At 69.8% G+C, this 56,873-nt stretch carries 49 protein-coding genes and 1 tRNA gene (1 of these 50 running past the window's edge); 22 read left to right on the top strand and 28 right to left on the bottom strand.

What is annotated here, in order from left to right; translation table 11 throughout:
- On the top strand, window positions 1-1,346 hold the 3' portion of the coding sequence (locus ACT3SQ_RS04135) for a family 78 glycoside hydrolase catalytic domain (RefSeq protein ID WP_444600852.1). The gene continues 1,072 nt to the left of window position 1, outside the view; the window shows 1,346 of its 2,418 coding nt (coding positions 1,073-2,418); its start codon lies off the left edge, out of view; it ends in the stop codon at window positions 1,344-1,346.
- A gap of 85 nt (window positions 1,347-1,431) precedes the next feature.
- Here the strand turns inward: ACT3SQ_RS04135 and ACT3SQ_RS04130 are convergent, their stop codons facing one another.
- Both ACT3SQ_RS04130 and ACT3SQ_RS04125 read right to left on the bottom strand, forming a co-directional pair.
- Window positions 1,432-1,635 carry a cold-shock protein gene (locus tag ACT3SQ_RS04130; protein WP_299300980.1) on the bottom strand — a complete coding sequence of 68 codons (204 nt, stop codon included), beginning with the start codon at window positions 1,633-1,635 and terminating at the stop codon, window positions 1,432-1,434.
- 626 nt (window positions 1,636-2,261) lie between these two features.
- Window positions 2,262-4,856 (bottom strand): ATP-dependent DNA ligase, encoded by a 2,595-nt coding sequence (locus ACT3SQ_RS04125; protein WP_441443891.1) that lies wholly within the window; start codon window positions 4,854-4,856, stop codon window positions 2,262-2,264.
- 122 nt (window positions 4,857-4,978) lie between these two features.
- Here ACT3SQ_RS04125 and ku point away from each other — a divergent pair, with 122 nt between their 5' ends.
- A complete protein-coding gene (ku, locus tag ACT3SQ_RS04120; RefSeq protein ID WP_444600851.1) occupies window positions 4,979-6,097 on the top strand; it encodes a non-homologous end joining protein Ku in 1,119 nt (372 codons plus the stop codon).
- Between the two features lie 74 nt (window positions 6,098-6,171).
- Here the strand turns inward: ku and ACT3SQ_RS04115 are convergent, their stop codons facing one another.
- Entirely contained in the window at window positions 6,172-7,113 is a 942-nt protein-coding gene (locus tag ACT3SQ_RS04115) for an EamA family transporter (RefSeq protein ID WP_444600850.1), read from the bottom strand.
- Window positions 7,114-7,221: 108 nt separating this feature from the next.
- Here ACT3SQ_RS04115 and ACT3SQ_RS04110 point away from each other — a divergent pair, with 108 nt between their 5' ends.
- From ACT3SQ_RS04110 to ACT3SQ_RS04095, 4 genes are all read left to right on the top strand, one after another.
- Window positions 7,222-7,740, top strand: a complete 519-nt coding sequence (locus ACT3SQ_RS04110) for a MarR family winged helix-turn-helix transcriptional regulator (RefSeq protein WP_441443894.1) — start codon at window positions 7,222-7,224, stop codon at window positions 7,738-7,740.
- Between the two features lie 5 nt (window positions 7,741-7,745).
- Complete coding sequence (locus tag ACT3SQ_RS04105; RefSeq protein WP_442331824.1) at window positions 7,746-8,666, top strand: SDR family NAD(P)-dependent oxidoreductase; 921 nt, start codon at window positions 7,746-7,748, stop codon at window positions 8,664-8,666.
- A gap of 128 nt (window positions 8,667-8,794) precedes the next feature.
- Window positions 8,795-9,109, top strand: a complete 315-nt coding sequence (locus tag ACT3SQ_RS04100; RefSeq protein ID WP_345078620.1) for a putative quinol monooxygenase — start codon at window positions 8,795-8,797, stop codon at window positions 9,107-9,109.
- Between the two features lie 79 nt (window positions 9,110-9,188).
- The gene (locus tag ACT3SQ_RS04095; RefSeq protein ID WP_444501802.1) at window positions 9,189-9,695 is read left to right on the top strand and encodes a helix-turn-helix domain-containing protein; all 507 of its coding nucleotides are present in this window, start codon (window positions 9,189-9,191) and stop codon (window positions 9,693-9,695) included.
- On the opposite strand, the gene ACT3SQ_RS04090 is transcribed toward ACT3SQ_RS04095, so the two are convergent.
- Complete coding sequence (locus ACT3SQ_RS04090) at window positions 9,676-10,275, bottom strand: ClpP family protease (protein ID WP_442331826.1); 600 nt, start codon at window positions 10,273-10,275, stop codon at window positions 9,676-9,678. The genes ACT3SQ_RS04095 and ACT3SQ_RS04090 overlap by 20 nt on opposite strands.
- Window positions 10,272-10,898 (bottom strand): ClpP family protease, encoded by a 627-nt coding sequence (locus tag ACT3SQ_RS04085; protein ID WP_442331827.1) that lies wholly within the window; start codon window positions 10,896-10,898, stop codon window positions 10,272-10,274. The genes ACT3SQ_RS04090 and ACT3SQ_RS04085 overlap by 4 nt, the downstream gene beginning before the upstream one ends.
- A gap of 285 nt (window positions 10,899-11,183) precedes the next feature.
- Between ACT3SQ_RS04085 and ACT3SQ_RS04080 the strand changes: the two genes are divergently transcribed.
- From ACT3SQ_RS04080 to ACT3SQ_RS04065, 4 genes are all read left to right on the top strand, one after another.
- A complete protein-coding gene (locus tag ACT3SQ_RS04080) occupies window positions 11,184-12,023 on the top strand; it encodes a DUF1684 domain-containing protein (protein ID WP_442331828.1) in 840 nt (279 codons plus the stop codon).
- 28 nt (window positions 12,024-12,051) lie between these two features.
- The gene (locus ACT3SQ_RS04075) at window positions 12,052-12,816 is read left to right on the top strand and encodes a TVP38/TMEM64 family protein (protein WP_345078635.1); all 765 of its coding nucleotides are present in this window, start codon (window positions 12,052-12,054) and stop codon (window positions 12,814-12,816) included.
- A 46-nt stretch (window positions 12,817-12,862) separates the two neighbouring features.
- Window positions 12,863-13,930 (top strand): mannitol-1-phosphate 5-dehydrogenase, encoded by a 1,068-nt coding sequence (locus tag ACT3SQ_RS04070; protein WP_441443901.1) that lies wholly within the window; start codon window positions 12,863-12,865, stop codon window positions 13,928-13,930.
- A gap of 83 nt (window positions 13,931-14,013) precedes the next feature.
- Window positions 14,014-14,286, top strand: coding sequence for an HPr family phosphocarrier protein (locus ACT3SQ_RS04065; protein ID WP_441443902.1), 273 nt, complete (start codon window positions 14,014-14,016; stop codon window positions 14,284-14,286).
- An 80-nt stretch (window positions 14,287-14,366) separates the two neighbouring features.
- Here the strand turns inward: ACT3SQ_RS04065 and ptsP are convergent, their stop codons facing one another.
- A complete protein-coding gene (ptsP, locus tag ACT3SQ_RS04060; RefSeq protein ID WP_442331839.1) occupies window positions 14,367-16,085 on the bottom strand; it encodes a phosphoenolpyruvate--protein phosphotransferase in 1,719 nt (572 codons plus the stop codon).
- A 90-nt stretch (window positions 16,086-16,175) separates the two neighbouring features.
- On the opposite strand from ptsP, the gene ACT3SQ_RS04055 reads away from it, so the two are divergent.
- Complete coding sequence (locus tag ACT3SQ_RS04055; protein ID WP_345078648.1) at window positions 16,176-17,084, top strand: SDR family NAD(P)-dependent oxidoreductase; 909 nt, start codon at window positions 16,176-16,178, stop codon at window positions 17,082-17,084.
- 5 nt (window positions 17,085-17,089) lie between these two features.
- Here ACT3SQ_RS04055 and ACT3SQ_RS04050 read toward each other — a convergent pair whose 3' ends face one another.
- Entirely contained in the window at window positions 17,090-17,653 is a 564-nt protein-coding gene (locus tag ACT3SQ_RS04050; protein ID WP_442331829.1) for a hypothetical protein, read from the bottom strand.
- Window positions 17,654-17,847: 194 nt separating this feature from the next.
- Between ACT3SQ_RS04050 and ACT3SQ_RS04045 the strand changes: the two genes are divergently transcribed.
- Window positions 17,848-18,666, top strand: a complete 819-nt coding sequence (locus ACT3SQ_RS04045) for a DUF1684 domain-containing protein (RefSeq protein WP_444600849.1) — start codon at window positions 17,848-17,850, stop codon at window positions 18,664-18,666.
- Between the two features lie 2 nt (window positions 18,667-18,668).
- Here the strand turns inward: ACT3SQ_RS04045 and ACT3SQ_RS04040 are convergent.
- The 6 genes from ACT3SQ_RS04040 to ACT3SQ_RS04015 form a co-directional block, all read right to left on the bottom strand.
- Window positions 18,669-18,756, bottom strand: a tRNA-Ser gene (locus ACT3SQ_RS04040).
- A 26-nt stretch (window positions 18,757-18,782) separates the two neighbouring features.
- On the bottom strand, window positions 18,783-21,503 hold the full coding sequence (locus tag ACT3SQ_RS04035) for an HAD-IC family P-type ATPase (protein WP_441443905.1): 2,721 nt from the start codon (window positions 21,501-21,503) through the stop codon (window positions 18,783-18,785).
- A gap of 95 nt (window positions 21,504-21,598) precedes the next feature.
- Window positions 21,599-22,024, bottom strand: coding sequence for a PH domain-containing protein (locus tag ACT3SQ_RS04030; protein ID WP_441443906.1), 426 nt, complete (start codon window positions 22,022-22,024; stop codon window positions 21,599-21,601).
- An 86-nt stretch (window positions 22,025-22,110) separates the two neighbouring features.
- Complete coding sequence (locus ACT3SQ_RS04025) at window positions 22,111-22,827, bottom strand: hypothetical protein (protein WP_444600848.1); 717 nt, start codon at window positions 22,825-22,827, stop codon at window positions 22,111-22,113.
- Between the two features lie 18 nt (window positions 22,828-22,845).
- Window positions 22,846-23,718 carry an ABC transporter ATP-binding protein gene (locus ACT3SQ_RS04020; protein WP_442331830.1) on the bottom strand — a complete coding sequence of 291 codons (873 nt, stop codon included), beginning with the start codon at window positions 23,716-23,718 and terminating at the stop codon, window positions 22,846-22,848.
- Window positions 23,715-24,119, bottom strand: coding sequence for a GntR family transcriptional regulator (locus tag ACT3SQ_RS04015; RefSeq protein WP_441443909.1), 405 nt, complete (start codon window positions 24,117-24,119; stop codon window positions 23,715-23,717). The genes ACT3SQ_RS04020 and ACT3SQ_RS04015 overlap by 4 nt, the downstream gene beginning before the upstream one ends.
- Before the next feature lie 151 nt (window positions 24,120-24,270).
- Here ACT3SQ_RS04015 and ACT3SQ_RS04010 point away from each other — a divergent pair, with 151 nt between their 5' ends.
- The 4 genes from ACT3SQ_RS04010 to ACT3SQ_RS03995 all read left to right on the top strand — a co-directional run bounded on the left by ACT3SQ_RS04010 (window position 24,271) and on the right by ACT3SQ_RS03995 (window position 30,262).
- Window positions 24,271-25,266: an MDR family oxidoreductase gene (locus tag ACT3SQ_RS04010; protein ID WP_444600847.1), complete on the top strand. Its 996-nt coding sequence runs from the start codon at window positions 24,271-24,273 to the stop codon at window positions 25,264-25,266.
- A 2-nt stretch (window positions 25,267-25,268) separates the two neighbouring features.
- On the top strand, window positions 25,269-26,246 hold the full coding sequence (locus tag ACT3SQ_RS04005) for an NAD(P)H-quinone oxidoreductase (RefSeq protein WP_444600867.1): 978 nt from the start codon (window positions 25,269-25,271) through the stop codon (window positions 26,244-26,246).
- Window positions 26,247-26,390: 144 nt separating this feature from the next.
- Window positions 26,391-28,991 carry a hypothetical protein gene (locus tag ACT3SQ_RS04000; RefSeq protein WP_444600846.1) on the top strand — a complete coding sequence of 867 codons (2,601 nt, stop codon included), beginning with the start codon at window positions 26,391-26,393 and terminating at the stop codon, window positions 28,989-28,991.
- A 245-nt stretch (window positions 28,992-29,236) separates the two neighbouring features.
- Window positions 29,237-30,262, top strand: a complete 1,026-nt coding sequence (locus ACT3SQ_RS03995) for a Fic family protein (protein ID WP_441443912.1) — start codon at window positions 29,237-29,239, stop codon at window positions 30,260-30,262.
- Window positions 30,263-30,272: 10 nt separating this feature from the next.
- Here ACT3SQ_RS03995 and ACT3SQ_RS03990 read toward each other — a convergent pair whose 3' ends face one another.
- On the bottom strand, window positions 30,273-31,163 hold the full coding sequence (locus ACT3SQ_RS03990; protein WP_444600845.1) for an HAD family hydrolase: 891 nt from the start codon (window positions 31,161-31,163) through the stop codon (window positions 30,273-30,275).
- A gap of 103 nt (window positions 31,164-31,266) precedes the next feature.
- Complete coding sequence (gene serS, locus ACT3SQ_RS03985; RefSeq protein ID WP_444600844.1) at window positions 31,267-32,538, bottom strand: serine--tRNA ligase; 1,272 nt, start codon at window positions 32,536-32,538, stop codon at window positions 31,267-31,269.
- Window positions 32,539-32,582: 44 nt separating this feature from the next.
- Here serS and ACT3SQ_RS03980 point away from each other — a divergent pair, with 44 nt between their 5' ends.
- Window positions 32,583-33,785 (top strand): diacylglycerol/lipid kinase family protein, encoded by a 1,203-nt coding sequence (locus ACT3SQ_RS03980; protein WP_444600843.1) that lies wholly within the window; start codon window positions 32,583-32,585, stop codon window positions 33,783-33,785.
- 16 nt (window positions 33,786-33,801) lie between these two features.
- Here ACT3SQ_RS03980 and ACT3SQ_RS03975 read toward each other — a convergent pair whose 3' ends face one another.
- From ACT3SQ_RS03975 to ACT3SQ_RS03940, 8 genes are all read right to left on the bottom strand, one after another.
- The gene (locus tag ACT3SQ_RS03975; protein WP_345078692.1) at window positions 33,802-34,755 is read right to left on the bottom strand and encodes a universal stress protein; all 954 of its coding nucleotides are present in this window, start codon (window positions 34,753-34,755) and stop codon (window positions 33,802-33,804) included.
- A 169-nt stretch (window positions 34,756-34,924) separates the two neighbouring features.
- On the bottom strand, window positions 34,925-35,464 hold the full coding sequence (locus ACT3SQ_RS03970) for a YdeI/OmpD-associated family protein (protein ID WP_444600842.1): 540 nt from the start codon (window positions 35,462-35,464) through the stop codon (window positions 34,925-34,927).
- Window positions 35,465-35,551: 87 nt separating this feature from the next.
- Window positions 35,552-36,529, bottom strand: a complete 978-nt coding sequence (pheA, locus tag ACT3SQ_RS03965; RefSeq protein WP_444600841.1) for a prephenate dehydratase — start codon at window positions 36,527-36,529, stop codon at window positions 35,552-35,554.
- A 58-nt stretch (window positions 36,530-36,587) separates the two neighbouring features.
- Entirely contained in the window at window positions 36,588-37,133 is a 546-nt protein-coding gene (locus ACT3SQ_RS03960; RefSeq protein ID WP_441443919.1) for a GNAT family N-acetyltransferase, read from the bottom strand.
- A 47-nt stretch (window positions 37,134-37,180) separates the two neighbouring features.
- Entirely contained in the window at window positions 37,181-38,581 is a 1,401-nt protein-coding gene (locus ACT3SQ_RS03955; protein WP_442331833.1) for a DUF222 domain-containing protein, read from the bottom strand.
- Between the two features lie 682 nt (window positions 38,582-39,263).
- Window positions 39,264-39,779, bottom strand: coding sequence for a GNAT family N-acetyltransferase (locus ACT3SQ_RS03950; RefSeq protein ID WP_442331834.1), 516 nt, complete (start codon window positions 39,777-39,779; stop codon window positions 39,264-39,266).
- On the bottom strand, window positions 39,776-40,327 hold the full coding sequence (locus ACT3SQ_RS03945; protein WP_441446094.1) for a GNAT family N-acetyltransferase: 552 nt from the start codon (window positions 40,325-40,327) through the stop codon (window positions 39,776-39,778). Before ACT3SQ_RS03945 ends, ACT3SQ_RS03950 begins: the two co-directional genes overlap by 4 nt.
- A 23-nt stretch (window positions 40,328-40,350) precedes the next feature.
- Window positions 40,351-40,785, bottom strand: a complete 435-nt coding sequence (locus ACT3SQ_RS03940) for a GntR family transcriptional regulator (RefSeq protein WP_442331835.1) — start codon at window positions 40,783-40,785, stop codon at window positions 40,351-40,353.
- Between the two features lie 85 nt (window positions 40,786-40,870).
- Between ACT3SQ_RS03940 and ACT3SQ_RS03935 the strand changes: the two genes are divergently transcribed.
- Entirely contained in the window at window positions 40,871-42,910 is a 2,040-nt protein-coding gene (locus tag ACT3SQ_RS03935; protein ID WP_441446092.1) for a hypothetical protein, read from the top strand.
- A 20-nt stretch (window positions 42,911-42,930) separates the two neighbouring features.
- Here the strand turns inward: ACT3SQ_RS03935 and ACT3SQ_RS03930 are convergent, their stop codons facing one another.
- The 4 genes from ACT3SQ_RS03930 to glsA are packed head-to-tail and all read right to left on the bottom strand — an operon-like array spanning window position 42,931 to window position 47,008.
- The gene (locus ACT3SQ_RS03930) at window positions 42,931-44,280 is read right to left on the bottom strand and encodes a glycosyltransferase family 2 protein (RefSeq protein ID WP_442331837.1); all 1,350 of its coding nucleotides are present in this window, start codon (window positions 44,278-44,280) and stop codon (window positions 42,931-42,933) included.
- The gene (locus ACT3SQ_RS03925) at window positions 44,277-45,107 is read right to left on the bottom strand and encodes a DUF5926 family protein (RefSeq protein ID WP_444600840.1); all 831 of its coding nucleotides are present in this window, start codon (window positions 45,105-45,107) and stop codon (window positions 44,277-44,279) included. The genes ACT3SQ_RS03930 and ACT3SQ_RS03925 overlap by 4 nt, the downstream gene beginning before the upstream one ends.
- A 9-nt stretch (window positions 45,108-45,116) precedes the next feature.
- Window positions 45,117-45,968 (bottom strand): GNAT family N-acetyltransferase, encoded by an 852-nt coding sequence (locus tag ACT3SQ_RS03920; RefSeq protein ID WP_441446089.1) that lies wholly within the window; start codon window positions 45,966-45,968, stop codon window positions 45,117-45,119.
- Window positions 45,965-47,008 (bottom strand): glutaminase A, encoded by a 1,044-nt coding sequence (gene glsA, locus ACT3SQ_RS03915; protein ID WP_441446088.1) that lies wholly within the window; start codon window positions 47,006-47,008, stop codon window positions 45,965-45,967. Before glsA ends, ACT3SQ_RS03920 begins: the two co-directional genes overlap by 4 nt.
- A 176-nt stretch (window positions 47,009-47,184) precedes the next feature.
- Here glsA and ACT3SQ_RS03910 point away from each other — a divergent pair, with 176 nt between their 5' ends.
- The 4 genes from ACT3SQ_RS03910 to ACT3SQ_RS03895 all read left to right on the top strand — a co-directional run bounded on the left by ACT3SQ_RS03910 (window position 47,185) and on the right by ACT3SQ_RS03895 (window position 56,507).
- Window positions 47,185-47,583 carry a hypothetical protein gene (locus ACT3SQ_RS03910; RefSeq protein ID WP_262425657.1) on the top strand — a complete coding sequence of 133 codons (399 nt, stop codon included), beginning with the start codon at window positions 47,185-47,187 and terminating at the stop codon, window positions 47,581-47,583.
- A gap of 136 nt (window positions 47,584-47,719) precedes the next feature.
- Window positions 47,720-48,502 carry a metal-dependent hydrolase gene (locus ACT3SQ_RS03905; RefSeq protein WP_441446087.1) on the top strand — a complete coding sequence of 261 codons (783 nt, stop codon included), beginning with the start codon at window positions 47,720-47,722 and terminating at the stop codon, window positions 48,500-48,502.
- Between the two features lie 219 nt (window positions 48,503-48,721).
- The gene (gene pulA / locus ACT3SQ_RS03900) at window positions 48,722-54,886 is read left to right on the top strand and encodes a pullulanase-type alpha-1,6-glucosidase (protein ID WP_444501807.1); all 6,165 of its coding nucleotides are present in this window, start codon (window positions 48,722-48,724) and stop codon (window positions 54,884-54,886) included.
- A 310-nt stretch (window positions 54,887-55,196) separates the two neighbouring features.
- Window positions 55,197-56,507 carry an ISL3 family transposase gene (locus ACT3SQ_RS03895; protein WP_444501808.1) on the top strand — a complete coding sequence of 437 codons (1,311 nt, stop codon included), beginning with the start codon at window positions 55,197-55,199 and terminating at the stop codon, window positions 56,505-56,507.
- 35 nt (window positions 56,508-56,542) lie between these two features.
- Here ACT3SQ_RS03895 and ACT3SQ_RS03890 read toward each other — a convergent pair.
- A partial coding sequence (locus tag ACT3SQ_RS03890) for an IS3 family transposase (protein ID WP_444600839.1) occupies window positions 56,543-56,873 on the bottom strand: 331 nt, incomplete at its 5' end.

Genomic DNA, 56,873 nt, shown 5'->3' with positions numbered 1-56,873 from the left:
TGAACAACATGCATCACGTCCCCACGGATACCCCGATCCAGGAGAAGAACGGGTGGACCGGTGATGCGCTGACGGCGCTCGCGGCGATGACCACGAGCTTCGATATGCGCCGGATGCTGCGCAAGTGGTTGGCGGACCAGGTCGACGGGCAGCGGGCGGACGGATCCCTCGCGGTGATCTCGCCGAATCCGGACTGGGGGTATGACGAGCTCTCGCCCGCCCCGGAGTGGACCTGCCTGCTGCCGACGCTACTGGACGAGATGGTCACCGAGTACGGCGAGGTGGGGCTGGTCGCGCTGCACGGTCCAGCGGCGGCGAGCTATCTCGCTCATGAGCTCTCCCGACGTGACCAGGAGGGGCTGATCTCGGGGGTGCTCGGCGACTACCTCAGCCCGGGCAGCCCCGGCCCTGCCCCGGAGGACAAGCGCCTGTCCGGTTCGCTGTTCGTGGCAAGGGCCCTGCGCTCCCTCGCCCATGCGGTGGACCTGGCCACGCTCGAGAGCGGCGGTGCGGGTGGTGACCCCTGGACCGCGAGCGGCGAGAGCATCGAGGGGGTGCCGGATCCGGAAGCATTGCGGGCCGACGCCACCGCGCTGGAGGAGGCGGTGAACGCCGTCTTCCTCGACCCCGTCGCGGGTCGCTACCGCGATCCCGGCACTCTAGAAGATTCCACCGCTCCAGAGGATTCCGCCGCTCCCGAAGATTCCGGCACTCGCGCCGAGGGCGGGAGGGCGAACACTGCGGATTCTCCCGGCCCTGCGGGCGCTGCCGCACCCGCCTACCGCCAGACCAGCAACCTGCTGCCCCTTGCCTTCGGGACGGTCCCGCCCGAGCACGTCGAGGCGGTGGTGGCGAATCTGGTGGCGGATATCGAGGCGCGCGGGGATCACCACGACTGCGGGCACATCGGAGTGCGCTTCCTGCTGCCGGTGCTGTCGGCGCACGGTCATGGCGAGCTGGCCTGGCGGGTGCTGAACTCGCCGACCGCGCCGGGATGGAAGGCGTGGCTGGAGGCAGGGAATTCGACCTTCATGGAGATGTGGGAGAACCCCCGCTCCTGCTCCCACTACTTCATGGGCACCCCCGCGACCTGGCTCCATGAATGGGTGGTGGGGCTGCGGCGAGGGCCCGACGGATGGCGGGACTTCGTGGTCGAGCCCGATCCGCGGGTGCCGGTGGCCCACATCGCCTTCTCCCGCGAGACGGATCTCGGGGAGATCGTGATCGAGGTGGACCGCGAGGAGCGCGTGATGACGCTGGTGGTCCCTGAGGGAGCCCGTGCACGGGTGCTCCTGCCCGGAACCGAGAAGGTCTGCGAGGCAGGGCGCCACGTCGTGACCTGGTGACAGCACGACGCCCGCCGTGCCCGGCCGAAGCCGGACCCGACGGGCGTCGAGGTCATGCGGCCGATACGTAGATCGGCCGGAGCGCTCAGAGGGCGCGGATGTTCACTGCCTGCAGACCCTTGGGGCCCTGCTCGGTCTCGAACTCCACGCGCTGGTTCTCCTCGAGGTCGCGACGGCCGGTGCCGGCGATGGCGCTGAAGTGAGCGAACACATCGGCGGAGCCGTCCTCGGGGGCGATGAAGCCGTAGCCCTTGTCGGAGTTGAACCAGGTGACGATGCCAGTAGCCATGGCGATATTCCTTCGTTGTCGTGAACCACATTCGTGGCCCGGGTATCCGTGACGACGGCGCCGCCGCGGATGGGTTGTGCCCCTGGCGTCACGGCGACCGATGCGGTCACCGCTGCCGTTCTGGGGGGCGGGTGCGGCCACGAGGGCCGCCTGAGCCGCGGCCAGCGACACGAAGTCGCCGATGCGGCCGAACTGGGGCCCGTAGGCCGTGTGGACCGGCGCGTCAGCGGAGGTGCTGACGACATGGCCGGCGAACTCTCCGGCGAGCGTGGCGACGTGGACGTCGTCATCGGCTCGGAGCCAGGAGAGGGTCTGGTGCGCTGCAACGGCTGCGGTGGCAGTCATCGGCGCGATCGTGAGGTGTGACGCAGAAGCGTCGTCGTACAAAGGCAGTGCGGAGGAGGTAATGAAGTCCCAATTTCGTCGGAAGTGCTGCGCGACCGTCGTCGGTCGCCTCCGAGGGAGGCATCCTGCGCCGTGCGTGTCTTCCACAGATCCTGCCATATGACCGGGCCGTGTGGACGACTTCGAGAAGACTACGGCATGAACCCTTGTGCTCGAACCCCGATGTGACCCACCGTACGTCCGGGACATCGCGACGGCATCGCCCCCGGGGCCCCAGGCCCTCAGTCCTCCCAGCGCACCTGTGCGGGCTCCTTGTCCGGGCGCCATCCGCGCCAGACCGGATGGCGCAGGCGACCGTCCTCGGTCCGTTCGGCGTGCTGCACCTCGCCCACCAGATCCGCGCGCACCCACTCGGCGTCACGGCGATCCGCTGCTGGCACGTTGTTCGCCGCAGGGGTCTTCCGGGTCCGGGAGCGGAGGGCGGTGGCGATCTGTTCGAGATCTCGGCCCGAGAAGCCGCTGCCCACCCGTCCCGCATAGCGCAGGACACCCTCGGTGTCGGGGACAGCGAGCAGCAGGGAGCCGAGGGTCCCAGAGCGCTCCCCCTTGCCGTGTCGCCACCCGATGACCACGACCTCCTGGTGGTGGGCGTTCTTGAGCTTGATCCAGGTGCGCGAGCGCTTCCCGGCCTGGTAGATGCCGCTCTCCTTCTTCGCCATCACCCCTTCGAGCTGCAGCTGCTGGGAGATCTCGATCGCATGCTCGACGTCACCGTGGTCGGCGTGGGGCAGCTGGACGTGCTCGGTCACGCTGACGGCGTCGAACAGCGCTTCCCGGCGTTCCAGATAGGACGCTCGCACCAGCGACTCACCGCCGCGGACCAGCAGGTCGAACAGCATCACGTGGACCTCGACCTCCTCCCGCGCTCGGGCGACGTCGCGCTCGCGGGTCAGCCCGAGTCGCTGCTGGAGCCGGGAGAAGGACGGCCGGTCGCTCCCATCCAGCGCCACGATCTCCCCATCCAGCACGGTCTCGCCAGCGACCCTGAGCTCCGGGTCCACGGCGTCGTGCAGCTCCGCGAGCTCGGGGAAGGTCGCGGTGAGGTCGTTGCCGCCACGGCTGGTCAGCCGCACGGCACCCTCGGTGACGGTCGCGATGACGCGCACCCCGTCCCATTTCATCTCGAAGGCCCACTCGTCCTCCTGGCGAATGTCGCCTCGAGTGCCGAGAGTCGCGAGCATCGGTGAGAGCGGCTCTCCCATGCCGGCCGCGCTCGACCCGGCCGGCTCCTCGTCCTCGCTGCGCCGCGGAGGCTTCCGCGACCGCGTGGTCGGCGCGCTCTGGGGTGCAGACCCGCCGCCCTCTCCGCCCTCGCTGTCGCCGTCACCGTCGGGCTGGTCCTTCATGAGGTGCAGCAGCCAGTTCGCCGCCGCCTTCTCCTTCGCGGCGGCGGACTTCCCTGATCCGCCCATCCCGCCGGTGTGGATGAAGGCATAGCGTCGCGGAACCCCGCCGAGGCCGCCGTCCGGGCGACCGTGGCAGACCACGATCACCTCCTTGCCCTCGCGCCATTTCTCGATCTCGACGGTGCCGGTATCCCAGAGGGCGACCTCCCCACCGCCGTACTCCTGTGCGGGGATGGTGCCTTCGAAGGTGCCGTACTCGAGGGGATGGTCCTCGGTCTGCACGGCGAGCCGGTTCTGGTCCGTCTCCAGCGGCGGGCCCTTCGGCACCGCCCAGGAGACCAGCACCCCGGAGTGCTGGAGACGGAAGTCCCAGTGCAGGCGTGAGGCGTGATGCTCCTGGATCACGAACATCGGCTCCTCGGAGTGCAGAGCCTCGAGCGCCTCCTGTGCAGCTGCGGAGCCGGTGTCCGGGTCGCGCTTCGGCGCGGGGACGGGCTCGGGGGTCTTCTCCGGGTCCCGCTTCGAGCGATACACCTCGAGCCGGTCCCGGGCGCGCTTTACCGCGGGTGCCTTCCCTGCGGCCGCGATGCCCAGCGGTGCGATCGGGTCGATGCCCTCCTCGAGCCGCTCGAGCACCTCGGCCATCTCGAGCTGTTCGAGGCCGGGGTCCTCGATCTCCTCCCAGGTGCGCGGGGCGGCGACGGTGGGCCGCAGTCTTCCTCGCAGCGAGTACGGGCAGATGGTGGTCTTCTGCCCGTTGTTCTGCGACCAGTCCACGAGCACCTTGCCGCGGCGCGATGACTTCTTCATCTCGCTCACGACCTGCTCGGGGTGGTCCTGCTCGAGAGCCCGGGCCAGCTGATGCGCGACCTGTGCGATCTCGTCGGCCGTGCTGCTGCCGTCCAGCGGCGCGTACAGATGGATCCCCTTGGATCCGGAGGTCACGGGATAGGAGTCCAGGCCCATATCGGCGAGGATCTCGCGGCACCATCCCGCCACGAGAGCGCAGTCCGCCAGCCCTGCGCCTTCTCCGGGATCGAGATCCAGGACCATCCGGTCGGGACCTGCGGGTTCGAGGTGCTCGTCGAAGCGCCACTGCGGGGTATGGATCTCGAGGGCTGCGAGCTGGGCGAGCCAGACCAGCACCGCGACCTCGTCCACCAGCGGGTAGGTGGCGGTGGCCTCGCTGTGCCGGATCTCGGCGCGCGGCACCCAGTCCGGTGCGTGATCCTCCAGATCCTTGCGGAAGAACGCCTTGCCGGGCCGCTCGGTGGTGCCGACCCCGTCGACCCACCGTTTTCGCGTCGCGGGACGACGCGCGGCCTGCGGGATCAGCAGCGGCGCGATGCGGTGGAAGTAGTCGATCACCTCGCCCTTGGCGGTGCCCGTGGAGGGGTAGAGGATCTTGTCGAGGTTCGACAGCTTCACCCTCCGTCCGTCCACCTCGACGTGCTGTGCGGGGATGGCCATGGGCCCACTGTGCCCCCGATCGCCGCATTCGTCACGCCCCGGGATCGTTCATCTCCCATAGGTGCACAACCGTCCGACCGCTCGTTCCTGGTCACCGCCGGTTCTCCGTGATGTCATGGGGCATGCGCGCAATCTGGAGCGGTGAGATCACCTTCGGCCTCGTGAACGTGCCGGTGAAGCTCTACGGAGCCACCCGCTCGCACGACATCTCCTTCCATCAGGTCCACGATGAGGATCACGGGCGGATCCGGTATCAGCGCACCTGCGAGGTGTGCGGCCGAGAGATCGACTACGAGCACATCGACAAGGCCTACGACGATGGCGACAAAACGGTGGTGCTCACCGACGAGGAGCTGGACGCGCTGCCGGCGGAGGACAACGACGAGATCGACGTCGTGCAGTTCGTGCCTTCGGATCAGGTGGATCCGATCCTGCTCGGCACCTCGTACTTCCTCGAGCCGGTGGGGCGTTCCGCGAAGGCGTATGTGCTGCTGCGGCGCACGCTGGAGGAGACGGAGCGGACCGCTGTCGTGACCTTCACCCTGCGCACCAAGACCCGCCTCGGGGTGCTGCGGATCCACGGGGACCTGCTCGCGCTGCAGACCCTGCGCTGGCCCAAAGACCTCAAGGAGGTCGACTTCGGCCCCAAGAAGTCGAAGATCAGCAGCAAGGAGCTGGCGATGTCGGCGTCCCTGGTCGAGCAGTTCAGCGATGACTTCGACCCTGAGCAGTTCACCGACGAGTACCAGGCGCAGCTTCGCGAGCTGGTCGACGCCAAGCTCGAGCAGGGAGACTCCGTGGACACCGACGCGACCTTCGGGAAGGACAGCTCGAAAGACGAGGCCGACGCGGCTGGCGGCGGCGGGAAGGTCATCAGCCTGATGGACGCACTGGAACGCAGCGTGCAGAAGCGCCGCGGATCGGGATCATCGCCGGCACAGCAGAAGGACGAGACGGAGAAGAAGGGGTCGGGCCCGACGCGGAAGAAGTCGGACTCGGCGAAGAAGTCCTCGCACTCCACGGCGTCGAGCGCGAAGAGTTCCGGTGCCTCCAAGAAGTCTGGCGGTTCCAAGAAGTCCGGCGGTTCCGGGAAGTCCAGCGCCTCCAAGAGTTCCGGCTCCTCGAAGAAGTCCGGGTCCTCGGCCAAGAGCACAGGCACGAAGACCAAGGCTCCGAAGGCCAAGAAGGCTGCAAAGAAGTCCTCCGGTTCGTCGGCGGAGCGCTCGAAGAAGTCGGCGTAGGCCTCACCTCCCAGGGCACCGTCCGCCTCCGCCCTGCTCTCGCAGGGGCGAGGCGCCGTCGGCACCGAGGATCCTCATGGCGACATCTCCCGCGCTCGACGGGATTCCTGGGCTGCGACCACGGCGATCAGGGCGAGGGCGAAGCCGCCCAGCTGGACGGCCGTGAGCTGCTCGCCGAGCACGAGGAAGCCGAGCACAGCCGCAACGAGTGGGGAGAGCACCGGGAGGAACGCAGCGCTCCCCGCTGGCATCTGACCCAAGCCCCGGAACCACAGCACGTAGGCGAGAAGCCCTCCCACAAGCGCGAGCCAGGCATAGCCCATCGTCGCCTGCGCGTCGAGCGCCGGCGGCGTGCCTTCGACGGCAAGGGCGAGAGGGAGGATGATCAGGCCGCCAGCGGTGAGCTGCCAGCCTGCGAAGGCGATGGGGCCGACGGGTGGCCGCCACCGCTTGGACAGCACCGTGCCCACCGCCATCGAAGCCACGCCACCGATGCCCGCGAGGATGCCGAGCGGATCGAGCGCGGCATCGGGCCCGAGCACCGTGGCTGCGACTCCGAGCACAGCCAGGACTCCCCAGATCAGCCGACGCACCGTCGGCCGCTCCCGGAGCAGGACAGCGGCGAGCACCGCGACCAGCAGCGGCCCGGTGGCGCCGAAGACTCCCGCCACTCCCCCGGGCAGCAGGTAGGCGGCGAGGAACAGCAGCGGGAAGAAGGCGCCGATGTTGAGCGTGCCCAGCAGCAGGGAGCGCCACCACCAGTGGCCGTGCGGGAGGGCGCGGCCGAGCGCGAGGGCGAGCAGGCCTGCCGGCAGAGCGCGCAGAGCCCCGGACCACAGGGGATGATCCGGAGGCAGCAGTTCGGTGGTGACGAGATAGGTGGTCCCCCAGGTGATCGGGGCGATCGCCGTCAGCGCGACAGTCAGCGCGGCGGCCGACCCAGGGCGCGGAGCCGACGGCGTGCCACTCGCGGAAGCATTCCCGCCCCGCGATCTTTCGATGTCTAACTGTTTCATGGTTGAGAATGTATGCCTGCGATAGAGTCCCGTCAAACAGTTAGATGTCGAAGGTTCGCTCACGCTGGCCCCACCGCGAGCGATCCATCCGCGCCAGGAGGGAATGACATGGCAGACCGCGTGAGCGACTTCCTCGCCCAGTGGGCCCGGGAGCGACCGGATCTCGACGCCACCCCGATGGGGGTGATCGGACGCCTTTCGCGGGTCGACGAGATTGCCGGCCGCACGCTGCAGGCGACGTTCCGGGGCGTCGGCCTGCATCGCGGGGAATTCGACACCCTCGCCGCCCTGCGACGGTCCGGGTCCCCGTTCACCCTCACCCCCGGCGAGCTGGCCGCCTCGAGCATGGTCACCGGCGCCGCGATGACCAACCGCCTGCAGCGTCTGGAGGACAAAGGGCTGCTGCAGCGGACGATGGACCCCTCCAACCGGCGCCGCGTGCTGGTGCGCCTCACCGACGCTGGGCGGGAGCTGGTCGACGAGATCGTGGTCCCCCATGTCAACGCCGAGCAGGAACTGTTGGACGCCCGGCTCACGCGCGAGGAGCAGACTCAGCTGGCGAAGCTGCTGGAACGCTTCCTGGAGAACTCGGGCGACGTCTCCACCCACGACACGAGCAAGGACTGACCCGCATGGGCAAGAACCTCAGCCACCAGAATGCGTCGGGTCGGAGAACGACCGGCGAGCCGTCCCAAACACAGGCCCAGACACCGACGACCATCGTCATCACCGGCGCGTCCGACGGGATCGGCGCCGCCGCAGCCCGTCAGCTCGCCGGCACGGGCGTCCGCCTGCTCGTGGTCGGTCGCTCACCGGAGAAGACTGCGGCCGTCGCGCGGGAGATCGACGCCGAACACTTCATCGCCGACTTCGCTCGTCTCGATGACGTGCGCCGCCTCGCGGCGGAGCTCTCAGCGGCGACCGCCGAGCACGGCATCGACGTGCTCGCCAACAATGCCGGCGGAATCTTCGGCGACCGCACCCCGACCGTCGACGGTTTCGAGAAGACGCTCCAGGTCAACCACCTCGCCCCGTTCCTGCTGACCAACCTCCTGCTGCCACGCCTGCTGCCCGGGGGCGCCTCGGTCGTGAACACCTCAAGCATGGCGAACCGGCTGTTCGGGCACCTGGACCTCTCCGACCTCGGCAACGAGCGGAGATACAGCCCGCGCAAGGCCTACGGGGATGCAAAGCTCGCGAACGTGCTGTTCACCCGCAGCCTGCACGCGAAGTTCCACGACCAGGGGCTCTCTTCCGCGGCATTCCACCCCGGGCTGGTGCGCACGAGCTTCTCCGCCGGATCGGCGAGTTCGATGCGCTGGTTCTATCAGTCGCCGCTCGCGCGCTTCGCACCGATGATCAGCCCCGAACAGGGCGGCGCGACCCTGGCCTGGTTCCTCACCGGCGTGCCGGGTTCGACCTGGACCTCCGGGCGCTACTACGACCAGGACCGGCCCACCACGCGCGTGAACCCGCAGGCCGACGACCTCGCTCTCGCCGAGGGGCTGTGGCAGCGCAGCGCCGAGCTGGTCGGGCTGTCCCCCACCCGCTGAGGCTCGGCGACCGAGTCTGACGATCGCGCACCGCTGAGCGCCCAGCGCTCGGACGGTGTGGAGCCACCCAGCCGGACGGGGCAGGATGGGCGGTCAGGACCCCACCCCGATCAGCACCAGGAGCCCCCATGACCGCAGTCGTCGTCACCGCGATCTTCTACCCCAAGCCCGGCAAGAAGCAGGAGCTGGCCGAGGCCATGCATCGCGGCATCGCCGCCGTGCACGGAGAGAACGGCTGCGAGCTCTATGCGATCCACGACGCCGAGGACGGCACCATCACGATGATCGAGAAGTGGTCCTCCGTCGAGGCGCTCGACACCCACGGCGACAGCGATGAGGTCAAGATCCTGCGCGCCGATGTGGCGGACCTGGTCGAGAAGCCGGGCCTGGTCACCCGCATGACCCCCATCCCCGCAGGCACGGAGGCGCAGGGACAGCTCTGACCTCTGAACCCGCCGGAGCCTGGTTCTGCCCACAGCAGAGGCTCCGGCGGGGTCGTCGCAGGCGGCGTACCGTCATCCCATGACCACGCTGGAGCCTCTGCTGCGAGAGCTGATCGGCGGCGCCCTGCGCCGTCGCCGACGAGAGCGCGGACGCACTCTCACCGATGTCGCCGGGCAGGCCGGGGTGAGCATGCAGCACCTCTCGGACGTCGAGCGTGGGCGCAAGGACGCCTCGAGCGAGATCCTCGCGGCGATCTGCGGAGCGCTCGGCGTGACGGCCGCCCAGTTGATGTCCGAAGCGGCACAGCCCTCGGCTCGGTCCTCAGCGCAGTCCGCAGCGCGGTCCTCAGCTCAGTCCTCGGCTCTGCCCGCAGCCACGCCCGCAGCCCGGTCGTCGGCCCAGCCCTACGCCCGGCCCGTCCTGCTCGACCTCGCCCGTGCTCCGCGCTCGGCGCCGCCTGAGCTCGAGATCGAGATCGAGATCGAGCCTGGGCTCGAGCTCGGGGCGAGGTCCGTCGTCAACGGACGGCACCGACCCTCCCTCCGCCCGCTCCGCCCGCGCGACGTCATGCTGTCGGCCGCCTGAGCAGAATCTCGTCGGCGAGCCCGTATTCCACGATCGCCGCGGCATCCAGCACCCGCTCACGCTCGAGGTCCTGCCTCACCTGCGAGGCGTCGCGACCGGTCGCCTCTGCGAGCAGCTGTTCCAGCTGGCGGCGCACCCGTTCGACCTCCTCGACGGCAAGGATCAGGTCCGGGATCGCTCCGCGTCCGCTGGCCTCGAGCGGTCGCAGCACCGCGCGCGAGTGCGGCAGCACGGCCCGCATCCCGGGAGTTCCCGCGGCCAGCAGCAGCACCGGCGCGGCGACGACCTGGCCCACGCAGGTCACCGCGATCGGGCTGCGCACATAGGCGAGCGCGTCGTGGATGGCGAGCACTGCCTGCACGTCCCCGCCGGCGGAGTTCAGGTAGATCTGGATGGGGGTGTCCCGCGACTCGTTCTCCAGGTGCAGCACCTGGGCGATGATCGTGTTCGCCACCCCGTCGTCCACCTCGGTGCCGAGGTAGACGATGCGGTCGCTGAGCAGGCGGGAGAAGATGTCGGCCGTCCGCTCGCCGCCGCCTGCGGTGCGCTCGATGACGCTGGGGATGGTGTAGCTGCTCATCGTCCGAGTCCTGTCGTCGTGGTGGCGGACCGCATCGGGAGGATCTCGCGGAGGTCGGCGACCACCTGGTCGCAGAATCCGTAGGCGACCGCGTCGGCTGCGGACCAGAAGCGGTCGCGCTCCGAGTCGCGGGCGATCGTCTCTCGCGGCTGCCCGGTGCGCTCTGCGGTGATGTCGATGAGCAGATCGCGGTTCGCGCGCAGGTCCTCGGCCTGGATCTCGATGTCGGCTGCAGAGCCGCCGAAGCCCGCGGATCCCTGATGCATGAGCACCCGCCCGTGCGGGAGGATGCTCCGCTTGCCGGTGGTGCCGTGCGTGAGCAGGTACTGGCCGGCGCTGTAGGCCATGCCCAGAGCGACGGTGCGCACATCGCAGGGCACCAGGTCCATGAGGTCCCCGATCGCGAGCATGGCGGGCACCAGCCCGCCAGGAGAGTTGATCAGCAGCGTGATGTCGCTGTCGGGGTCCTCGGCGGCCAGGAGCAGCAGTCCGGCGCTGAGCTGGGCGCCATTGTCCTGATCGAGCTCCCGATCCAGCAGCAGGACGCGCTGGTGGAGCAGGCCGAGATCGATGCGGTCGGTGAGGGCGGCGGTGGTCGTGGCTGGAGGTGAGGTGGTGGTCATGTGCCGAGTCTTCGCCGGGCCGGTGGCGCGGCGCCAGCATCTCCGCTCTGGGTTGAACAGCCCTGCGCTGATCAGTTCAGGGCTGATCAGCTGTGCGCTGATTAGCTGTGCGCTGATCGGCCCAGCGTTGAGGGGCCCAGCGTTGATAGGGCAGCGTTGATCAGCCCTGGGCGGAGGCCGGCCCGGCGCGGGTCCCCCGCCGTGTGAACGCAGATCACGGCAGGCTCGCCAGGACCCCGCGACGAGGAGGAGACTCGCGCCACCGCCCTGACCGAGGAGAGCCCGATGACGCAGCACACCCCGACCGCCGCCGCCGAGCGGGCCGATGCCGAGCGGGCCGACGTCCCCGCCTCCTGGACCAACTTCCGGCGCCGCCGGGACGAATCCCTGGCCGCACGCCACGGCATCCTCTCCCAGGTCGCGCTGCACTGGATCGACCCGTCGGCCGGGCCGCAGCATCTAGGCGAGGTCCCCGGCAGCTGGGAGATCATCGAGGATCGACCGGTCGTGCGCTTCGGAGGCACGGAGCTCACGCTGCTCGCCGACTCCTCGGAGATCGGCGTCCGCGCCGATGACGGGGTCGTCGTCACGACCGTGACCTCCGCGGGTGACGTCCGCCTGGCGAGCTTCGGCGAGGACGTGCAGATCGATGTGATCCGTCGGGGCGGGCGGATCGGCCTGCGCCTGCTCGACCCGGCGGCGCCACGACTGGCCGCCTTCGACGGGGTGCCGACCTTTCCCTACGACCCCGCCTCTGTGCATACCGGGACCTTCCGGCCCCAGCCCGCCACGGTGCGAGTCGGCTCGGCGCTGCCGTGGCTCGAGCAGGAGCTGCCCTCCCCCGGGGTCGTGACCCTCGAGATCGCCGGCACCGAGGTGGATCTCGTGCTCACCGGCGAATCCAGCATCCTGTTCACCGACGAGACCTCCGGCTCCGAGAGCGCCCACTGGCGTCAGGTCAGCGCACAGCTGGACGGCGACCGGGTGCACGTGGATCTCAACTTCTCCCTGAACTTCCCGTCCGCCTTCAGCGCCTGGGGCACCTGTCCGCGCCCGCCGGCGGGCAACCACCTGCCGCTGGCCGTGCGCGCCGGGGAGGCCCGGGTCGAGCCCACGGAGCGCTGAGCGGCTGCCGAGCCTCTAGGATCGCGGGATGCCAGACCGTCCCGATCCCGAGACCGGCGAGACCCCCGAAGTCTCCGACGGCCCTGCCCGCACGCGCGGCGGGGTGCCCTGGGGCTCCGTGCTGCGCAACGTCACCCTCGTGCTCGCCGTGCTGGTGATGGTGTGGCTCGCGCTGAACGTGCGCCTGCCGTCCGTGGACGAGCTGCGCGCGGACATCGCCGAGCTCGGTGCCTGGGGTCCGCTCGCCTTCATCGCGCTCTACGCGGCGGTGGCCCTGACACCGATCCCGGTGACGATCATGGCGGTGGCCGGCGGGATGCTCTTCGGGGTGCCCGGTGGCACCGTGCTGTCGATGATCGGGGTGACGCTCGGCTGCTGGGGCGGCTACTGGGTGGCGCGGGGCCTGGGCCGGGACACGGTGATGCGCGCTCTCGGATCGCACGCGGAGCTGGTCGAGGACCGCCTCGAGAACGGCGGGTTCTATGCGGTGTGCACGCTGCGACTGATGCCCGGCATCCCCTACTGGCCGGTGAACTACGGCAGCGGCGCTTTGGGCATCAGCAGCCGCGACTTCCTCATCGCCACTGCGCTCTCGGCGCTGCCGGGTCAGATCTCCCTCATCGCCGTCGGAGCGTTCCTGGTCGAGCCGGGCATCGCCTCCGGTGCGGTGGTGGCGATCTCCTGGACCATCGTGATCGCACTGACGCTGCTGTCCTATCGCCGGTGGAGGGCCACCCGCAGCACGGAGCATCCCGAGGACGCCATCCCCTCTGCTACCACTGACAACGCCTGATTCCGGTCTAGACTGCTCCCACGCCGCCGGAGCACCCCTCAGCACGATGTCCGGGGTAGGCCCCGATCGGTCGCAGCGCGCCAGCCGGCGCGCGTCGCAGGCGGACTCCTACCAGGTGCGCACCGTGGGCCAGCAGCCCACCAGCACCACGGTCGACGGATTCCGTGCGATCAACTCGGCACAGGACCCGGACACCCTGACCGAGGAGATCGCCTCCGCGGACCTGGTGACCACCGCCGTCGGTGCCCATATCCTGCGGTTCGTGGCGCCGAACATCGCCGCCGGGATCGCTGCCCGCCCCGCCGGGGCACCGCCGCTGGCGGTGCTGGCCTGCGAGAACGCGATCAATGCCACGGATCTGCTCGAGCAGGAGATCCGCAACGCCTATCAGGGCGACGATCTCGAGGAGAAGGCACTGTTCGCGAACACCGCAGTGGACAGGATCGTGCCCGTCCAGGCGGAAGGCGCAGGTCTGGACGTCACCGTCGAGGACTTCTACGAGTGGGCGGTCGAGCGCGGCCCCTTCAACGGTCACGAGCTCGAGGTCCCGGGGATCACCTGGGTCGATGACCTGGGGCCGTACATCGAACGGAAGCTGTTCACGGTCAACACCGGCCATGCCACCACCGCCTGGCACGGCTGGGCGGCAGGGCACGCGACGATCGCGGAAGCGATCTCGGATCCTGCCGTCGCGGTCGAGGTCGAATCGGTGCTCGCCGAGACCTCCTCGCTGCTGGTGGCCGTGCACGGCTTCTCCGAGGAGGAGATGGCCTCCTACCGGAACAAGGTGCTAGGCCGTTTCGCGAACACCTCGCTGCCGGACCCCGTCGAGCGCGTGGGCAGGGCGCCGCTGCGCAAGCTCTCCCGCGAGGACCGGATCGTCGGCCCGGCGGCCGCCCTCGCCGAGCGGGGGATGCAGCATGACGGCCTGCTGGCCGCCTTCGGCGCGGCACTCGCCTTCACCCCGGAAGGGGACGAGGAGGTGGACCGCCTGCAGGAGATCCTGCGAGGAGGCGATGCAGACGCCGCCGCCGCGGAGATCACCGGCCTCGAGCCCACCCATCCGCTGTTCCCCGAGGTGCGTGCACTGATCGCTGCACGCACCACGCGCTGAGCACCCGTCCGGTCCACCCCGCCCTGCCCATCTGGGCACGGTATATTCCCCACACACACGTGACCCCACGAAAGGCACACACCATGGCAGAGCGCACCGTCAAGATCGCCAGCTCCTCCGGGCTCCACGCCCGTCCGGCCGGCATCTTCGCCCAGGCCGCAGCGGAGCAGCCCGCAAGCGTGACCATCGAGAAGGCCGGCGGCAGCGCCGTGCAGGCATCGAGCATGCTGATGCTTATGACCCTCGGGGCCGGCAACGGCGACGAGGTGACCCTGCGGGCCGAGGGCGACGGCGCCGAGGAGTCCGTGAACGCACTCGCCGCACTCCTGGAGAAGGACCTCGACGCCGAGGCGTGAGCAGGCCGCGCACAGCGACGAAGGGCGCCCCACCGATCCTGGTGGGGCGCCCTTCGTCCTGCAGAGAGCAGATCAGCGCGTCACAGGCCGAGCTCGCCGAGGATCGGCAGGCCGGCGCGGACGGTGCTGATCGCGTCCTCCGCGGTGCGTGCGGCGACGGCCTTCGCTGCGAGCTCCTTCGCCTGCTCGAGCGTCACCGTGGAGAGCACCTTCGCGACCGCCGGCAGCGAGCGCGGGGTCATCGACAGGCTGTTCACCCCGAGGCCCACCAGCACCACCGCGAGGCCGGGGTCACCGGCCGCCTCGCCGCACACGCCGACGGGCTTGTTCGCGCTCTCACCGAAGGCTTCCGGATCCCCTCCGGCGCTCCGCGCCCCCTCACAGGTCGCCTTGACCAGCGAGAGCACGGACGGCTGCCAGGGCTTGTTCAGATGCGCCAGAGAGCCCAGCTGACGATCGGCGGCCATCGTGTACTGCGTGAGATCGTTGGTGCCGATCGAGGCGAAGTCGCAGGCGCTGAGATGACGATCCGCGGTGATCGCGGCCGCCGGGGTCTCGACCATGATGCCGGCCGGTTCGAGCCCGCGCTCCCGGCACATCGCCACGAAGTCCTCGGTCTCCGGGACCGTCGCGATCATCGGGGCCATCACCCAGGGCTTGGCCTCGGACTGCGCCGCGGCCGCCGCGATCGCGTCGAGCTGGTTGGTGAGCACCGAGCGCTTCTCCCAGGAGGTGCGGTAAGCGCGCACCCCGAGAGCGGGATTCGGCTCGTCGGCGTCGGTGAGGAAGGGCAGGGGCTTGTCCGCGCCGGCGTCGATGGTGCGCACCACGACCTTCTTGCCGGCAAGGTGCGCGAAGGTCTCGACATACGCCTTCGTCTGCTCCTCGACGGACGGCTCGTCCTCACGGTCCAGGAACAGGAACTCGGTGCGGAACAGGCCCACCCCGTCGGCGTTCGCGGCGGCGGCCTTCTCTGCGTCCTTGGCGCCGCCGATGTTGGCCAGCAGCTGCACCCGGGTCCCGTCGGAGAGCACTCCGCCGCCGCCCTCGTAGCTCAGCGGATTCTTCTGCAGCTCGGTCCAGGCCGCGGCGAACCGATGATGCTCCTCGGTGACCTCATCGGTGATGGTGCCGAGCCCGGCATCGACGAACACCTCGGTGCCGTCGGCGAACTCGTGGATGCTCTTGGCCGCGACGATCGCGGGCAGGCCCAGCTGACGGGCGAGGATCGCGGTGTGCGACTGGGGGCCGCCGTCGGAGGTGACCAGCGCGATCACGCGTGCGGGATCGAGCGTGGCGGTGTCCGCGGGGGCGAGGTCGATGGCGGTGAGCACGAAGGGCTCGTCGACCTCGGGGATGCCGGGGGCCTGCTCGCCGCGCAGTTCGGCGACGATGCGGGCGCGCACGTCGCGCACGTCGGTGGCGCGCTCGGCCATGTACCCGCCGAGCCCCTCGAGCATGCTGGCGACCTGGTCACCGGCTTCCCACACGGCCCGCTCCGGGGTCTTTCCGCCGGTGAGGACGAAGCCCTGGGCGGTCTGGGTGAGTGAGGGATCCGCGGCCATCTGCGCCGTGGCCTCGAGGATCTTCTTCCCGTCCCCCGCCGCGCGCTCGGCGAGCCGGATCAGGGTGGCCTGCACGGCGGCGGCTGCGGCCGGGATCCGCTCGGCTTCGGCAGCGCGGTCCGCACCTTCGGCAAGGGTGTCGCCGGACGAAGGCTCGGCGACCGGCGGCGCCATCGCGCGGATGGTGCCGATCACCCGGCCAGGGCTGACTGCGACACCGGTGTACTGAGCCATCATTGCCATCTCCTCTGAGGAGGTCGGAAGGGGTTCTTGGCCGTCATCGTACGCGGAGCACGACGTCGTCCGCGCCCCTACGATGGCGCGATGAACGCCATGGCCTGGGAGCATCTGCACGAACCCGATCTGCGCGGGCGCACCGTCGTGATGACGGGAGCGAGCGACGGCCTGGGGCGGGAGGCGGCGCTCCAGCTCGCCCGCTGGGGCGCGGACCTGGTCCTCGCGGTGCGCAGCCGGTCCAAAGGTGAGGTGGTCCAGTCCCGGATCGTGCGCGAGACCGGCCGGGAGGAGGCAGTCCGCCTGGTCCAGCTCGACCTGGCGGAGCTCTCCTCTGTCCGCTCCGCGGCCGCTCAGATCGCGGAGCTCACGGACGCCCGCGGGATCGATCTGCTGATCCATGTCGCGGGACTGGTGACCCGCCGCCGGGGGCTCACCGCGGACGGCTTCGAGCTGATGACCGGAGTGAACGCCCTGGCGCCGCTGCTGCTGACGGATCTGCTGCTGCCGCTGGTGCGGGGGCGGGTCGTGGTGACGGCCTCGCAGGCGCACGCCTTCGGTGAGATCGACCTGTCCGATCCCTACTTCTCCCGCAGCGGCTGGTCCCTGCGCGCCGCCTATGGACGCTCGAAGCTCGTGACGATGCTGTGGGGGCGCGAGCTCTCCGAGCGGCTGCAGGAACGGGGCGGGCCGGTGGACCTGCAGCTCGTGCACCCTGGCTGGGTGCTCACGAACCTGCAGAACGCGACCGGCTCCGCCCGTCTGGATCGGCTGGTCACCGAGGTGACCAGGCCATTCGCCATGCCGCCGACGGGAGGCGCCGCCGCGGTGCTGTTCGCCGCGACCCAGCCGCTCCCGCCCGGCTCCTACCTCGGTCCCGACGGACCCAGGGCGCTGCGGGGGCGGCCGACGCTCCTGCGCCGCTCCGGCCCGGCGCTGGACCGCGACCTGGCGCGTGAGGTCACGGCCTGGGCACGGTCAGAGGTGGCGGCGGTCTGAGGACATCAGTTCGCGGAGTCCGGGGACTGCGGCGAATCCGCCGAGACCGGGCTCGGGGCCGACTGCGCCGAGACCGGCGACTGAGCGGACACAGGAGACTGTGCCGACGGGGCCGACGGGGCCGACGGGGCGGACTGGGCGGACACAGCTGACTGCGCTGACACCGCCGACACCGGCGACCGAGCGGACTGCGCGGACACCGCAGACTGCGCCGACACCGCCGACACCGCCGTCGGGGCTGACTGCGCCGAGAGCGCCGAGACCGCAGTCTGCGCGGAGACGGGGCTGTTGGCCGTCAGCATCAGCTCGACGGGCGGCACCGCGCTCGCCAGGTCCTCGCTCACTGCGCCCTCGCTCACCAGGTCCTCACTCGCCGGACTCGGCACCGAGAGGGTGGAGGCGTCCTCGGCAGGACGCTCGGCAGCCTGCACGGTGCTCTGCTCGACGGTGGTGTCGTCCACACCCTCGACGGGCCCGCCCGCGGTCATCGCGTAGGCCACTCCCGGGATGAGCACTGCTGCCGTGGTCCCGGCCGCCACTGTCCAGATCGTCTTCGCCCGCATCGTCATCTCTCCTCCGTCGGCCCGTGCTCCGGGCTGCTTCCGTTTCTGTGATGCCCTCAGGAAACACCGCCCGGATGAGACCAGCCCAAGATCCGGATGAGGCCGTTCTCATCGATGTGACCGCCTGTGACGCAGGGGTCGACGCCGGTGCCCGCCCCGCGCAAGACTCCTCGCAGACCACGACGATCGAGGAGCACGCCATGAGCACCACCGACCAGATCACCGACCACGGCACCGCGCCCTCCTCCTGGTCGGACTTCCGAAGCCGGCGCCACCGCTCCCTCGCCGACCCTCACGGGATCCTCGCCCAGGTGGGTCTGCACTGGGTGGATCCGGAGCAGGCGGCCCGGTCCTTCGACGACGTGCCCGGCAGCTGGGAGATCGCGGGCAATCAGCTCACGGTGACCTGGCAGGGCGAGGAGCTCGAGCTCCTCGCGTCGTCACCGGAGGTGGAGGAGACCCGCGAGGGCGAGCTGCACCGCGCGACGATCACGACTCCCGGAGATGTGCGCGTGGCGCGGTACGGCGCGGACGTGCAGATCGACGTGATCCGTCGCGGCGGCCGCACGGGGCTGCGCCTCCTGGACCCGGCTGCGCCCCGACGCACCACGTTCTCCGAGGTCCCCACCTATCCCTACGACCCGGGGCTCGTGCTCACCGGCACCTGGACCGCTCGGCCCACCGAGGTGACCGTCGGTTCCGCGCTGCCCTGGCTCGAGCAGCGTCTCCCCTCCCCTGGCGTCGCCTCGCTCGAGATCGGGGGCAAGCGCGTGCAGCTGGTGCTCACCGGCGACGCGAACGTCCTGTTCACCGACGAGACCTCGGGAACCACCAGCGCCGACTGGCGGGTGGTGACCGCGGAGCTCGACGGGGACACGATCACGGTGGACTTCAACCGGGCCGTGAACTTCCCGGCGGCCTTCAGCTCCTGGGCCACCTGCCCGCGCCCGCCCGCCGCGAACCACCTCGCGGCCGCGATCCGGGCCGGGGAGAAGCGGGTGACGCGCACGGAGCGGTGACGCGGAGGGTGCGGGATTCGAACCCGCGGTACAGGGTCACTGCACATTGGTTTTCAAGACCAACTCATTCGGCCGCTCTGACAACCCTCCTCATGCCCGGAGGCACCCGCGAGAGTCTACCGCCGCAGCGCCTTGTCCACCTCCACCACCGCGAACACCACCACTCCGGCGGCGATCGGGACCAGCCAGCCCGTCCAGCCCACCGCACCGGAGGCGAAGGCGGTCTGCATGAACGGGACATAGACGAAGGCCAGCTGCAGCAGAAGCATGATCGCGATGCAGGCCCAGGAGATCGGGTTCGTCGTGAGCAGCTCTTTGCGCAGGCTCGTGGTGCGAGTGAAGCGCGAGGCCAGCAGATAGAAGATCTGGCCCACCACCAGGGTGTTGACCGCGATCGTGCGGGAGACCTCGAGCGGAACGCCCTGGGCCTGGCCCAGCAGGAACACCCCGATGGTGATCCCGCCCAGCAGCAGCGAGACGTAGACGATCCGGATCATGCCAGCGAGCGGGATGATCGACCCGCCGGGCTTGCGGGGCGGGCGGCGCATGATGTCGGGCTCCCCCGGCTCGAAGGCGAGCGCGAGCGCGAGGGTGACGGCGGTGATGGTGTTCACCCACAGCACCTGCACCGGGGTCAGCGGGAGCGTCATCCCCATCAGCACGGCGACCAGGATGACCAAGCCCTGCGCGCCATTGGTGGGCAGGATGAACGCGATCGCCTTGCGGAGGTTGTCGTAGATGGTGCGGCCCATCTCGACGGAGTCCGCGATGGTCGCGAAGTTGTCGTCCGCGAGCACCACATCGGCCGCCTCCTTGGTGGCCTCAGTGCCCTTGATACCCATGGCCACCCCCACGTCGGCCTTCTTCAGCGAGGGGGCATCGTTGACGCCGTCTCCGGTCATCGCGACCACGTCACCGCCGTCCTGCAGCGCCGTGACCAGCCGCAGCTTGTGCTCAGGACTGGTGCGGGCGAAGATCAAGCGGGTGTGTGCGAGCTCGGCGAACTCCTCGTCGTCCGCGGCGTCCAGCTCCGCGCCGGTGACGGCGCCGTGCTCGTCCTCGATGCCCATCTCGCGACCGATCGCGGTGGCGGTGCCGGCGTGGTCACCGGTGATCATCATGACCCGGATGCCGGCACCCTGGACGAGCCGGATGGCCTCGATGGCCTCCTGGCGGGGTGGGTCGATGATCCCGTACAGACCCAGGAACGTGAAGCCGCCGGAATCGACGTCCGACGGGGCGAGCGAGTCGGTGGCGTCTCCGGCCCGGCGCACCGCCGCGGCGAGCACCCGCAGGCCCTGGCCGCTCAGCTCGTCGATCACCCGGTCCCAGTGCTCGCGATCCAGCGCTTCGCGCTCGTCCAGGCCCATCCCCTGGAACTCGGAGCGGTCCAGCAGCCGGTCGGGGGCTCCCTTGAGGTTCACCACCCGGCCGACGCCCTCGATCTCGTCGAGGGTCGCCATGTACTTGTATGCGGAGTCGAAGGGCACCACGGCCAGGCGGTGCTCGTCGTCGCCCTCAATGCCGGCCTTCATCGCGAAAGTCCTCAGTCCGCCATCCGTCGGCTCGCCGGAGAGCACCCACCGGTCGTCCTTCCGCGAGACGGTGGAGTCGTTGGTGCGTGCGGCGACCTCGGCGAGCATCCGCAGGTCCCCGCGGTCCTCGGCGTCGATGACCTGCCCGTCCAGCTCGATGTCCCCCTCGGGCGCATACCCGGTGCCGCGCACGTCATAGGTGCCGGCGGGGGTGACCACGGTGCGCACCGTCATCTCGTTCCTGGTGAGCGTGCCGGTCTTGTCCGAGGCGATGACGGTGACGGAGCCCAGGGTCTCCACCGAGTTCATACGCCGGGTGATGGAGTTGCGGCCGGCCATCTTCTGCACGCCGAGCGCGAGGGTGATGGTGAGGACCGCAGGCAGCCCCTCAGGGATCGCGGCAACCGCGAAGCCGATGGCCGCCATCACGAGTTCGCCGAGCCCGTACTCGTACAGCGCCCAGCCGGCCACGAACATCAACGCGGCGGCGATGACCACGACGATCGAGAGCTTGGTGGAGAAGGAGGACATCTGCCGCGTCAGCGGGGTTTCCATCGATTCCACCTCGTCGAGCATTGAGGTGATGTGCCCGATCTCGGTATGGCGTCCGGTGCCGACCACCACGCCGCGGCCCGAGCCGGAGGCGATGGTGGTGCCGGAGAAGGCGATCGCGCTACGATCGCCGAGCGCGGCGTCGACCTCGACAGAGCGCGGCGACTTCTCCACTGCGAGGGACTCGCCGGTCAGGGCGGACTCCTCGGCGGTGAGGTTGGTGGCCTCGAGGATGCGGACGTCGGCCGGGACCTTGTCCCCGCCGCCGAGCCGCACCACATCCCCAGGGACCAGGTTCTCCGCCGGGATCGTCGACCAGGAGCCGTCGCGCCGCACCTGCGCGTCCAGGGAGAGCATGGAGCGGATGCCCTCGAGGGCGTCGGCGGCCTTGCCCTCCTGGACGTACCCGATCACGGCGTTGATCAGCACGACCGCGAGGATCACGACGGTGTCGACGACATGCCCCATGAGCGTGGTCAGCACGCCGGCGCCGAGCAGGACGTAGATCATCGGGTCCTTGAACTGGCGCAGGAACCGTCGCAGAGCCGATTCCTGCTGACCGCTCGGCAGGGCGTTGGGGCCGTGGTGCTCGAGACGCCGGGAGGCCACGTCCGCCGGGAGCCCGTCGGCCGCGGTCCCGAGCTGCTCGAGGACCTGATCGACCGGAACCGCGTGCGGCGTGGGAATCAGGGGCTGCTCGCCGGCCGACGAGGAGGTGGGTGGCTGGGGGGACGTGGTCACGGTGCTCATCGTCCCTCCATCATCACCCCGTGAGCTGAGGGATCACGAGGACTTCCGTCACCGGAGCCTGGGTGCCGACCGGGCGACGCCCGAGAAGCGGCGGCCTACCGCGTCGAGCTCGCGAGCCAGCGCCGATGCGCTGAGATGGCGGCCTGGGCGGGACAGCGCAGCTGGGCCAAGGAGTCGATGAAGCGGAAGGGGTTCTCCCCGCGGTACAGAGCCATCCGATCCGTGGTCGCGAGCGCCGTGATCCGGCGGCCCGCTGGATGCCTGAGCACCACGACGACGGCTCCTGTGGTCCAGTACGTTCTGCTCTGCTCGATCACGGCAACCTGCTCCCACGGGATCCGGTGGGTGCGTAGGTAGTGGACCAGGGTGAGTCCGTCGTCGTCGACGATGAACTGGAGCCGGGTGCCGATCACCACTATCGCGATGACGAGGAGCAGGACCACCACACACATCACCGCACCGAGCACACCGATGACGGAGTCCAGGGTGAGCAGCATCGCACCCATTCCGAGCAGGACCAAGCCGGCGAATCCCGCGACACAGCCCAGAGCCCCGCGGACCCAACCAGTCTTCAGCGCCCGATACCTGATCTCCGCCACCACTGCCGTCACGCCACCTGGGTGCGACGCACCAGCAGCAGCCACACTCCCGCCGAGGCCGCCCCGATCAGGGCGATCACCACCATCCATGGGCCCCAGCCCATGGTCATGACCTCCAGCAGGTTCTGCCCGAAGCCATCCAGCAGAAGCACACCCGCGAGGATCCCCACGCCGATCAGCGCAAGGATCGCTCCGGCCACCCAGAGGAAGGCCTGACCGAACCGCAGGAAGGCGGCGGTGATGGCGGCACCGAGGAACAGCGTGCCCAGGATCAGCAGGAAGGTCTGCACCAAGGTCTGCCACGGTGCGCCGGTGCCGGTGTAGAAGACGTCGAAGAAGCGGATGCTCAGTCCGAAGCCGTCTGTGGCCTGTTCGATCGTCTTCCCGATGGTGACCAGGACGGAGTAGACCACGGCGTTTCCCAGGAACACCGCGCTCAGACCGGTGGCGAACTCCCGGCGGGTCAGTCCGAGGCCGAGCGCGAGGGGGAAGTACTGACCCATGGAGGTGAAGCCGTAGCCGATCAGCGGCCCCAGCAGGGCGAAGATCGCCCCGTTCCATTGCATGCCGTAGTACATCCCAGCCTGGGCCTCAGGCCCCTGCGACCCGACGATCAGGCCCACCGCCAGGATGACCACGAAGGCGAAGGTGACGGCGACCAGGGGCCATCCGAAGGCCTGCATCCGATTGACCAGGTGCATGTCGATGACGTTGCGCGAGCGCATCAGGGTTCTCCTCTCAGGTCACCGGGCAGCAGCCGCGGCGGTGGTGCGGTGGACGATGTAGTTCTGCAGCGAGACGGGGGCGACCTGGAGTCCGGCTGCCCGGGCGCGGTCCGCACTGCCCGGCTCGGCATGCACGGTGGCGGTCGCGAGCGCACCGATCTCCTGGACGCGGAGCACATCGGCCCCGGCGATGAAGGCCGTGACCTCGTCCAGCCGGCCGGAGACCTCGATCGCCGCGCTCTGCAGCTCTTCGGCCTCGGCGGAGATCGCGACCCGCCCCTCGTCCAGCAGCACCACGTGCTCGAGCAGGTTGGAGACCTCGTCGATGTGGTGGGTGGAGAGGATCACGGTGCGGGGGTGTTCGGAGAAGTCGGCCAGCAGCCGGTCGAAGAACAGGCGGCGGGCCACCGCATCGAGGCCCAGGTAGGGCTCGTCGAAGAAGGTCAGCGGGGCTCGGGAGGCCAGGCCGATGATGATGCCGACGGCCGAGAGCTGCCCGCGCGAGAGCTTCTTGATGGCCCGCTTCTCCGGCAGCCGGAAGTCGGCGACCAGCTCCCGGGCGAGCCCCTGGTCCCACGCGGGATAGAGCCCTTCGGCGATGCGCAGGATGTCCGATGGCCGGAATCCGTCGGGGTACTTCTGGCTCTCCTGGATGAAGCAGGTCTTCGAGAGCACCTCGGCGTTCTCGACCGGGCTCTGGCCCAGCATCCGCATCTCACCGGAGGTGGCGAAGATCTGTCCGGTCAGCAGCTTCATGAGCGTGGTCTTGCCGGCGCCGTTGCGGCCCAGCAGTCCGTGCACCCGGCCTGCGGCGAAGTCGAGGGAGACGTCGTCGATCGCGGCGACGTCACGGAAGTGCTTGGTGAGGTTGCGGGTCTCGATAGCACTCATTGCAGTGCCTCCATCATCTCGGTGATCTCTCGGTGGTCGATGCCCAGGTGCGCGGCTTCGCGCAGCAGTGGGGCGAGGTAGTCGCGGGCGAAGTCGTCGCGCCTGCGCTGTCTCAGCAGCGCGGTCGCGCCGACGGCGACGAACATTCCCACTCCTCGGCGTTTGACCAGGACGCCGGCGTCGGCCAGGAGGTTCAGCCCCTTGCCGGCGGTGGCGGGGTTGATGCGGAGGAACGCGGCCAGCTCATTGGTGGAGGGCACCGGGCCGTCCTCCGGATGGGTCCCGTTGAGGATCCCGTCCTCGATCTGCTCCGCCACCGCGATGTAGAGCGGCTTCGTCTCATCCAGCACAGAAGCCTCCCAGTCGTGAGGACCGCCAGCCATCTCGGCCCGTTGGTTCATTACTCCACTAATGAACCACAGAACCGTAGAGCCGTCAAGAGGTCGACAGGCTCCCCGCCGGGCAGCTTTCCCGATACCGGCCCATGGGGGCACCGGTCAGGGAAGCGCGCATAGGCTGGAGCCATCCGCCCCCGAGCGAGAGGAGCGCCCCATGCGCGCCATAGTGATCGAATCCGAGGGCGCAGCCCCGCGCCTGCTGGAGCACGCCGACGAGTCCCTGCTCAGCGGGGACGTCGAGCTGGACGTGCTGGCCTCCAGCGTCAACTTCAAGGACGGCATGGCCCTGGCCGGTAAGGGCATCGCCCGTGCCCATCCCCTGATCCCGGGCATCGACCTGGTGGGACGGGTGACTGGCTCGGCTGGCTCGGCTGGCTCGGCCACCGAGCGATTCTCCGCCGGAGACCTGGTTCTCCTCAACGGGGACGGCATCGGCGAATCCCTCCATGGCGGCTTCGCCACCCGAGCCCGGGTGCGCCCCGACACGCTCGTTCGCCTTCCCGCCAGCCTCTCCCCCGAGCACGCCGCCGCGATCGGCACCGCGGGGTTCACCGCGATGCTCGCGGTGCTGAAGCTGGAAGATGCCGGTCTCACCCCGGACGCCGGGGACATCCTGGTCACCGGGGCCTCCGGGGGCGCGGGCTCGATCGCGGTCGCGCTGCTGGCAGGCCGCGGCTTCCGGGTGCTCGCCTCGACCGGCCGGGTCGAGGAGAACGGCGAGTACCTGCGGGATCTCGGCGCGGCCGACGTGCTGGACCGTCGGGAGCTCTCCGAGGAGCCGGGCCGGCCGCTGCAGTCCCAGCGCTTCGCGGGGGCGATCGACGGGGTGGGCAGCACCACGCTCGCCAACATCCTCGCCCAGACCGCCTGGGGCGGCACAGTCGCCGCCTACGGCCTCGCCCAGGGTCCGGACCTGCCGACGACGGTGCTGCCGTTCATCCTGCGCGGGGTCGCCCTCGCCGGGGTCAACTCGGTGGAGTGCCCGCTGCCGCTGCGTGAGCGTGCCTGGGAAGCGCTGGCTCGTGAGCTCGACGGCGATGTACTGGACTCGATGACCACCAGCATCGGCCTGTCCGAGACCATCCCCTATGCCCAGCGGATCCTGGCCGGCGAAGTCCGCGGCCGCACCGTCGTGGAGGTGACCCAGTGACCATGCGCGCGATGGCCATCACGGCGGAGCATCGGCTCGAGCTGATCGAGCTTCCCGAACCCGTCCCCGCCCCCGGCGAGGTGCTGGTCGACGTCGTCGCCGCGGGAGTGAACCGCGCCGATCTCGCCCAGACCGCCGGGAAGTATCCGCCGCCGCCCGGCGCCTCCGAGCTGCCGGGCCTGGAGGTCTCCGGATATCGGCGCGACACCGGCGAGAAGGTCGTGGCGCTGCTCGCGGGCGGCGGCTATGCGGAGGTCGTCGCGGTGCCGACGGAGCTGCTGCTCCCGGCGCCTGCAGGGTTCAGCCTGGTCGACGCCGCCGGCGTGATCGAGGCGGCCGCGACCGTGGTCTCCAACCTGGTGCTCGAGGCCGGCCTGCACGAGGGCGAGACGATCCTGGTCCAGGGCGGTACCGGCGGCATCGGCAGCGTCGCCATCCAGCTCGCCCGGCATCTGGGGGCACGGGTGCTCACCACCGTCGGCTCCGATGCCGCGATCGCGACGGCGCGCGAGCTCGGTGCCGACATGGCCTGGAACCGTCACACCACGGATCTGCTCGAGGCGGTCCGGGAGACCGGCGGGGTCGACGTCATCCTCGACGTCGTCGGCGGATCGGCGCTGGCCGATCACGTGGGGATGCTGCGGGAGAGCGGTCGGCTGGTCATCATCGGCACCCTCGGCGGAGCGAGCGGCGAGCTGCCGATCGGAAAGCTGATGAGCAAGCGCGGCCGAGTCGTCGGCACCACCCTGCGTTCGCGCCCGCTGGAGACCAAGCACGGAATCCTCGAGGCCGTCCGGTACCTGGCGTGGCCGTTGCTGGAGTCCGGTGAGCTGCGGGTCCCGATCCACGCGCGCCTGCCGCTGGAGCGTGCCGAGGATGCCCACGCGATCCTGCGCGAAGGCGGCCATCTGGGCAAGGTGATCCTCGAGGTCGCAGCCCCGGCGAGCAACTCCGGCGGTGGCCGGCGCCGGCGGGAGTAGCTGGCACGGGGCTCGTGGAGCCCTGCCCCCATCTCGGTCATTTCGGTCGAACATCTGCAACCGGTTGCCTTCAGTGAGAGGGCGACCTTAGGGTAGAAGAGCATTTCTCACTCGCCGCATCACTGACCCAATGGAGGGTTCACCATGCACGCGCAGTCCCCCACCCCGCTCGCCGATGACCCAGCCCTCGACGAGCCAGCCCCCGCCCACCGGCTGCGCCGCTTCGGAGGCCTGCTCGCGACCGCCGCCCTGACCGGAGCACTGCTCGTCGGAGGCTCCTCCCCCGCCATCGCCGACGATCCACCACCGACCGAGCCCGCCCCTGCAGGGGTTCCGAGCGACGACCCGCGGGTCCTCGACCTCCTCGCCCAGGACGAGAACCTCGAATACCTCGGCACTCCGGTGACCTCGAAGATCGCCAGCCAGGCCGGCCAGGGCATCATCGATGGTCGCCACGTTTCATACCAGCTGTTCAAAGGCGCCCCGTCGACCGATTACCCCGCCACCTTCGCCGTCACCGACATTGAGACTGGCGAGCAGCTGGACACCTGCGTCGTCACCGGAGCCGAAGCCGCCCGGAACCTGAACGTCGCGACCGATGGCAAGGTCTACTGGGGCACCTACCACGACTACCACCTCTGGCAGTACGACCCGGCCACTGGCGATTGCCTGGATCTGGGCCTGACCGACCCTGCCCAGTCCAATGCCCACGCCTTCGGCCTCTCCCCCGGGCCGGACGGCTCAGTGTTCATCGGTGCCTACCCCGATTCGCGGCTGCTGAAGTACGACCCCGCCACCGAGCAGATCGAGCACCTGGGAACCGTCGATCCCGACGGCGAATACATCCACTCGATCGCGTACCACGAGGCGACCGACACCGTCTATGTCGGCTCCGGCGGCATCTCCCCGCGGATCTGGAAGATCACCGAGGGAGGACACGGGGAGAAGACGCTGCTGGTGGATGAGTCCACTGCCCCGGGTATCAACAGCGCGGGCCAGTTCGTGGGCCGCATGGACATCGTGGGCGACAAGGTCATCGCCCAGATCGGCCTGCGCATGCTAGTGCTCGATCTCGACGGCGGCATCGTCCACTGGGATGTGGACCAGACCCGATTCTTCTTCGGCTACCACACCATTCCCGGCACCGATCCGACCGAGGCGGTCTTCTCCACCGGAGGCGGCGTCCTGATGGTCTACAACACCGTGGAGAACACCTTCCGCACCACAGAGATCACCATCGGTGGGTACCTGTCCAATGGCGTCGTCGACGACTCGAGCGGCGTCCCACTGCTCTACGGCACCTCGCAGGACGGCGTGTTCGTCGCCAATCTCGACTCCGAGACCCTTGTGAGCGAAGCACCGGTCGAGTTCGCGCAGCCCACGCTGATCCAGAAGCTGTTCGTGGGCCCTGAGGACTCCGTCTGGGCCTCGGGCTACATGGTGGGCCTGAACGACATCGACAAGACCGGCGCCGATCACGGCACGACCCTGCAGCAGGGCCAGTTCGAGTCCTCCGCAGTGCGTGACGGGAAGCTGTACCTCGGCGCGTACGGGCACTCAAAGCTGAAGATGCTGGATCCCGCCACCTACGACCCGACTGATGCCGCCACAGTCTCGCAGCTGTTCACCAGTGAGGCCCAGGGTCAGGACCGTCCGTTCGGGATGGCGTACAACCCCGAGCGGGACGAGATCTACATGGGATCCGTGGCGATCTACGGACAGACTCAGGGCGGCCTCGCGATCTGGGAGGGCGGCACGGGCGAGCATGTCTGGCTCACCGAGGAGATCGGAGCCGATGAGAACGTGGTCTCCGTCGTCTACAACGAGTCCGACGGCATGGTCTACATCGGCACCACCGTCGACGGCGGCCTCGGCTCGACCCCGAGCGGGAACACCTCCGGGAAGCTGATCGTCCTGGACCCGGAGACCCGCACCGTCGTGGACCGGATCGACCCTGCAGGTGAGGAACGTGAGGGCGTCACCGGCCTGATGGTCGATGACGAGGGCGCGGTATGGGGCGTCGCGGAGCAGTCGCTGTTCCGCTACGACCCGGCCACCGGCACCTCCACCGTGAAGGGCAACGTCGGCGGGGCATATTCCGAGGGCACGACCTACTGGGCCTACGGCTACGTCCACCAGTCCTCCGCGGACGGGCGGATTTACGTCACCGCCGGCTCGCGCTTCTCGGTCCACGACCCCGCCACCGGCGAGACCACTCGCATCGCCTCGGGCGTCGGCTGGAGCGTCGTCGACGGTGCAGGTGATGTGTACCTGAGCGCCGGGGCGCACCTCTTCCGCTACAACGTGGAGGCGGCGGTCACCTGCGATGAGACCCTCACCGAAGACCACAGCGGCTCCCTCACTGTGACCGAGGGGACGACCTGCATCGAGGGTGCCACCGTGCGCGGCGCGGTGAGCGTCGCCGAGGGAGCCGGGCTGCAGCTGACCGACGCCGCCGTGCGCGGCCCGATCACCTCGACCGGCGCCGAGGTCATCTCCATCCAGGCCAGCGAGATCCGCGGCCCGGTGAGCATCTCCGGCACCACGGGGTTGCTCGAGATCCGCGGATCCACCATCAGCGGTCCGCTGACGATCGACGGCACGACGGAGGGCGTCACCCCGATCCTCACCGATTCGCGGGTCGAGGGTCCGCTCTCGTGCACCGGCAATGCGGTCGCCCTCGACGATGACGGCGCACCGAACACGGTCCGCGGTCCGGCCACCGGGGACTGCGCCGGGATGTGAGCGAGCGCTGACGCACAGAAGACTGCCTCCCTGGTTTATGAGTAAACTCGTTACTCATAAACCAGGGAGGCAGTCTTATGAGCAACGACGACCGGACGTGGCCTGCACTCGCGACGGAGGTACAGTCCTGGACTCCCACTGCGGGATTCGGAATCCGTGCAGACCGATACCCGGGTGAACAACGCTACGAGTCGGCCATCGTCCCCGAGATCGCCGGCGTGACTCCGCGTGTCTCCTCCGAAGTGATGACCGCAGCAGAGGACGCGGCGCTCTCCTTGAGCAGACTCGATGCGGAGCTCGGAGAACGGGTGGCCTCCTTCGCCCCGGTGCTGCTGCGCTCCGAAGCCGCCTCATCCTCACAGATCGAGAACCTCACCGCTTCTGCCCGCTCGATCATGAGCGCCGAGCTCGGGGCCAGGACCGGACAGAACGCCGTCCAGATCGCCGCGAACACCCGAGCGATGACGGCAGCCATCGAGCTGGCCGACGAACTCTCCGAATCATCGATCCTGCGGATGCACGAGGTGCTGCTGAGTTCCCAGCCCCGGCACACACCGGGACGTTGGCGCGACGAGGCTGTGTGGATCGGGACCCGCTCGGACACTCCTGTCGGTGCCGAGTTCGTCGCGCCGCACCATTCCCGGATCCCACACCTGATCGATGATCTTGTGTCGTTCCTGCACCGATCCGATATGCCGTCGCTGATCGCGGTGGCGGTGAGCCATGCGCAGTTCGAGACCATCCACCCTTTCTCCGACGGCAATGGCCGCACCGGACGCGCCCTGGCCCAGTCCCAGCTGAGGCGCCTGGGAGTGACTCGGAACGTCGCGATCCCGGTCTCAGCCGGTCTGCTCGCCGACGTCCCCGGCTACCACTCCGCGCTCGGCGCCTACCGGAACGGAGACATCACCCCGATCATCGCGGCGTTCTCCGACGCGTCGCTCCGCGCCGTGCGCAACACACGTGAGCTGGTCGATGAGATCGAGGAGATCCGGGCGGGTTGGACGGAGCGGCTCACGGCCAGGCGCTCGAGCAACGCGTGGAGGTTGCTCGATGTGCTCATGCGGCGCCCTGTGCTCACCTCCGCGGCCGCGGCCGCAGAGCTCGGCGTGAAGCAGCCCAACGTCTATCCCCCGCTGAAGGCCCTCGAGGATGCCGGGATCCTCGCCTCGAAAAACGAGTATCAACTGGGCCCGTTCTGGCGCTCCGACGAGATCCTCGCGGCCATCGACCGGTTCGCCGAGCGTGCTGGTCGGCGAAGCCTGACCTAGCACCCGCCCGTCAGCCCAGCAGCTGCTCGAGCACCAGCACGGTGCCGTCCTCGTAGATCGAGTCGGTGACGATGTCCGCCACGTCCTTCACGCCCTGCGGGGCCTGACCCATGGCCACGCCCACCGCGGCCCAGGTGAGCATCTCGGTGTCGTTGAACCCGTCTCCGACTGCGACCGTGTGGGCGCTGTCGATCTCGAGCCGGCTGCGGAGCACTTCGAGGGCGCTCGCCTTGGAGATGCCGGGAGCGGCCATGTCGAGCCAGGCGGTCCAGCCGATCGAGTACTCCACGCCGTGCACCCCGGACTCGGCGATGACCTTGCTGAACTCCTGCGGAGACAGGTCCGGGACGTGGACGACCACGCGCACGGCCTCGAGCTCCATCAGCTCGTCGAGCTGGCTCTCGATCGCCTGGACGCCGAAGCTCGCGTCCTGGAAGCCGGCCGTGGAGCGGAAGCTGCCGTCGACCATCTCCACCGCGTAGTGGGCATCGGGTGCGACCTCGCGCAGGGTGCGCAGGGCGTGCCCGGGCTGGAAGGACCGGGTGTCGATGATGCGGTGCCCGCCCTCGAGCTCCGGGTCCATCTGAACGGTGACCGCCCCGTTGGAGCAGACGGCGAAGCCGTGGGTAACCCCCGCGGCCTCGACGATCGGGAGGGTGGCCCCGAGGGAGCGGCCGGTGGCGATGACGACGGTGTGCGCCTCCGCCGTCTGCTGCAGCACCTCATGCATCTCCGCACTCATCACGCCGTCGTGGTCGACCAGGGTGCCGTCCACATCCAGGCCGATCAGCAGCTTCTGCGCGGAGAGCCCGGTGAGGAGCTCCTGGAGGCGCGCACGAGTCGCGTCACGGTCGGTGGTCGAGGTCGGGCTCGAGGCCTGGGTCGAGGTCTGAGTCGTCATGTCCGGCAGTGTGGCACCGGCATCCGACGAGCGGGTGAACCCACGGTGACGACGAGCACTGAGCATGCTGCGCAGGCGGCGCAGGGGTCGGGGGGTCGGCATCTCAGGCAGCGCCCCCCACGACCTCGAAGACCTCGCGCCCGCCGAGGAAGGGCCGCAGCCCCTCCGGGACGACCACCGATCCGTCGGCCTGCTGGTGGTTCTCGAGGATCGCGGCGATGAAGCGGGTGGTGCCCAGGGTGCCGTTCAGGGTCGCGACCGGCCGCAACCCGTTCTCGGTGCGCTCTCGGATGTTCAGCCGCCGTGCCTGGAACTGGGTGGTGTTCGAGGTGGAGGTGAGCTCGCGGTAGGTGTTCTGGCTCGGCATCCACGCCTCGCAGTCGTACTTGCGGGCGGCGGAGGTGCCGAGGTCGCCGGCGGCGGTGTCGATGATCCGGTAGGGCACGTCGATGCGCGCCATCATGTCCCGCTCCCAGCCGAGCAGCCGCTCGTGCTCCTCGTAGGAGTCCTCGATGCGGCAGTAGGAGAACATCTCGACCTTGTGGAACTGATGCACGCGGATGATGCCGCGGGTGTCCTTGCCGTAGCTGCCGGCCTCGCGGCGGTAGCAGGCGCTCCAGCCCGCGTAGCGCAGCGGGCCGTCGGAGAGGTCGATGACCTCGTCCTTGTGATAGCCGGCGAGCGCGACCTCGCTGGTGCCCACGAGATAGAGATCATCACCCTTGTCGAGGTGGTAGACCTCATCGGCGTGCTCGCCGAGGAAGCCGGTGCCCTCCATCGACTCGGGCAGCACCAGGGTGGGCGTGATCATCGGAGTGAAGCCCGCATCGGTCGCCAGGGAGATCGCGGAGTTCAGGATCGCGAGCTCGAGCTGGGCGCCGACGCCGCGCAGGAAGTAGAAGCGTGCGCCGGAGACCTTCGCCCCGCGCGCCATATCGATCGCCTTGAGCCCCTCAGCGATCTCCAGATGGTCCTTGACCGGGTGGTCGAAGCTCGGAACCTCACCGACGTGCTCACGCACCACGAAGTCGGCCTCGAGCCCCTCGGGGGCGCCCTCGGCCAGGTTCGGGATCTCGCGCAGCGCGGCGTCGCGGGTGCTCAGGGCCTCGTTCGCCTCGCCCTCGAGCCGCTTGACGTCGGCCGCGAGCTGCTTGACCTCGGCCAGCAGCGCCTGCTTCTGATCGCCCTTGGCCTGGGCGACCTGCTTGCCGAAGGCCTTCTGCTCGGCGCGCGCAGATTCGAAGGCGGCGGTGGTCTCGCGCCAGCGGGAATCGGCCTCGAGCACGGCATCCACGATGGCAGGGTCTCGCCGACGCGCCCGCTGGGCGTCTCGGACGGCTTCAGGGTTCTCGCGCATTTGCCGCAGATCGATCATTGCACCAGGGTACCCGCGCGCACGCCTGCCAGTACGCTGACGGAATGGACCTCACCCTGCTGCTGCTGCTGAGCATCGCCTCAGTGCTCACCACCGTGATCACGATCGCCCTGCTGGTGATGGTGCTGCGCCGACTGGGCCGGCACCGCCGAGAGCTGAGCGAGCTGCGCGCCGCCGCGGACCGCCGGTCGAGCACGCGCAGGGCGCCCGGCACCGACGGCGCGGGGGACTCGACGGAGGGTGCCTCGGACGATGACGCCGACTCCCCCGCCGACGACGGCCGGCTCCGCAAGGTCGCCGTGGTGCTGAATCCCTCGAAGTTCGAGGAGACCGACACCTTCCGCCGGAAGATCACCGAGGTGGTGGACCGGATCGAGGGCGCTGAGACGGTCTTCTACGAGACCACCATCGACGATCCCGGCAAGGGCCAGACGGAGCAGGCTGTCGCGGACGGCGCGGATCTCGTGATGGCCGCCGGCGGCGACGGCACGGTGCGTCTGGTCGCCTCGGTGCTGGCCGGCACCGACACCCGGATGGGCATCATCCCGGCCGGCACCGGGAATCTGCTGGCCCGCAATGTCGAGATCCCGCTGGAGGACCCGTCCGCGGCGATGATCACCGCGCTGACCGGTGAGGACCACCAGGTGGACGTCGGCTGGCTCCGTGCCGGTGACTCCGCCGCCGCGGCCCGCTCCGCCGAGCGCCAGATCTTCCTGGTGATCGCCGGCTTCGGCGCCGACGCGGAGATGATCGGCTACACCGATCCGGAGATGAAGAAGCGGATCGGCTGGATCGCGTACATCTTCGGCGGGATCCGCACCGTGCTGGGCCGCTCGGTGGATGTGGTGGTGCAGCTGCCGGATGACACCCGCCACGCCCACAAGGCCCGCACCGTGCTGCTGGGCAACGTGGGCAAGCTGCCGGGCGGCTTCGTGCTGATGCCCGACGCCACGATCGACAACGGCCGCCTCGAAGTGGTGGTCGCGGGCTGGCGGGGAGCGGCAGGATTCAGCCAGGTCGCCGCCCAGGTCATGAACCCGAAACTGGTCCCGAAGTACGGTCCCAAGCTCGCCACGATGGAGCGCTACCTGACCACCGGGATCCGAGTGACCACCACCAAGCCGCAGCCGGTGCAGCTGGACGGCGACACCGATGTCGACGCCACCCACCTGATCGCGACCGTCGATCCCGGGGTGCTGCGGCTGCGCGTGCCGGAGGGGAAGGGCGCGGCGCAGGGCAACAGCTAGGCCCGCGGGGCAACAGCTAAGCCCGCTCGACCCGGTCGTCCTGCAGCGGCGGCACCACCATGACCGGCCGCTCGGCCCCGTGGAGGATCGCGCGCGACACCGAGCCGAGCAGCGCACTTCTCAGGGCACCCCGGCCATGGGAACCGACGACGATCAGCTGCGCGACGGCTTCGGCGTCATGGAGGATCGCAGCGGCCGCTCCCTCCTGGACCTCGCCGGAGATCTCGATGCCGGGCACGTGCTCCGTGACCCAGGCGACCTCTGCCGCCAGATCCGCCTCGAGGTCGGCGCGACGACGGTCCACGAGCTCCTGGGCGTCGCGCGGGCGCAGCGGGAACCAGTACTCGCCGCTGTCGGGTCTCTGCTGTGCGGTCAGCAGCACCAGCGACGTTCCGCGATCGGCCGCCTCCCGCGCGGCATGCAGCGCGGCCCGGCGACTGTGGGGCGATCCGTCGACGCCGACGACCACCGGCCCGGTGAAGCGCTCAGCCACCGCGGGGACCACCACTGTGGGGCACTGCGCATGAGCGGGAAGGGCGGTGGAGACCGAGCCCAGCACCAGGCCGAGGAAACCTCCCCGGCCACGGGCACCGACGACCATCAGGTGCGCCCGTGCCGAGGCTTCCGCGAGCGCGCCGACGGAGTCTCCCTCGATCGTCAGGTAGGAGACCTCGCCGGGATGCTCGGCGAGTCGGGACGCCGCCACCTCCAGCACGTACCCGGCGATCAGCTTGCGGGCCTCGTCCTCGGGCTCCGCGCCGAGGGAGGCGTAGTTGGCGTACACCGGGAGCGGTGCTCGATAGGTGGTGATGACGCTGAGCTTGCTCCCGCGGCGGGCGGCGATGCCGGCGGCGTAGGCCAGTGCGACCTCGGAGTTCGGGGAGCCATCGAACCCGACCGCGACACCGAGGTCACGCGTGGCAGGGTCGAAAGGGATCGTGTTCTGCTCAAGATGAGCCTCTGTGCTCATGGCAAGCCCTCCGCGGGGCTGCCGGCACGGACGACGATGACGCCCCGCTGTCGAGTCCATCCTCGTCACTCCTCACCCTACCCCTCAGGTGAAAGCGCGGGTCTGAGGCGCGGGTGCGGGGTGCAGGTCGGGGAGAGCGGGTCGGGGTGCACACCGGGGGGCGCGCCGTTCAGTCCTTCAGCACACCGCTGCGGGCGAGTTCCGGGTCGGTGCAGGAGGCGAGGTTGAAGCAGCAGGGGCGACGCTTCCCGTCCCGCAGCTTGTCGATCGAGACCTCCACACGGCGCGCACGGGTGTCGGCGTTGCGGGTCGACCCGACCCAGCGCACCCATTCCCAACGCGCCATCGGGGTGATGGATGCCCAGGTCTCCTCGAGGTCGTCGGCCGCGTCGAGCGCGGCACCGAGATCCTCTGGGACCTCCGGCTCGGGCCAGACCTTCGTGGGCACGAGGGTGAAGTCGACGACGTTGCCCTCGCTGAGGTCGAGCGCCTTTGCCAGCGCATCGTCGACGCGCAGCCAGTGCCCCTTGCGACCGTCGGGCTCGACCACCATGTCCAGCTGATGACCGTTCAACGTGGCCTCGACGGCGACCTGACCGCGGGAGGGCAGCGCAGCGCTGGCCGCTTCGGGCAATGGGATGAGGAGCCGATCATCGATCGCGCGGACCTCGGCGGTGCCGTCGACGGGGCTGCTGGTCTTCGCTGCCATTTCTGCTCTCCTCTGTCCTCAGATCCTGTGCACTCTCAGTTCCTGTGCGTCTCAGATTCTGTGCGTGCTCAGATCCCCTGCTCGTTCTCAGATCGCTGTGGCGGGATCCGTCGGGGTGATCATTCCCGACAGCCGCTCGATCCAGTCGCGCGCGTCGTCGTAGGCATGGTCGGCGAAGTCCTCGCGGATCTCCGCCCGCTGTCCATCGATCCGCGGGTAGGAGCCGAGATAGTGCACCACCGGGCAGAGCCGATGGAGCGAGCGCAGGGCGGCGGCGACGCGGCGGTCCTCGATGTGGCCCTCGATGTCGAGGGAGAAGGAGTACCGGCCCAGGAAGTCTCCGACGGGGCGGGATTCGATCCGGGACATGTTCACGCCGTTGGAGCTGAGGATCTCGAGGGCCTCGAGCAGGGCGCCGGAGCGGTTGTGGGGCAGTTGGACGACGAGCGTGGTCTTGTCGGCGCCGGTGCGGGCGGGGATCCGGCCTTCGCGGGTGACCAGCACGAAGCGGGTGACAGCACCGTCGTAGTCCTCGATGCCTTCGGCGAGGATCTCCAGGCCGAAGTGCTTCGCTGCGAGCGGGGAGCAGACGGCGGCGCGGCCGCGGGCCTCCTCCGCGCTGACCGCGGCGAGATCTCGGGCGGCGGCTGCGGTCGATGAGGCGGCCGCGATGTTCGTGCCGGGCACGTTCTTCCGCAGCCACCCCTGGACCTGTGCCTGGGCATGCGGGTGGGAGGAGACGGTGGTCAGCTGGTCGAGGGGCGTGGCCTCTCGCGCGGCGAGCACGAAGGTGATCTGCACGGTCTGCTCGGCGACGATGACGACCGAGTCAGTGGCGGCGAGCACGTCCAGGGTGCCGGAGACGCCGCCTTCGACCGAGTTCTCGATCGGCGCCATCAGCGCATCGATGTCACCGGCGAGCAGATCGGTGGTCGCGGTGGCGACGGCCGAGAAGGGCACCAGCTCCGGCTCGGCTGCGGCGAACTCTTCGGGCGTCTCCGCGAGTGCCTGCAGGAGTGCCTGATGGGTGAAGGTCGTCTCTGGACCAAGGAATCCGTACCGCATGGTGAAATCGTACTCGGCGCACCACGGCGGGCTCGGGCGCGTTCAGGCCCGGGGATGTTCAGGCCCGGGGTCGCGGTCCGTCGCTGAACCAGTAGCGGCGTTTACCGTCGCGGATGTCCTCGAGCTGACCGCCTGCCTTCTCGATGGTCCGACGGGAGCCGTGGTTGTCGTCGTCACAGGTGACCAGCACCGGGTCCATGCCCAGCTCCTGCGCATGGACCAGTGCGAGTTCGAGGGCGGCAGAGGCGATCCCCTGCCGCCTGGCCGCGGGGCGCACCGAGTAGCCGATGTGGCCGCCCTGTTCGAGCAGGTACGGGGTGAGGCGGTGCCGGATGGCGATGAACCCGAGCATCTCGTCCGTCTCGGGGTCGAGGATCCAGCGGCTGGTGCAATGCACCCAGCCGTCGGGAAGCTCGGTGGCCGGGTCCTCCTCCTCGATGCGGGCGGTGACGAATTCGGTGACGTCGCCCGGGGCGATGGGAGGACGCTGGGGATCACGGATGCCTGACCCGTCCATCGAGGTGCCGGCGAAGTCGGTGACGCAGTCGATGTAGGCGGAGTAACGGGTGGTGTCCGGTCGGACGAGGCTGATCGCGCGGGGCATCGGGACATGGTGCCACGGTGGGTGCGACCAATCAGGAGGGTGGGTCGTCAGAAGGGTGGATCGGTGTCCCAGCGTGCGCGCCGTGCGGCGTCCTCATCGTCGTACTCGCCTTCAATGACGGGGTCGACGGGCCCCCATTCCTGGTGGATCCGTGCGTTCTCGCCATTGCGGTCCATCTCTTCCATCATGCAGAGCCACTGGAAGTGCTCCCACGACTCCATCATGGCGGTCGCGAGGCGGGGCGTAGCCAGGTCAGGGCGTGGTGAAACCCTCGTGGTGACCAGGGGTGGCGAACCGACCGTCCAAGTGGTGTCGCCGTCGGGTTCTCGGACGGGATCGACACGTCTCGCAGTCTTGAGGTCGTGATGCCCCCAGTGCAGTCGGTGGAGGTTGTCGATGCTGGTGGGGCCTCCCCGTTCGGGGTGTGCGTGGTCGAACTCTTCGATGTGGTCGTTCTCCGCATCGTCGGTGGTGCTCTTCGTGCATCCGGGCACAGCGCAGCGGGGTGTGGTCAGTCGAAGGTGCTCGACCATCTCGGGGGTGGGGCGGTAGCGCTGGGCAGGGAGCGGGAGGAAGCCTCCGGCGATCGGCTCTGTGAAGACCTTGTGCCATACCGGCTCGGACTCGGCGAGCTTCCGGGCCATCGCGGCGGGCAGCGGGGTCATGCCGCCATAGGTGGCGGGGGTGTCATCCAGGCCCATCAGGGTGAGGACGGGGATGACGATGTTGATGCGGTGCCGGGGCGCGGGCACCTCGACGCCGGCGGTATCGAGCAGGGTGCGGTGGATGATCGCGTAGCGCAGGGCCGCAAGGGTCATGGCGCCGCCGTCGCGGGCGACGTCCCCATCGAGGTCGAAGGGGATTGGGGCGCCCTGCTCGAGCGCATGGCGCTGCGCGGCCTGGACTGCCTTCGCCGAGGCGTCGATCCGGCGGGAGAGGGCGAGGATTTCGGGGATCGGGCCGGTCACGCGGAGGCAGGCGATGCCGTCATCACGCCCGCTGGACTCGACGGTGACATCGCGGGAGTGCTCTGGGCAGTGCCGTGGCTCCTCACGTTCGAACCAGGAGACCAGTTGGCGCAGCTCATCCTGGAACCGATCAGCGGGAATGGAGGCGAGGTCCCAGGCGGAGATATGTTCATCAGCTTGAGAGCGCTGAAAGGGGGTGAGATCCCTGACGGCCTTCAGCATTCTCTGATGCCAATCTTTCGGCATGTCACCTCCGGCGAGGCGTTCGAATGTTCGCGGCATCTCGTGAAGCGCGATACGCGCGTCGCGAATCCGAAAGGCCGCGAGCGCAGTGGTGGTGCGCAGGGCGATGGCGATCGCGAGACTCCGCTCCTCACGGTCATCCGTGAGGTCCGGGTTCTCGTAGTCGATCCAGAACGGAGCGAGCTCGAGAAGGTGCCGCGCGTGACGCCGCGACTCCTCGCGCTCCTCCTCCATCATCCGGGTAATGGCGGCCGCGTCAGCGCTACCGGGCTTGAGACGCCCCCGCACGGCCAGGGAATCCTCCGTGAGCGTCGAACGTGCGCGTACGCGGACCACAGGGGGCCCATCGTCGCCGGATCGACCGGCACGGGACTGGGGCTGGGGCGCGGACTGGGACTGGGACTGGAACTGGAACTCGGGCTGGACTGCCGGCTGGGGCGCGGACTGAGACCCGGCAGGACGCAGGGAGGGGTGCGGCACTTCCATCGTCACGATCTCCACCTCCTCGTCGAGTCATCGCCGGGGCATACCGCCATGGCGAACATTCATACTGGGCACCGATGCCCACAGTAACGTCGCATGACGCATTCGAGACCTCGGACATCAGCATTCTCTAAGACTGCTTCTCTCTGGCCCCTTATTTTACCCCCGAAGAGTTGACGTAGACAAGGGTCGGCACTACTTGGGGATAAACTTGTGGAAAACTCGGAGTGGGGAGGAACGGACGTCCTTATCCACATTTCTAGCCACCGATAATCCCCATTTCCGGGAGGGCCTTGACAACGAACTCGTCGCGACGGCGAGCACGGGACGCCTGCGCATATCGGACGCGACTGCATACCTCCGGATCCGGAGGGGCTTCGTCCGGTTCCCGCCCTGGCCCCTACGCGTGCCCCGACCCCGGTGTCTGCACTTCCGCCTACGCCTGCCCCGCCCCCGCATCCAGATCGAGAATCCAGCGCCGGACATGCCGGGTGCCGTCGGCCGGGTGTCGCAGGAGGTCCTCCTCCGGGTGCGCACCGAGCCGGTGGGCCACCGCGCGCGAGGCAGGGTTGCCGTCGGCGATCAGCAGCACCGCCTGTCGCAGGCGGGAGTCGCGGCGCGCCCGGCTGATCAGGGCCGAGGCGATCTGCGTTCCGACACCGCGGCCCCGCTCGGATTCGAGCACCCAGTAGGTGACGGCCACCTGGCCGCGGGAGAGCTCGGGAGCGAGCCGGTTCAGCCCACCTCCGCCGAGCAGCCGGCCCGAGGCCGCGCCGACCGCTGCGAGCTCCTGGACCGGTCCGTCCTCCCGCCAGCGCGCGCAGCGTTCCAGGAAGGACTCGAGGGAGCTCTCCGTCCAGCGCTCCCCCACGATCTCTGCGGCGAGCGCCGCGTCCTGCCCGGCGAGGATCTCGGGCCCGTGGCGAGGCTCGAGCCTCTCGAGGCGGATCACGCCCCCAGGCGCTTTCCCATCACGACCTTGCCGGGAGCCAGTTCCCCGAGCACGCTCCATCCCCGGGCACGGTAGAGGCGATGACCGCTCCCCTGCGGGTCGGCGTCGGTCTGCAGCAGCGACCGCGCGTGCGGGAGGCCCTCCATCAGAGCATCGTGGAGACGACCGCCCAAGCCGTGTCCCTGATGCGTCGGCCGGACTGCGAGCTCGACGAACTCGAAGTGGCCGCCCACCCACTCCGTTCCGTCGGCCGCCAGTCCGTCGGTCGCCAGTCCACCAGCCCCCAGACCGTCGGCCGCCAGTGCATCCGCCACCCGGTCGGCCCACCATTGCCCGCGCTCGCCCGTGTACCCCCAGCCGAAGCCGTGGAGCTCCTCCCCCATGGAGGCAGTGACCAAGCGGAAGCCGTCGCGCGAGCGGTGCTGCTCCCAGAAGCGGCTGCGCCAGTCCTCCGCATCGTCGACCGGTCCGAAAGCCGTCGTCCACACCTCGAGCACGCGATCCCGGAATGCCGCGGCGGCGTCGGCACGGTGGGTTGCGATGCGCACCTCGACCGGGTCGAGGCCACGCCTCACGCCGCGCCCCCGCCGCTCCCGCCGCTCCCGCCGTTCTCGCCGCTCTCGCCCGCGAGTGCCGCACGTACCGAGGCGAGGATCTCCACATCGCGGGCGCCACGGGCCCGGGCGGCGGCGATCGGTCCGGCGAACAGCGAGACCAGGCCTGCGTCGACCGGACCGCCGGGCTCGCGCTGGGCCGTGGTCGCAAGTTTGCGGGCTTCCATCGCCGCACCGGGGGCGATCGTCGTTCCCGCCCCGCGACGGGTGAGGAGGATCTGCGACTCCTCGAGCAGCTTGTAGGCGCGGGCCACCGTGCCGGGGGCGAGGCCGAGATCGGCGGCGTAGGTGCGGATCGCCGGCAGGCGGTCACCCGGCGTCAGCTCGCCGGTGCGGACCTGCTCGAGGATCTCGCGGCGAACCTGCTCGTACGGAGGCTGTGGAGAAGGCATGGCGACCACGATAGAGCGTGAGAGATAGGTGGAGGGTCTGCAACGGCCGGCCGCGCGGCGCAGGCCTTCCCCGTAGCATCGGGACGTGCCCCAGGAACTGCCCGCCCCCGTGCGTCGAACGCCGCTCGCCGTGCTGCTCGCACTGCTGCTCGGCGCCTTGGTCCTCGCCGGCGCGCCTACTGCTTCCGCCGACGATCCCGACGATCCCGTGCGGCTGGTGATCGCCACCGCGGGGCTCGGCTGGGAGGACATCGATCCGCAGGCCACACCGAATCTTCAGTGCCTCGCCGAGCGCTCCGGCGCGGGTGCCATGAACACCACCTCGACCTCGGTCGTCTCCACGAAGCGGCAGGGCATGGAGACGCTGCACTCCGGATACCGGGGCCTGGCGGAGGAGGCGCCGCGCACCAGCGGCATCCCGACGCCGGCGCAGGATCAGTGGGAGCAGCTCGGAGTCCCAGTCAGCACCTTCGACCTCTCGGGTCCATCGACGATGGAGATCACCGTCGGGGAGGAACGCGGCGACAGAAAGCCGGAGCGCGAGTCCGGGTACACCCAGATCGCCGATGCTCTCGCCGCGGGCGACCTGGTCCAGGTCACGGTCCCCTCGCTGCCCCAGGCCGACGGCCCGGCCCGTGCCCAGGCCCTGGTCTCCCTCGATGCTGTCGTCGGGGCGACGCTCGACGAGCTCGGCGGCTGCCAGAGCGCGGACCTCCCCCGCACCCTGCTGGTCTCCGTCGCGGCCACCGATCCCGAGCATCCGGCGTCGGCCGAGCACCCCGGGCCGGTCGCCTCGCGCACGGCGGGCCTGCAGGTCGCCCTCGACACCGCCTTCTCCGGCCAGGCCCTCACCAGCGGGGCCACCAAGCAGACCGGCGTGGTGGTGCTCACCGATGTGCTCGCCACGATCCTCACCTCCTATGACGCCACCGCCGACGGGCTGATCCCCGGTCAGCCGTTCCGCGGCACCGCGCACGACGACCCGCAGCAGCTGGCCCTGGATCGCTCCGAGGCCGCGGCGCAGGTCGATGCGGCGACCGTGCCCGCGCTCGGCTCCTGGTTCGCGCTCGGCGTGATCGGGATCGTGATCCTGCTGGTCCCGCCGCTGGCACGTCGGCCGCGTCTCGCCGCCGTCGGCCGGGCGCTCGCGGCGATCGCGCCGCTCGCACTGCCGGTGGGGATGTTCGCCTCCCTGGTGCCGTGGTGGCGCGCGGAGCATCCGACGCTGGCCCTGACGGGCGTGGTGTGGGCGGGCTGCGCGCTGCTGTCGGCGCTGGTGCTGGCCGGTCCCTGGCGCCACCATCGCCTGGGCCCCGTCGGGATCTCCGCGGCGCTGGTCGCCCTGCTGATCCTCGGCGAATCGGCCACCGGGTCGCGGTTCCAGCTGGGCTCACCGCTGGGGGCGCAGCCGATCTCCGGCGGGCGCTTCTACGGGCTGTCGAACCATCTGTTCGGGATGGTGCTCGCGGCGGCGCTGATGGCGCTGCTGTGCCTGTTCGCGGTGGTGCGCACCCCGCGTGCACGGGTGGTGTGGACGGTGGCCGTCGGCGCTCTGGTCGCGATCGTCTGCGTGGCCCCGTCGATGGGCGCGGACTTCGGGTCGATGCTGGCCACGATTCCCGCCTTCGGGCTGCTGGCGCTGCTGGTCTCCGGGATCCGGCCGCGGCTGTGGCATCTGCTCGCCCTCGGGGCGGGCGGCGCGGTCGCGGTGCTGGGGGTCTCGTTCCTGGACTGGCTGCGACCCGCCGAGGACCGCACCCACCTGGGACGCTTCATCGACGAGCTCCTCAGCGGCGAGGTGATCTCGGTGGTGGTCCGAAAGCTCGCCCAGAACGTCGCGATGACCACCGGATACCCGTCGCTGGCGGTCGTGATGGTGCTCGCGGTGGTGGCGTCGATCGCGCTGCTGATCCCGGGCCGACTGCGCTGGCGGCGGCTCGTGGCGCTGGATGCCGAGCACCCCGCCTCGTACTGGGTGCGGGTCGCGCTCGTGGTGGGCACCTGGGTCGGCTACGCGGTCAACGACACCGGGCCGGTGCTGGTCGCAGCCATGTTCGGCATCTGGCTGTGCTACCTGCCCGCGGTGCTGCCGGCGCCTCAGGACCTGGGTCAGGAACGGGACTGAGACCAGAACCAGAACGCTGGCTAAAGGTTCTCCGCGTCCACCGCGGCGTGCACCACGAGCGAGGTGTACTCGTCGGGGCTGAGCGGTGTGGGCAGGGACTCCGGGATCGTGGGCTCTCCGACCTCGAGGTGCGAGGCGATGATCACCGCATGCTCCGGGGTGAAGCGGCCCTCGACGGGCGCACCCCGGAGCCGGGTCGCGAGCGTCTCGAGGTCGGTCTCCGCGAGGTAGACGACGTCATCGGGGGCGAAGTCGCCGTCCACCGGCAGGTCACGCAGCAGGGCGTCGAGCTCCGCGGCGTCCACGTCGCCGAGGGCTCGGGTCTCGTCGTCGGAGAACTCCCCGGTGACGGGCAGGTCCGCGAGGGTCAGCCGACGGGCCTCGGCATGCTCTGCACGCTCGGACTCGGTGGCAGGCTCCGGGACGACGGTCCAGGTCTTCTCCTCGTCATGGTCCGTCGGTGCCGACGGGAGTGGCGGCAGCGGTGCGACCTCCAGCGGCTCCGGATCCTCCGGCGACTCGGCCTGCCCTTCCTCCTCGAGGTCGGGGGCCAGGTGGCGCTTGCGGGCGAGCGCCCGCACCACATCGCGCAGCTGCGCGGCACGATGCAGCTGGCCGCGAAGATCCTTGCCGGTGGCGCGGTGATGGAGCTCGGCCGGGATCTCCTTGACCCAGAACCCGCTGCTGAGCGCATCGATCGTCAGCGAGGTCTCCACGCCCCAGCCGGAAGCGAGCGGGAGGCAGGCCTCCCAGGTCTCCCGGGTGATGCAGCGAGTGCCGGACAGCGGCTGGTTCGGCTCCCAACCGGTGGCGCGGTGGATGCCGCGGCGCGCGGTCCGCACCACGATGCCCATCCCGGCGGCGCCCTCCTGCGGGGGCAGCAGGGCGATGGCCATGTCCACGCCCTCGTCGAGCACCGCATCGACCAGCGGCTGCGCGGCCTCGGCGGAGCCGCCCATATCCGCGTCGAGGAACAGCAGGGCGCGCGGCACGGTCTCGGCGGCGTCGATCACCGGCAGCGGGCCGGTGTGGCCGGGCGAACGCGGTTCGGCGTGCAGCTCCTCGGAGAAGCTCGCACCCCCGTCGGCCCGTTCGGCGTCCTCGCGGATCGCGACCATCTGGGCACCGGTCGCCATCGCCGCGGCCTTGCCGCGGTTGGTCTTGTGCCGCACCACCAGGGCATCCGCCCCCATGGCGACGGCGGACGTGGCGTCGGTGGAGCCGTCGTCGACGACCACCACCAGGTCCACGCCCGTGATCCTGCGGGCGGACTCGATGGTCGCCTCGATCCGCTCCGCCTCGTTCTTGGCGGGGATCACGACGGCCACCCGCTCGGGGCGGTGGGCCGTCAGCGGCCCCGCGGTGCTCATCGCAGCGTCACCTGACGGGCGACGATGCCGCCCCGTGCCCGACGCTCGAGGGTGGTGAGCGGCTCGGTCGAGGCGAGCGCCTCCTCGAATCGGGTGCGGAACGCCTCTGCCTCGGCCTCGGCGGCCTCGACGCCGGATCCCTTCGCGAGATCCCACACCGGGATCGACAGGCCCTCGGCGCGGAAGGAGCCGACGTACTTGGCGCCCTCGCAGATCGCGGATTCACGACGGGCGTGGAGGCGGGTGACCGCGTCGATCACCTTCTCCTCATCGGCGTCGAGCACCCAGCGCACGTGCTCCTTCGCGCCGGCGTCGACCCAGTAGGCGTGGGGCAGGCCGGCGACCGCGCGGGTCTGCATGATCGAGTCGTTCGCCTGGGAGATGGCCTGGTCGATCTCACCGGTGCGCTCGGCGCTGGGATCGAGCCAGAACTCGAAGGTGTCCTGCACCTGGAGCTCGAAGTCGCCGGTGAGGTCGAGGATGTCCTGCAGGCGCGGGGCGTCCTCGTCGAGGGTGACGGTGGTGATCGGGTTGCCGGGCTCGAGCGCGGCGGCGAGCTTGATCGCCTGGCCGATTCCGCGCGAGAGATCGTTGCCGGGATAGCCGGCCTGAATGCCGACGGTGACGGAGCCGTCGGTGCGGCGCACCGCGGGCCAGGCCATCGGCAAGATGGTCGCGAGCTCGACGTCGAGGGAGCCGTACTCCGCGGTGGTCTTCGCAGCCATGGTCGCGGCCGGGATCAGCTGGCGCATGGCCACCAGGTCCTGTTCGTTCGGCAGGCCCTCGAAGGGGCGGCGGACCAGGTCGTTGCTCGAGGTGGAACTCATGGGACGAGTCTACCGATCCACGGGCGCTTCCTCGCGCAGGGCGGCCTCGAGCACCGCCAGGTCGCCTGGGCGCAGGTCCCGTCCGTGGTCCGGGCGCGGATGCCGGGGGCGGCGGGTGAGGTGGACGGGCACGGTCTCCAGTCCCAGGCGCAGGGCGACGGCGATGCGGTGATTGCCGTCGATCGTCGCGAACTCCTCGTGGAAGGCCAGATCGATCGGGGTGCGCATGCCGTCCCGTGCGATCTGCGCTTCGAGACGGTCCAGGTGCGTCGGGGTTTCGAAGGTCGGGGACCCGACGAGCTCGCGGTCCACCGCCCGGTAGCGCGCGACCAGCTCGGTGGGCAGCTCGACACTCTCCTGCTCCATCGGGGCGGCGCGGCGCTCCATGAACAGCTCGGTGTCGTCGTCAGGGTTTCGGCCGCCGGTCCCGAAGCCGCAGCTCTCATAGAGACGGCGGGCGGGCAGGTTCGTCTCGACGACCGCCAGGAGCAGGCGGGTCTGCGGGTGATGGGCGGCGAGATGCTCGACCGCGGCGGCGACCAGGGCACGGCCGACGCCGCGACCGCGGTGCTCCGGGGCGACCCACACGGAGATCAGCTCGGCGCGGGCCCCCGGGACGTCCCCGTACACGGGATCGTCACCGAACAGGAGCCGACCCATCGCGGCGGGTTGTCCGTCGACCTCCACCACGAAGGGGACCCTCGGCCAGCTGACCCCCTCGCGCCAGTGGGCCTCGGTGTCGCGATGGCGGATCTCGGCGAGCGTGCTCCCGAAGGCCCAGGGAGCATCCTCCAGGGCTCGCAGCCGCAGGTCGCGCCAGAGCCGCCACTCGCCCGGAGCGAGCTGACGTGCCGCGATCACGGGTGCGTGCCCACTTCCATCAGCTCCTGGGCGCACTCCTCGAGATCCCGCGGCACCACGCCGTCGAGCATGTGGAGGGCGAAGTCCTGGCTGAGCCGTTCGAAGAAGTAGGTGCCGCGCACGGAGTTGCCGTGCAGGTCCAGCTGCGGGGCGTAGCTGGCGACGCCGAAGCGGGAGGGCAGAGCAGCGATGATCCCGCCGCCCACCCCGGACTTCGCGGGCAGGCCCACGTCCCCGACCCAGTCCCCCGCGTTGTCGTACATCCCGCAGGTGAGCATCACCGAGAGCACCTGGCGGGCGGCGACCCGGGAGAACACGTTCTGCCCGGTCAGCGGGTTGGTGCCGCCGGAGGCGAGGGTCGCGGCCATCACCGCGAGGTCGGTGACGGTGGTGAGCACCGCACAGCCCTCGATGTAGCCGCCCACCACCTCGGCGGCGTCCTCGCTCATCGATCCGGCCGCGCGCAGCATGTACGCGAGGGCGAGGTTGCGGTCGGCGGTGGTCAGCTCCTCATCCCGGGTCTCCCGGTGCAGCTCGAGGGGGTGGCCGGCGGCGGCGTCCAGCACCTCACGCAGGCGTTGCGTGCGCTCCTCCTGAGTGGGGCCGAGCATTGCATGAGTGCGGATCGCACCGATGTTGACCAGTGGATTCTTGGGCTTCTTGGAGTACGGATCGAGGCTGAGGGCGTTGAACTCCTCCCCCGTCGGCTCCTCGTCGACCACGGAATCCACATACTCCATGCCGTGCAGGTCGATCGCCGCACCGTACGCGAACGCCTTGGAGATCGACTGCATGGGGAAGGCGTGCTCGGTGCCGGCGGAGGTGATCTCCCCGTCGATCGAGCAGACGGCCACGCCGAGGTGGTCATCGCGCGCGCCGGAGAGATACGAGAGCTCGGGGATGTCCCCGACCTCCTCGGCGCTGCCGGAGATGCCCCGATCGGGCAGGATCGCCCCGAGCTCCTCGGAGGTCTCGGGCACCGTCGCCGTGGAGAGGGCGAAGGTGAGGCGGTTCAGGTACGTGGTCAGTGCGCTCGTCACGGCACCGACCGTACAGGCCTCCGCCTCGCCACATGAGAGACTGCCTCGCCCGCCCCGACCTCGCGAGATACCGTGAGGCATGACCGTTACGCCGCTGCTCGACACCGATGTCATCGCCCGCCACACCCTCGCGCACGACGCCTCCCCTTTCCTGCTGCTGCTGGAGGCGTGACGCGATGAACATTGTGGAATGGCGACATCCGGTGCGTGTGCCCGAGCCGTATCGCAGCCTGTTCGTGATCGCGATCGGGGTGATCCTGGTCCGCACCTTGCTCCCCTATTCGGCGACGTTCACCCTGGTCGTCAGCTTCGTGGGCGGCGCGGTAGGAATCGCGTTCGCCCTGGTGGTGCTCTCCCGCGGCTTCGATCCCGTGGTCCCGCGCTCCTGGTCCGAGAGCGGCTTCATCGTGGCGCTCCTGCTCGCTCTGATGCTGGTGATGTCGGTGTCCGAGGGATTCTCGTGGACCGGACGCTTGATCGGAGTGATCGTCGGCATCGGCATCGCGGTCTGCGCCTTTCATGTGGCGGAGGTACTGCATCAGCGGAGCAGCTCCAAGAGCAGCCCGCGAGGCTGACGAACGCCGTCCGCTGTCATGACCCGCCGGTAGTCTTCCCAGCGGTCCTCCTCCCCCGGTGACGTCCTGCGTCCCACCAGCGGCTCCCCGCCCACTTCCCAGGTGGGACCGCACAGGACGACTCCCGAGGAGGACGATGCCCATGATGGGCGGACATCACGCGATCAGCGGCACCGCCGCCTGGATGGCCCTGGCCGGCTCCACCTCGATGATGGGGCACGTGGCGGGACTGGACCTGTGGGACCTGACCCCTGAGCAGGTGATCGCCGGGGCGGTGGTCTCCACCGGCGCGGCCCTGCTGCCGGATATCGACCATCCCAGTGCCACGATCTCCCGCTCCGGCGGCGGCCTCACCAAGGCGCTCACCCGGATGGTCGGCTCCTTGGCCGGGCACCGCGGGGCGACCCACACCCTCCTCGCCGTCGCCGCCTTCACCACGCTGGCGGCGCTCGTGAACGGGCTCGACTGGCAGGTCCAGGTACCCGTGCTGGGCGAGGTGCAGGCTGGCGCCGCGCTCCTGGTCGCCGTGATGTGCGCCTTCGGCACCCGGGCGCTGAAGGCGGTCAAGGGAAGACTGCTGCCGTGGGTCGTGGGCGCCGGTTCCGGGCTGCTGGTCGGGGTCATCGCGCCGGACACGTCGATCTGGCTGCCGGCCGCCGTGGCGGTGGGGGCGCTGGCCCATCTCGTCGGCGACCTGCTCACCACCGACGGGATCCCCTTCCCCACCTGGCCGCTAACGGTGAAACCGCCGAAGCGACTGGCCTCGCCCTTCTGGCAGCGCAGCGGCGACATCGCCCTGCCGCTGCTGGGCAACGCCGGCAGCGCGCGCGAATGGCTGCTGTGCACGGTGCTGACCGGCTACGCCGCGGTCACGACGATCGCCACCATCGCCGGGGCACCCGAGGTGTTGAGCCTCTGAAACGCGGGTGAACAGAGCCCAGAATCCTGAAAGATCTTGCAGGTTCTACTCTCACCCTTGAGCAGGTGACCTGCACCCCCTACGGTGGAGACGGCAAACACCGCTCGGTCGCGGGTTTCGCCTTGCAGTTCTTGCAGGATCGTCGTCTCCCGTCGGCTCCTGCGCGCCCTCCCCCGTCGGCCCCGGCCGGCGCCCTTGCTCGGACAGAGGAGTCCCCGCATGTCGGTCCCGCGGTCTGCCCATCCCACCCGCATTGCCACCCGCTCCCGCCTGCTCGCGGCGGTCACCTCGCTGCTGATGGCGACGGCCACGATCCTCGGCACCGCGCCGCTGGTGTTCGCCCTCGGCCCCGATCAGCCGGTGCTCGCCGGCTCCCTGCAGGACGAGCTGGGCTGCGAGGCGGACTGGGACCCGACGTGCGAGGCGAGCGCGCTCGCCCCCACCGCTGTGGCCGGGCAGTGGGAGTCGACCTTCGAGGTCCCCGCCGGGCAGTACGAGGTCAAGGCGGCGATCGGCGGCAGCTGGGATACGGCCTACGGGCTGGACGGCGGAGAGGACAACATCCCGCTGGCCGTCGCCGCGCCCACCCGCGTGACCTTCCGCTTCGACGAAGAGACGTCCCGGCTCTCCGTCGCGCTCGCGGAGCAGGGCGGGGAGTACACCGAGCAGGATGCCGAGCTCGCGCACGCCCCCTACCGCCACCCCGGCGGCGGCGAGACCTTCTACTTCGTGCTCACCGACCGCTTCGAGAACGGCGACCCCGCCAACGACACCGGTGGCATCGACGGCGAGCGCCTGGATCACGGCTTCGACCCTACCGACAAGGGCTTCTACCAGGGCGGCGACATCGCCGGGCTCCACTCGCAGCTGGACTACATCGAGGGCCTGGGGATGAGCGCGATCTGGCTGACCCCGTCCTTCACCAACAACCCGGTCCAGGGCGAGGGCGAGGATGCGAGCGCCGGCTATCACGGCTACTGGGTCACCGACTTCACCACCATCGACCCGCACCTGGGCACGAACGAGGAGCTCAAAGCGCTGATCGACGATGCCCACGCGCGCGGCATCAAGGTCTACTTCGACATCATCACCAACCACACCGCCGACCTCATCGACTACGAGGAGGGCGAGTACGGCTACGTCGACCAGGCGACCAGCCCGTACCTCGACGCGGCCGGAAATCCGGTGGACGTCACCGCGCTGGCGCAGTCCGCGGAGTTCCCGGCCATGGATCCGGCGAGCTCGTTCCCCTACACCCCGGTGCGTTCGGCGGAGAACCAGGTGATGGTCCCCGAGGCGCTGAATGACGTGACGATGTACCACAACCGCGGCAACTCGACGTGGGAGGGCGAGTCGGTGACCTTCGGTGATTTCGACGGCCTGGATGACCTGATGACCGAGGATCCGCGGGTGCTGGCCACGATGGAGGACATCTACACCACCTGGATGGACTTCGGGATCGACGGCTTCCGCATCGACACCGCCAAGCACGTCGACTTCCAGTTCTGGCAGGCCTTCACCTCGACCCTCGTCGATCACCAGGGCGCGGCCCCGGCCGGGGAGCAGTTCTTCACCTTCGGCGAGGTGTACGACGCCGACGCCACCAAGCTCTCCCCCTATGTGCGCGAGACCGAGATGGACTCGGTGCTCGACTTCGCCTACCAGTCCACCGCGACGAACTGGGCGAAGGGGTTCACCGCGCAGGGCATGGCCGGCCTGTTCGCCGCGGATGACCACTACACGACGGCAGACTCCTCCGCCGCGGACCTGCCCACCTTCGTGGGCAACCACGACATGGGCCGCATCGGCTACCTGCTGGCCGGCTCCGACCGGCTCGGCGAGCGGACCGCCTTCGCACACGAGACGATGCTGCTGACCCGTGGCCAGCCGGTGATCTACTACGGCGACGAGCAGGGCTTCGCGGGCGACGGCAACGACAAGGACGCCCGCCAGTCGATGTTCGCCAGCCAGGTCCCCTCCTATCTCGACGACACCCTGATCGACGGCAGCCCCTACGGCGACGGCGAGCACTTCTCGACCGACGCCCAGCTGTACCCGCTGATCAGCGAGCTCGCCACGCTGCGCAACTCCACCCCGGCGCTCGCCACCGGCGCACAGATCGAGCTGCACGCGGAGGAGGGCGCCGGCATCTACGCCTTCTCCCGCGTGGACCGCGAGGAGCAGCTCGAGCACCTGGTCGCGCTGAACAACTCCCCCGAGGCGCGCACCGTCACCCTCACCACCCTCACCCCGGGCGCGAGCTTTACCTCGCTGTACGGCGACCACGCCCCGGTGACCGCCGCGGCGGACGGCACCGTCGAGATCACGGTGCCCGCACTCGGCGCCGTGGTGCTGGTCGCCGATGCGCCCGTCGTCGCCGCCGGTGACGCGCAGGCGATCACGCTCGATCTCGCCGACGGCGCGAAGGTCGAGGGTCAGGCACCGATCAGCGCCGACGTCACCGCCGACCGCTGGGCCGAGACCTCCTTCAGCTGGCGCCTCGCCGGCGAAGCGACCTGGACCGCGCTCGGCACCGCGGAGGACGACACCCCGCGTGTGTTCCACGACGTGAGCTCGCTGCCCGTGGGCACCCTGCTCGAGTACCGCGCGGTCTCCACCGACGCGGCCGGGGACCGGGTCGCGGACTCGACCACGGCCGTCGTCGGCGCGGACCTCTCCGCCGCCGGTTCCGAGGAGGGCCCGGGCGCGATCGACGAGCTGTCCGTGACGCTGCCCGGCTCGCATAATGCCGCGATGGGCTGCCCGGGCGACTGGCAGCCGGACTGCACCGCCGCCCAGCTCGCCCTGGATGCCGATTCCGGGAAGTACACCGGCACCTTCGACATCCCGGCCGGCGACTTCGCCTTCAAGGTCGCTGTCGGCGGGAGCTGGGACGAGAACTACGGCGCGGGCGGCGTGCCCGGCGGCGAGGACATCACCTATACCCATGAGGGTGGGCCGCTGACCTTCTGGTACGACCCGGCCACGCACGTCGTGCAGAACAGCGCCCAGGGTCCGTTCATCACCCTGCCCGGCTCCTTCAACGCCGCGCTCGGCTGCCCCGAGGACTGGATGCCCGGATGCATGCGCACCTGGATGCAGGATGTCGACGGCGACGGCGTGCACACGTTCACCACCGACGAGGTCCCCGGCGGGTCCTACGAGGTGAAGGCCGCTCACGGAGGATCCTGGGATGAGAGCTACGGCGTGGGCGGTGAGCCGGGCGGCGGCAATTACACCTTCTCCACCCAGGACGGAGAGATCGTGACCTTCACCTACGATCTGGCCACCCATCAGCTGACCATCGAGGCCGCCGATCCGCTGACCGCCGGCTCCGGCAAGCAGCTCGGCCACTTCGTGGACGCCGGCACCATCGCCTGGCCCACGAACCTGGTCACCGCCGGCGAGGACACCCGCTGGGAGCTGTTCACGGCGCCGACCGGCGGGCTCACCGTCGCAGACGGCGAGGTCACCGGGGGCGAGAGCCTCGGCGAGCTGACCCTGCGGGACGGCGGTCTGGAAGAGGCCGAGCTCGCCGGGCGCGGGCACCTGAAGGACTTCCTCGCGCTCGAGCTGCCGGCGCTGGACCGGGCAGTGCTCGAGGAGGCGCTGCGCGGTGAGCTGGCACTGGCCCAGTACGGCCCGGACGGGATCGAAGTCCTCACCGGGCTGCAGATCCCCGGAGTGCTCGATGATCTCTACGCGGGAGATGCCGCCGAGCAGGAACTCGGCGTGAGCTGGAGCGATGGAGTGCCCACCCTGTCGCTGTGGGCACCGACCGCCCAGAACGTGACGCTGCAGCTGCACGGCCCGGCGGAGGCGGCGGGTGATCCGTCGGCCGCTGATCCGTCGGCCGCTCGTGCCGTCGCCGCAACCGAGATCGCGATGGAGCGCGGAGCCGGCGGCGTGTGGGCCGCGACCGGCGAGGCCGACTGGACCGATCAGGCCTACACCTTCGCCGTGGACGTCTTCGTCCCCTCCCTCGGCGAGGTGGTCACCAACACCGTCACCGACCCGTACTCCGTGGGCCTGACCCTGAACTCGCAGCACTCGGTGCTGCTGGATCTCGCAGATCCACGCTGGGCGCCGGAGGTCTGGACCGACACCTCCGCCCCGGCGGTCGCGCAGTTCGCCGATCAGACCATCTACGAGCTGCACCTGCGGGACTTCTCCGCCGGTGACGAGGCTCTGCCCGAGGAGGTCCGGGGCAGCTATGCCGCCTTCGGGCACCCGGATTCGGCAGGGTCGGCACGGCTCGGTGAGCTCGCCGAGGCGGGCGTGACCACCGTGCATCTGCTGCCCACCTTCGATATCGCCACCATCGAGGAGGACCGCGCCGCGCAGGTCCAGCCGGATCTTCCGGCCGACGCCGGACCCTCCTCGACCGAGCAGCAGGCGGCGGTGACCGCTGTCGCGGACCAGGACCCCTACAACTGGGGCTACGACCCGCTGCACTACATGAGCCCCGAGGGCTCCTATGCGACCACAGGTCACCAGATCGGTGGTGAGCGCACCGCAGAGTTCCGCTCCATGGTGGGCGAGCTGCACGGGATGGGCCTGCAGGTGGTGCTCGATCAGGTCTACAACCACACCGCCGCGCACGGTCAGGCCGACACCTCGGTGCTGGACCGGATCGTTCCCGGCTACTACCAGCGGTTGAATCTCGACGGCGGGGTGGAGAACTCCACCTGCTGCTCGAACATCGCCACCGAGCACGACATGGCGCAGAAGCTCATGGTCGACTCCACCGTGCTCTGGGCCCGCGAGTACCACGTGGACGGATTCCGCTTCGACCTGATGGGCCATCACAGCGCCGACAACATGCTCGCCGTGCGCGAAGCGTTGGACGAGCTGACGCTCGAGGCCGACGGGGTGGACGGGAAGAGCATCTACCTCTATGGCGAGGGCTGGGACTTCGGCGAGATCGCCGGCAACGCCCGCTTCACGCAGGCCACCCAGGGACAGCTGGGCGGCACCTCGATCGGCACCTTCAACGACCGGCTGCGGGATGCCGTTCACGGAGGCAGCCCCTTCGATACCGACAAGCGCACCGTGCAGGGCTTCGGCAACGGCCTGTCCACGATGCCGAACGGGTTCGCGGAGGTGGGCGAGGAGGAGCAGCTGACCGACCTGCGCCACCGCACCGACCTGATCCGGATCGGGATGGCCGGCAACCTCGCCGACTACGAGCTGCTGAGCTCGACCGGGGAGGTGGTGCGCGGTGATCAGCTGGACTACAACGGCGCTCCCGCCGGGTACGCCACTCGTCCCGAGGAGACGGTCAACTACGTCGACGCGCATGACAACGAGGCGCTGTACGGCATGAACGTGTGGAAGCTGCCGCAGGATGCCACCCTGGAGACCAGGCTGCGGATGAACACGCTGTCCCTGGCCACGGTGACCCTGGGCCAGTCCCCCTCGTTCTGGGCGGGCGGCACAGATCTGCTGCGCTCGAAGTCGCTGGACCGCGACAGCTATAACTCCGGCGACCACTTCAACACGATCGACTGGACGAAGCAGACCAACGGGTTCGGCAACGGCCTGCCGCCGGAGGAGAAGAACGGCGAGGCCTGGGATCTGATGGTGCCGATGCTCGAGGATCCGGCGAAGACCCCGACCCCGGAGGACATCGGACTCTCGAGCGAGGTCACCCTGGATCTGCTGCGGATGCGCTCCTCCTCGACCCTGTTCACCCTCGGCGACGCGGAGCTGATCCGGCAGAAGGTCAGCTTCCCCAACGCCGGCGCCGACGCCACCGCCGGTCTGCTGGTGATGCGGGTCGACGACACCGTGGGCGTGGACGCGGATCCGGCGCTCGACGGGCTGGTCACCGTGTTCAACGCGACCGGTGAGCCGATCACCGAGGCCGTCGAGGGCATGGCCGGGTTGGACTACCAGCTGCACGAGGTGCAGTCCGGCGGCGCCGACGAGGTGGTCAAGCAGGCCACCTGGGATGCGGACACCGGCACCGTCACCGTGCCCGCGCAGACCGTCGCGGTGTTCGTGGCCCCGCATGCCGGAAGCGGTGGGGAGGATCCCGGTGACGGCGGCGGAGACAAGCCTGGCGACGGGGAGCAGCCCGGTGGCGGCGACGAGGGCGGGGAGCAGCCTGGCGGGGGCGATGATGGCCAGGCCCCTGGTGACGGCGAGGCGCCCGACGGCGGAGGCGAAGCTCCCGGTGACGGCGACTCCGTCGATGACGACGCTTCCGACTCCGGCACCGGCACCAGCACCGGCACCGGCTCGCAGGATGATCCGGCGGCCGACGGTTCCCGCGGGCCGCTCGCCCGAACCGGCCTCGAGGTCCTGCCCTGGGCGCTCGCGGCGGCGCTCGCACTCGGTATCGGCATCTCACTGACTGCGCGGGCCCGCAGCCGGGGGTGACGGACCCCGTCCCGATCAGGGGATCGCGCGCTCCACGCCCTTTCCGGGCCGCGGAGCGCGCACGCCCAGCGCCCGCCGCTCGCCGCTCGCCGCTCGCCGTCCGAATCTACCGCCACAGGAGTCCTCACGATCCGGGACGAGAACTCCGCGTGTCACGGTGAGGTCGCGGGCGCTGCGCAGTGGACAGATCTGGCTCTTCGCAGGTGAGGGGGTAGCTGCGGGGCGTGAGGTGGGCGCGTCGGTGCCGGGATAGACGTCGAGGTCTCCCGAAGATGGAAGTTCTGACGCTCACCGTCTGGAAGACCTCGACATGCCCAACGCTACCTTCGACAGTCCCGACCTGACGACCTTCGCCCGCCTCGGGGAGCTCGGTCTGGTCGTGGTCGGCCAGAGACTCACACCCGAACGGGCGATGCTGGAGTGCCGGCTCGTCGATGAGGACCCGTGGTGCCGGGCCTGCGGAGCACTCTCGACTTCGCGGGGCTCCATCTCCCGGTCCCTGGCGCATGAGCCGTTCGGCCACTGCCCTACGACTTTGCTGGTGCGGATCCGCCGCTACCGGTGCGACCACTGCGGAACCCACTGGCGCGAAGACACCACCACTGCAGCAGCTGAGCGGGCGAAACTCTCCCGGGGCGGGATCCGCTGGGCGCTGGAGACTCTGGTCATCGATCACCTCTCGATCGCGCGGGTCGCCGCTGGGCTGGGCGTCGCCTGGCACACCGCCAACGACGCCGTCCTGGCCGAGAGGAAACGACTGCTGATCGATGACTCGGCCCGCTTCGACGGGGTCCGCGTGATCGGCGTCGACGAGCACGTCTGGCGCCACACCCGCCGCGGCGACAGGTACGTCACGGTGATCATCGACCTCACCCCCACCAGGGACAAGACCGGGCCGGCTCGGTTGCTGGACATGCTCGAGGGCCGCTCCAAGGCGGCGTTCAAGGCCTGGCTCGAAGCTCGCCCCGAGGCGTGGAAGGACCGCATCGAGGTGGTGGCAATGGATGGGTTCACGGGGTTCAAGAGCGCCACGAGCGAGGTCCTGCCCGGCGCGGTCGCGGTCATGGATCCCTTCCACGTCGTCCGCCTCGCCGGGGGCTCATTGGATGACTGCCGCCGCCGCGTCCAGCAGCAGCTCCACCAGCGTCGGGGCCGCAAAGGCGACCCCCTCTACAAGTCCCGCCGCACCCTCCACACCGGGATCAGCCTTCTGACCAACCGTCAATCCGAGCGCCTCAGCGCCCTGTTCGCGAGCGAGAAGCATGCGGCGGTCGAGGCGACCTGGGAGGTCTACCAGGCGATGATCGCCGACTATCGAGAACCCGCCAGGACCAGAGCCAGAGCGATGATGGAGAAGGTCATCGCGGCCCTCCGGGCGGCGGCCCCGGACGCCCTCGTGGAGTTGGGAAAGCTCGGCCGGACGCTGACCAAGCGCGCGGACGACATCCTGGCGTTCTTCGATCGCCCCGGCACCAGCAACGGCCCCACCGAGGCGATCAACGGCCGACTCGAACACCTCTGCGGTTCAGCCCTCGGCTTCCGGAATCTCACGAACTACATCGCTCGCAGTCTCCTCGAATCAGGAGGCTTCAGAAACCAGCTACACCCTCGCATGCGATGAGTCGGGACTGATGCGCGATCAGGTGTCAGCTGAGGTTAGGCCGCCAGGCTGACGGTCGGGTTCATGATGGCCTCGTACTCGATGGGGGTCAACCGGCCCAGACGGGCCTGTCGACGGCGACGGTGGTACGTCCTCTCGATCCAGGTGACGATTGCGATCCGCAGCTCTTCCCGGGTTCGCCATCGACGTCGGTTCAGGACGTTCTTCTGCAGCAGAGCGAAGAAGGACTCCATCGCTGCGTTGTCCCCGGCCGCACCGACTTTCCCCATCGATCCCACGAGGTGGTGACGGTTCAGAGCGTGCACGAATTTTCGCGACCTGAACTGAGATCCGCGGTCGCTGTTAAACCGAGTTCGGCTTAACAGC

The organism is Brachybacterium sp. AOP42-C2-15 (assembly GCF_052377065.1).
Taxonomy (GTDB): domain Bacteria; phylum Actinomycetota; class Actinomycetes; order Actinomycetales; family Dermabacteraceae; genus Brachybacterium.
This window is presented reverse-complemented; position numbering and strand designations above follow the sequence as displayed.

Coding starts and splice junctions, on each gene's coding strand:
- ACT3SQ_RS04130 (WP_299300980.1), bottom strand. CDS start 1,635: ATGGCTACTGGCATCGTCACCTGGTTCAACTCCGACAAGGGCTACGGC.
- ACT3SQ_RS04125 (WP_441443891.1), bottom strand. CDS start 4,856: ATGGCCATCCCCGCACAGCACGTCGAGGTGGACGGACGGAGGGTGAAG.
- ku (WP_444600851.1), top strand. CDS start 4,979: ATGCGCGCAATCTGGAGCGGTGAGATCACCTTCGGCCTCGTGAACGTG.
- ACT3SQ_RS04115 (WP_444600850.1), bottom strand. CDS start 7,113: ATGAAACAGTTAGACATCGAAAGATCGCGGGGCGGGAATGCTTCCGCG.
- ACT3SQ_RS04110 (WP_441443894.1), top strand. CDS start 7,222: ATGGCAGACCGCGTGAGCGACTTCCTCGCCCAGTGGGCCCGGGAGCGA.
- ACT3SQ_RS04105 (WP_442331824.1), top strand. CDS start 7,746: ATGGGCAAGAACCTCAGCCACCAGAATGCGTCGGGTCGGAGAACGACC.
- ACT3SQ_RS04100 (WP_345078620.1), top strand. CDS start 8,795: ATGACCGCAGTCGTCGTCACCGCGATCTTCTACCCCAAGCCCGGCAAG.
- ACT3SQ_RS04095 (WP_444501802.1), top strand. CDS start 9,189: ATGACCACGCTGGAGCCTCTGCTGCGAGAGCTGATCGGCGGCGCCCTG.
- ACT3SQ_RS04090 (WP_442331826.1), bottom strand. CDS start 10,275: ATGAGCAGCTACACCATCCCCAGCGTCATCGAGCGCACCGCAGGCGGC.
- ACT3SQ_RS04085 (WP_442331827.1), bottom strand. CDS start 10,898: ATGACCACCACCTCACCTCCAGCCACGACCACCGCCGCCCTCACCGAC.
- ACT3SQ_RS04080 (WP_442331828.1), top strand. CDS start 11,184: ATGACGCAGCACACCCCGACCGCCGCCGCCGAGCGGGCCGATGCCGAG.
- ACT3SQ_RS04075 (WP_345078635.1), top strand. CDS start 12,052: ATGCCAGACCGTCCCGATCCCGAGACCGGCGAGACCCCCGAAGTCTCC.
- ACT3SQ_RS04070 (WP_441443901.1), top strand. CDS start 12,863: ATGTCCGGGGTAGGCCCCGATCGGTCGCAGCGCGCCAGCCGGCGCGCG.
- ACT3SQ_RS04065 (WP_441443902.1), top strand. CDS start 14,014: ATGGCAGAGCGCACCGTCAAGATCGCCAGCTCCTCCGGGCTCCACGCC.
- ptsP (WP_442331839.1), bottom strand. CDS start 16,085: ATGGCTCAGTACACCGGTGTCGCAGTCAGCCCTGGCCGGGTGATCGGC.
- ACT3SQ_RS04055 (WP_345078648.1), top strand. CDS start 16,176: ATGAACGCCATGGCCTGGGAGCATCTGCACGAACCCGATCTGCGCGGG.
- ACT3SQ_RS04050 (WP_442331829.1), bottom strand. CDS start 17,653: ATGACGATGCGGGCGAAGACGATCTGGACAGTGGCGGCCGGGACCACG.
- ACT3SQ_RS04045 (WP_444600849.1), top strand. CDS start 17,848: ATGAGCACCACCGACCAGATCACCGACCACGGCACCGCGCCCTCCTCC.
- ACT3SQ_RS04035 (WP_441443905.1), bottom strand. CDS start 21,503: ATGAGCACCGTGACCACGTCCCCCCAGCCACCCACCTCCTCGTCGGCC.
- ACT3SQ_RS04025 (WP_444600848.1), bottom strand. CDS start 22,827: ATGCGCTCGCGCAACGTCATCGACATGCACCTGGTCAATCGGATGCAG.
- ACT3SQ_RS04020 (WP_442331830.1), bottom strand. CDS start 23,718: ATGAGTGCTATCGAGACCCGCAACCTCACCAAGCACTTCCGTGACGTC.
- ACT3SQ_RS04015 (WP_441443909.1), bottom strand. CDS start 24,119: ATGAACCAACGGGCCGAGATGGCTGGCGGTCCTCACGACTGGGAGGCT.
- ACT3SQ_RS04010 (WP_444600847.1), top strand. CDS start 24,271: ATGCGCGCCATAGTGATCGAATCCGAGGGCGCAGCCCCGCGCCTGCTG.
- ACT3SQ_RS04005 (WP_444600867.1), top strand. CDS start 25,269: ATGCGCGCGATGGCCATCACGGCGGAGCATCGGCTCGAGCTGATCGAG.
- ACT3SQ_RS04000 (WP_444600846.1), top strand. CDS start 26,391: ATGCACGCGCAGTCCCCCACCCCGCTCGCCGATGACCCAGCCCTCGAC.
- ACT3SQ_RS03995 (WP_441443912.1), top strand. CDS start 29,237: ATGACCGCAGCAGAGGACGCGGCGCTCTCCTTGAGCAGACTCGATGCG.
- ACT3SQ_RS03990 (WP_444600845.1), bottom strand. CDS start 31,163: ATGACGACTCAGACCTCGACCCAGGCCTCGAGCCCGACCTCGACCACC.
- serS (WP_444600844.1), bottom strand. CDS start 32,538: ATGATCGATCTGCGGCAAATGCGCGAGAACCCTGAAGCCGTCCGAGAC.
- ACT3SQ_RS03980 (WP_444600843.1), top strand. CDS start 32,583: ATGGACCTCACCCTGCTGCTGCTGCTGAGCATCGCCTCAGTGCTCACC.
- ACT3SQ_RS03975 (WP_345078692.1), bottom strand. CDS start 34,755: ATGAGCACAGAGGCTCATCTTGAGCAGAACACGATCCCTTTCGACCCT.
- ACT3SQ_RS03970 (WP_444600842.1), bottom strand. CDS start 35,464: ATGGCAGCGAAGACCAGCAGCCCCGTCGACGGCACCGCCGAGGTCCGC.
- pheA (WP_444600841.1), bottom strand. CDS start 36,529: ATGCGGTACGGATTCCTTGGTCCAGAGACGACCTTCACCCATCAGGCA.
- ACT3SQ_RS03960 (WP_441443919.1), bottom strand. CDS start 37,133: ATGCCCCGCGCGATCAGCCTCGTCCGACCGGACACCACCCGTTACTCC.
- ACT3SQ_RS03955 (WP_442331833.1), bottom strand. CDS start 38,581: ATGATGGAGGAGGAGCGCGAGGAGTCGCGGCGTCACGCGCGGCACCTT.
- ACT3SQ_RS03940 (WP_442331835.1), bottom strand. CDS start 40,785: ATGCCTTCTCCACAGCCTCCGTACGAGCAGGTTCGCCGCGAGATCCTC.
- ACT3SQ_RS03930 (WP_442331837.1), bottom strand. CDS start 44,280: ATGAGCACCGCGGGGCCGCTGACGGCCCACCGCCCCGAGCGGGTGGCC.
- ACT3SQ_RS03925 (WP_444600840.1), bottom strand. CDS start 45,107: ATGAGTTCCACCTCGAGCAACGACCTGGTCCGCCGCCCCTTCGAGGGC.
- ACT3SQ_RS03910 (WP_262425657.1), top strand. CDS start 47,185: ATGAACATTGTGGAATGGCGACATCCGGTGCGTGTGCCCGAGCCGTAT.
- ACT3SQ_RS03905 (WP_441446087.1), top strand. CDS start 47,720: ATGCCCATGATGGGCGGACATCACGCGATCAGCGGCACCGCCGCCTGG.
- pulA (WP_444501807.1), top strand. CDS start 48,722: ATGTCGGTCCCGCGGTCTGCCCATCCCACCCGCATTGCCACCCGCTCC.
- ACT3SQ_RS03895 (WP_444501808.1), top strand. CDS start 55,197: ATGCCCAACGCTACCTTCGACAGTCCCGACCTGACGACCTTCGCCCGC.